General features: G+C 57.7%; 53 protein-coding genes and 2 tRNA genes (2 of these 55 running past the window's edge). 42 read left to right on the plus strand and 13 right to left on the minus strand.

From position 1 onward, the window contains the following. Positions 1–961, minus strand: the 5' portion of a protein-coding gene (locus tag M7Q83_RS01285) for a M20 family metallopeptidase (RefSeq protein ID WP_298334553.1). 206 nt of this gene lie to the left of the window's left edge; 961 of the gene's 1,167 nt are visible here — the first part of the coding sequence; the start codon lies at positions 959–961; the stop codon falls past the left edge of the window. A 28-nt stretch (positions 962–989) separates the two neighbouring features. After that, complete coding sequence (locus tag M7Q83_RS01290; protein WP_298334555.1) at positions 990–2,759, minus strand: biotin carboxylase N-terminal domain-containing protein; 1,770 nt, start codon at positions 2,757–2,759, stop codon at positions 990–992. Positions 2,760–2,868: 109 nt separating this feature from the next. Here M7Q83_RS01290 and M7Q83_RS01295 point away from each other — a divergent pair, with 109 nt between their 5' ends. The 9 genes from M7Q83_RS01295 (at position 2,869) to M7Q83_RS01335 (ending at position 11,950) form a co-directional block, all read left to right on the plus strand. Continuing rightward, positions 2,869–3,636 carry a biotin--[acetyl-CoA-carboxylase] ligase gene (locus M7Q83_RS01295; protein ID WP_298334557.1) on the plus strand — a complete coding sequence of 256 codons (768 nt, stop codon included), beginning with the start codon at positions 2,869–2,871 and terminating at the stop codon, positions 3,634–3,636. 336 nt (positions 3,637–3,972) lie between these two features. Next, positions 3,973–5,112, plus strand: coding sequence for an acyl-CoA dehydrogenase family protein (locus tag M7Q83_RS01300; RefSeq protein WP_298334558.1), 1,140 nt, complete (start codon positions 3,973–3,975; stop codon positions 5,110–5,112). An 8-nt stretch (positions 5,113–5,120) separates the two neighbouring features. After that, positions 5,121–6,188 carry a glucose-1-phosphate thymidylyltransferase gene (locus tag M7Q83_RS01305; RefSeq protein ID WP_298334560.1) on the plus strand — a complete coding sequence of 356 codons (1,068 nt, stop codon included), beginning with the start codon at positions 5,121–5,123 and terminating at the stop codon, positions 6,186–6,188. 41 nt (positions 6,189–6,229) lie between these two features. Then, a complete protein-coding gene (rfbB, locus tag M7Q83_RS01310) occupies positions 6,230–7,243 on the plus strand; it encodes a dTDP-glucose 4,6-dehydratase (RefSeq protein WP_298334562.1) in 1,014 nt (337 codons plus the stop codon). After that, positions 7,240–8,106, plus strand: coding sequence for a dTDP-4-dehydrorhamnose reductase (rfbD, locus tag M7Q83_RS01315; RefSeq protein WP_298334564.1), 867 nt, complete (start codon positions 7,240–7,242; stop codon positions 8,104–8,106). The genes rfbB and rfbD overlap by 4 nt, the downstream gene beginning before the upstream one ends. Next, on the plus strand, positions 8,103–8,954 hold the full coding sequence (locus tag M7Q83_RS01320; RefSeq protein WP_298334566.1) for a glycosyltransferase family 2 protein: 852 nt from the start codon (positions 8,103–8,105) through the stop codon (positions 8,952–8,954). The genes rfbD and M7Q83_RS01320 overlap by 4 nt, the downstream gene beginning before the upstream one ends. A gap of 168 nt (positions 8,955–9,122) precedes the next feature. After that, entirely contained in the window at positions 9,123–9,911 is a 789-nt protein-coding gene (locus tag M7Q83_RS01325; protein ID WP_298334568.1) for a hypothetical protein, read from the plus strand. A gap of 11 nt (positions 9,912–9,922) precedes the next feature. Next, a complete protein-coding gene (locus M7Q83_RS01330) occupies positions 9,923–10,975 on the plus strand; it encodes an NDP-sugar synthase (RefSeq protein ID WP_298334569.1) in 1,053 nt (350 codons plus the stop codon). Next, the gene (locus M7Q83_RS01335; RefSeq protein WP_298334571.1) at positions 10,976–11,950 is read left to right on the plus strand and encodes an NAD-dependent epimerase/dehydratase family protein; all 975 of its coding nucleotides are present in this window, start codon (positions 10,976–10,978) and stop codon (positions 11,948–11,950) included. It begins immediately after the preceding gene. Here M7Q83_RS01335 and cofE read toward each other — a convergent pair. Together cofE and cofD are read right to left on the minus strand one after the other, a co-directional pair. Further along, positions 11,947–12,651: a coenzyme F420-0:L-glutamate ligase gene (cofE, locus tag M7Q83_RS01340; protein ID WP_298334573.1), complete on the minus strand. Its 705-nt coding sequence runs from the start codon at positions 12,649–12,651 to the stop codon at positions 11,947–11,949. The genes M7Q83_RS01335 and cofE overlap by 4 nt on opposite strands. After that, entirely contained in the window at positions 12,648–13,604 is a 957-nt protein-coding gene (gene cofD / locus M7Q83_RS01345) for a 2-phospho-L-lactate transferase (RefSeq protein WP_298334575.1), read from the minus strand. Before cofD ends, cofE begins: the two co-directional genes overlap by 4 nt. Before the next feature lie 310 nt (positions 13,605–13,914). On the opposite strand from cofD, the gene M7Q83_RS01350 reads away from it, so the two are divergent. The 6 genes from M7Q83_RS01350 to M7Q83_RS01375 are packed head-to-tail and all read left to right on the plus strand — an operon-like array spanning position 13,915 to position 22,289. Beyond that, a complete protein-coding gene (locus M7Q83_RS01350; RefSeq protein ID WP_298334577.1) occupies positions 13,915–14,934 on the plus strand; it encodes a glycosyltransferase family 1 protein in 1,020 nt (339 codons plus the stop codon). Further along, positions 14,931–16,010: a glycosyltransferase gene (locus M7Q83_RS01355; RefSeq protein WP_298334579.1), complete on the plus strand. Its 1,080-nt coding sequence runs from the start codon at positions 14,931–14,933 to the stop codon at positions 16,008–16,010. Before M7Q83_RS01350 ends, M7Q83_RS01355 begins: the two co-directional genes overlap by 4 nt. After that, positions 16,007–17,104, plus strand: coding sequence for a glycosyltransferase family 1 protein (locus M7Q83_RS01360; RefSeq protein ID WP_298334581.1), 1,098 nt, complete (start codon positions 16,007–16,009; stop codon positions 17,102–17,104). Before M7Q83_RS01355 ends, M7Q83_RS01360 begins: the two co-directional genes overlap by 4 nt. A 7-nt stretch (positions 17,105–17,111) precedes the next feature. Then, positions 17,112–18,023, plus strand: a complete 912-nt coding sequence (locus tag M7Q83_RS01365) for a GDP-mannose 4,6-dehydratase (RefSeq protein WP_298334584.1) — start codon at positions 17,112–17,114, stop codon at positions 18,021–18,023. 13 nt (positions 18,024–18,036) lie between these two features. Next, positions 18,037–20,916: a glycosyltransferase family 2 protein gene (locus M7Q83_RS01370; protein WP_298334586.1), complete on the plus strand. Its 2,880-nt coding sequence runs from the start codon at positions 18,037–18,039 to the stop codon at positions 20,914–20,916. Positions 20,917–20,921: 5 nt separating this feature from the next. Next, complete coding sequence (locus M7Q83_RS01375) at positions 20,922–22,289, plus strand: DUF5719 family protein (RefSeq protein WP_298334588.1); 1,368 nt, start codon at positions 20,922–20,924, stop codon at positions 22,287–22,289. Between the two features lie 69 nt (positions 22,290–22,358). Here M7Q83_RS01375 and M7Q83_RS01380 read toward each other — a convergent pair whose 3' ends face one another. Continuing rightward, the gene (locus tag M7Q83_RS01380; protein ID WP_298334590.1) at positions 22,359–22,874 is read right to left on the minus strand and encodes a hypothetical protein; all 516 of its coding nucleotides are present in this window, start codon (positions 22,872–22,874) and stop codon (positions 22,359–22,361) included. A gap of 10 nt (positions 22,875–22,884) precedes the next feature. Further along, positions 22,885–23,550 carry a dihydrofolate reductase family protein gene (locus tag M7Q83_RS01385; protein ID WP_298334593.1) on the minus strand — a complete coding sequence of 222 codons (666 nt, stop codon included), beginning with the start codon at positions 23,548–23,550 and terminating at the stop codon, positions 22,885–22,887. Between the two features lie 553 nt (positions 23,551–24,103). Here M7Q83_RS01385 and M7Q83_RS01390 point away from each other — a divergent pair. From M7Q83_RS01390 to zapE, 4 genes are all read left to right on the plus strand, one after another. After that, entirely contained in the window at positions 24,104–24,565 is a 462-nt protein-coding gene (locus tag M7Q83_RS01390; RefSeq protein ID WP_298334595.1) for a GNAT family N-acetyltransferase, read from the plus strand. 791 nt (positions 24,566–25,356) lie between these two features. Beyond that, positions 25,357–26,838 carry an ATP-binding protein gene (locus M7Q83_RS01395; RefSeq protein ID WP_298334597.1) on the plus strand — a complete coding sequence of 494 codons (1,482 nt, stop codon included), beginning with the start codon at positions 25,357–25,359 and terminating at the stop codon, positions 26,836–26,838. A gap of 166 nt (positions 26,839–27,004) precedes the next feature. Continuing rightward, a complete protein-coding gene (locus M7Q83_RS14140; protein ID WP_366526350.1) occupies positions 27,005–27,589 on the plus strand; it encodes an NUDIX domain-containing protein in 585 nt (194 codons plus the stop codon). Between the two features lie 529 nt (positions 27,590–28,118). Continuing rightward, the gene (zapE, locus tag M7Q83_RS01400) at positions 28,119–29,144 is read left to right on the plus strand and encodes a cell division protein ZapE (RefSeq protein ID WP_298334599.1); all 1,026 of its coding nucleotides are present in this window, start codon (positions 28,119–28,121) and stop codon (positions 29,142–29,144) included. On the opposite strand, the gene M7Q83_RS01405 is transcribed toward zapE, so the two are convergent. Beyond that, entirely contained in the window at positions 29,103–30,242 is a 1,140-nt protein-coding gene (locus tag M7Q83_RS01405) for a GAF domain-containing protein (protein ID WP_298334601.1), read from the minus strand. The genes zapE and M7Q83_RS01405 overlap by 42 nt on opposite strands. Before the next feature lie 30 nt (positions 30,243–30,272). Here M7Q83_RS01405 and M7Q83_RS01410 point away from each other — a divergent pair, with 30 nt between their 5' ends. Further along, a complete protein-coding gene (locus M7Q83_RS01410) occupies positions 30,273–31,310 on the plus strand; it encodes a hypothetical protein (protein WP_298334603.1) in 1,038 nt (345 codons plus the stop codon). A gap of 529 nt (positions 31,311–31,839) precedes the next feature. On the opposite strand, the gene M7Q83_RS01415 is transcribed toward M7Q83_RS01410, so the two are convergent. The 3 genes from M7Q83_RS01415 to M7Q83_RS01425 form a co-directional block, all read right to left on the minus strand. Continuing rightward, complete coding sequence (locus M7Q83_RS01415; protein ID WP_298334605.1) at positions 31,840–32,436, minus strand: DsbA family protein; 597 nt, start codon at positions 32,434–32,436, stop codon at positions 31,840–31,842. 99 nt (positions 32,437–32,535) lie between these two features. Beyond that, positions 32,536–33,069, minus strand: a complete 534-nt coding sequence (locus tag M7Q83_RS01420; protein ID WP_298334607.1) for a phosphatase PAP2 family protein — start codon at positions 33,067–33,069, stop codon at positions 32,536–32,538. Then, positions 33,066–33,887, minus strand: coding sequence for a PD-(D/E)XK nuclease family protein (locus tag M7Q83_RS01425; RefSeq protein WP_298334610.1), 822 nt, complete (start codon positions 33,885–33,887; stop codon positions 33,066–33,068). The genes M7Q83_RS01420 and M7Q83_RS01425 overlap by 4 nt, the downstream gene beginning before the upstream one ends. 168 nt (positions 33,888–34,055) lie before the next feature. On the opposite strand from M7Q83_RS01425, the gene M7Q83_RS01430 reads away from it, so the two are divergent. The 3 genes from M7Q83_RS01430 to M7Q83_RS01440 all read left to right on the plus strand — a co-directional run bounded on the left by M7Q83_RS01430 (position 34,056) and on the right by M7Q83_RS01440 (position 34,857). After that, positions 34,056–34,667, plus strand: a complete 612-nt coding sequence (locus M7Q83_RS01430) for a DedA family protein (protein WP_298334612.1) — start codon at positions 34,056–34,058, stop codon at positions 34,665–34,667. Between the two features lie 20 nt (positions 34,668–34,687). After that, a tRNA-Pro gene (locus M7Q83_RS01435) sits at positions 34,688–34,761 on the plus strand. 22 nt (positions 34,762–34,783) lie between these two features. Next, a tRNA-Gly gene (locus tag M7Q83_RS01440) sits at positions 34,784–34,857 on the plus strand. Here M7Q83_RS01440 and M7Q83_RS01445 read toward each other — a convergent pair. Continuing rightward, positions 34,846–35,037, minus strand: a complete 192-nt coding sequence (locus M7Q83_RS01445; protein ID WP_298334614.1) for a hypothetical protein — start codon at positions 35,035–35,037, stop codon at positions 34,846–34,848. The two genes, M7Q83_RS01440 and M7Q83_RS01445, sit on opposite strands and share 12 nt — an antisense overlap. A 200-nt stretch (positions 35,038–35,237) precedes the next feature. On the opposite strand from M7Q83_RS01445, the gene M7Q83_RS01450 reads away from it, so the two are divergent. The 18 genes from M7Q83_RS01450 to M7Q83_RS01535 all read left to right on the plus strand — a co-directional run bounded on the left by M7Q83_RS01450 (position 35,238) and on the right by M7Q83_RS01535 (position 54,049). After that, a complete protein-coding gene (locus M7Q83_RS01450; protein WP_298334616.1) occupies positions 35,238–35,525 on the plus strand; it encodes a metal-sensitive transcriptional regulator in 288 nt (95 codons plus the stop codon). 44 nt (positions 35,526–35,569) lie between these two features. Then, the gene (tig, locus tag M7Q83_RS01455; protein ID WP_298334618.1) at positions 35,570–36,952 is read left to right on the plus strand and encodes a trigger factor; all 1,383 of its coding nucleotides are present in this window, start codon (positions 35,570–35,572) and stop codon (positions 36,950–36,952) included. Between the two features lie 80 nt (positions 36,953–37,032). Continuing rightward, entirely contained in the window at positions 37,033–37,641 is a 609-nt protein-coding gene (locus tag M7Q83_RS01460) for an ATP-dependent Clp protease proteolytic subunit (protein ID WP_298212253.1), read from the plus strand. A gap of 75 nt (positions 37,642–37,716) precedes the next feature. Next, positions 37,717–38,979, plus strand: coding sequence for an ATP-dependent Clp protease ATP-binding subunit ClpX (gene clpX / locus M7Q83_RS01465; protein WP_298334620.1), 1,263 nt, complete (start codon positions 37,717–37,719; stop codon positions 38,977–38,979). Then, positions 38,980–40,263, plus strand: coding sequence for a Mur ligase family protein (locus tag M7Q83_RS01470; RefSeq protein ID WP_298334622.1), 1,284 nt, complete (start codon positions 38,980–38,982; stop codon positions 40,261–40,263). Between the two features lie 22 nt (positions 40,264–40,285). Further along, the gene (gene ndk / locus M7Q83_RS01475) at positions 40,286–40,702 is read left to right on the plus strand and encodes a nucleoside-diphosphate kinase (protein WP_298334624.1); all 417 of its coding nucleotides are present in this window, start codon (positions 40,286–40,288) and stop codon (positions 40,700–40,702) included. Positions 40,703–40,728: 26 nt separating this feature from the next. After that, positions 40,729–41,760, plus strand: a complete 1,032-nt coding sequence (locus M7Q83_RS01480; protein WP_298334626.1) for a rod shape-determining protein — start codon at positions 40,729–40,731, stop codon at positions 41,758–41,760. Positions 41,761–41,866: 106 nt separating this feature from the next. Beyond that, positions 41,867–42,607 carry a rod shape-determining protein MreC gene (gene mreC, locus M7Q83_RS01485; protein WP_298334628.1) on the plus strand — a complete coding sequence of 247 codons (741 nt, stop codon included), beginning with the start codon at positions 41,867–41,869 and terminating at the stop codon, positions 42,605–42,607. Then, entirely contained in the window at positions 42,604–43,119 is a 516-nt protein-coding gene (gene mreD, locus M7Q83_RS01490; RefSeq protein WP_298334630.1) for a rod shape-determining protein MreD, read from the plus strand. The genes mreC and mreD overlap by 4 nt, the downstream gene beginning before the upstream one ends. A gap of 29 nt (positions 43,120–43,148) precedes the next feature. Further along, a complete protein-coding gene (gene mrdA, locus M7Q83_RS01495) occupies positions 43,149–45,191 on the plus strand; it encodes a penicillin-binding protein 2 (RefSeq protein WP_298334632.1) in 2,043 nt (680 codons plus the stop codon). A 269-nt stretch (positions 45,192–45,460) separates the two neighbouring features. Then, entirely contained in the window at positions 45,461–47,020 is a 1,560-nt protein-coding gene (locus M7Q83_RS01500; protein WP_298334635.1) for an Rne/Rng family ribonuclease, read from the plus strand. A 19-nt stretch (positions 47,021–47,039) separates the two neighbouring features. Beyond that, positions 47,040–47,351: a 50S ribosomal protein L21 gene (rplU, locus tag M7Q83_RS01505; protein WP_298334637.1), complete on the plus strand. Its 312-nt coding sequence runs from the start codon at positions 47,040–47,042 to the stop codon at positions 47,349–47,351. Between the two features lie 140 nt (positions 47,352–47,491). Next, on the plus strand, positions 47,492–47,758 hold the full coding sequence (gene rpmA / locus M7Q83_RS01510) for a 50S ribosomal protein L27 (RefSeq protein ID WP_298334639.1): 267 nt from the start codon (positions 47,492–47,494) through the stop codon (positions 47,756–47,758). Between the two features lie 316 nt (positions 47,759–48,074). Further along, complete coding sequence (obgE, locus tag M7Q83_RS01515; protein ID WP_298334641.1) at positions 48,075–49,391, plus strand: GTPase ObgE; 1,317 nt, start codon at positions 48,075–48,077, stop codon at positions 49,389–49,391. Next, positions 49,391–50,446, plus strand: a complete 1,056-nt coding sequence (gene proB, locus M7Q83_RS01520; RefSeq protein ID WP_298334643.1) for a glutamate 5-kinase — start codon at positions 49,391–49,393, stop codon at positions 50,444–50,446. The genes obgE and proB overlap by 1 nt, the downstream gene beginning before the upstream one ends. A 68-nt stretch (positions 50,447–50,514) precedes the next feature. Beyond that, positions 50,515–51,846, plus strand: coding sequence for a glutamate-5-semialdehyde dehydrogenase (locus M7Q83_RS01525; RefSeq protein ID WP_298334644.1), 1,332 nt, complete (start codon positions 50,515–50,517; stop codon positions 51,844–51,846). 9 nt (positions 51,847–51,855) lie between these two features. Continuing rightward, on the plus strand, positions 51,856–52,707 hold the full coding sequence (locus M7Q83_RS01530; protein WP_298334646.1) for a MoxR family ATPase: 852 nt from the start codon (positions 51,856–51,858) through the stop codon (positions 52,705–52,707). Between the two features lies 1 nt (position 52,708). Beyond that, positions 52,709–54,049, plus strand: a complete 1,341-nt coding sequence (locus M7Q83_RS01535) for a VWA domain-containing protein (protein ID WP_298334648.1) — start codon at positions 52,709–52,711, stop codon at positions 54,047–54,049. Here M7Q83_RS01535 and M7Q83_RS01540 read toward each other — a convergent pair. Both M7Q83_RS01540 and M7Q83_RS01545 read right to left on the minus strand, forming a co-directional pair. Next, positions 54,046–55,968, minus strand: a complete 1,923-nt coding sequence (locus M7Q83_RS01540; RefSeq protein ID WP_298334650.1) for a hypothetical protein — start codon at positions 55,966–55,968, stop codon at positions 54,046–54,048. The genes M7Q83_RS01535 and M7Q83_RS01540 overlap by 4 nt on opposite strands. Positions 55,969–56,330: 362 nt before the next feature. Next, the gene (locus M7Q83_RS01545; RefSeq protein ID WP_298334651.1) at positions 56,331–57,176 is read right to left on the minus strand and encodes a fumarylacetoacetate hydrolase family protein; all 846 of its coding nucleotides are present in this window, start codon (positions 57,174–57,176) and stop codon (positions 56,331–56,333) included. Positions 57,177–57,349: 173 nt separating this feature from the next. Here M7Q83_RS01545 and M7Q83_RS01550 point away from each other — a divergent pair, with 173 nt between their 5' ends. Beyond that, positions 57,350–57,671 carry the 5' portion of a YecA family protein gene (locus M7Q83_RS01550; protein WP_298334652.1) on the plus strand. The gene runs 293 nt beyond the window's last position, so the window shows 322 of its 615 coding nt (coding positions 1–322); the start codon lies at positions 57,350–57,352; the stop codon falls past the right edge of the window.

The following is a 57,671-nucleotide window of genomic DNA, read 5'->3' on the forward strand; positions in this document are numbered from 1 at the left end:
AGATGTTACCCATATCGGTGGAGGCCGATAGTGGTTGTTGGTCGGTCTGAAAGGTACGGCCAACTTGGGTGGCTTCCTCCACATAGATCGTGGCTAACTCCTCATCGGTTACCAGATGCGAGTAGGTGGGTCCGCGGTCGGTGATGGTGCAGGTGGCACCAGTGGCCAAGGCTCCAGCCTCAAAGCAGCGGTCGACACGAGGGGCGAGATGTGCAAGCTCCTCAAGCGTTGCAGAGCGGGTCAGAAATTCCCCCTCAACGAGAGACGGAATGATGTTTGGTGCATCTCCCCCCTTTGTGATGATACCGTGGATGCGGTCATCGGCCAGGATGTGTTGACGGAGAAGCCCGATGGAGGTCTGGGCGATCGTCATCGCGTCGAGTGCGTTAATACCAAGCTGAGGTGCGGCCGCAGCGTGGGAGTCTCGCCCCTGGTAGGTGACGAGGAAGTGACGCGCTGCTTGTACATGCATTCGGTCAGCCTCCATTGGCGCCGGATGCAGCATCATGGCTAGGTGCGTACCGGTGAAGATCCCCTGTTCGAGGAGGATGATCTTGCCACCACCGCCCTCCTCGGCAGGAGTTCCAATGACGCGCAGCGTGATTCCGAGATCATCGACGAGGTCCACGAGTGAGGTGGCAGCGAGGAAGGCACTGGCTGCGATGATATTGTGACCACAGGCGTGTCCGATCTGGGGAAGTGCATCGTATTCGGCGCAGATAGTTACGATAAGGTCACCACTGCCGGCCTCAGCGATGACGGCGGTGTCGAGACCACCGACACCTTTCGTGGCTGTGAACCCAGATGTGCTGAGCTCATTGGTGAGCCAGGTGGCGGCCTTCTCTTCGTGAAATGCCAATTCAGGGTTTGCGTGAATACGATGTGAGAGGTCGTAAGCTCGACCATAGTTGCGTTCCGCTGCCGATCGAATTGCCTTGCGTTCGTTGTCTCCGTGTGACATAGTGTTCCTTCCGCAACTGGAGTGGTGATTAGGCGATGGTGGCGACCACGTCGCCAGTACCTACGGTGTCGCCAGGCTTCACTCTGATCTCGCTGACGGTTCCTGCGCGCTCAGCGAGGATTGAGTTCTCCATCTTCATCGCCTCGAGCACGATTACTGTGTCCCCAACATTGACCTCTTGGCCTACTTGCACCGCTATCTTCACGACGGTGCCTTGCATGGGCACAGTGACGGCTCCAGATCCACCTCCTACCTTCGACGCAGCTCCCTGTGTGCGGGCTGCTCGTGGGGAAGGGGTGTCACGGCGCGGAGATGGCGTGTTCGTTGGGACCGGTGCGACCAGTTCGGACAGGAAGAGCTTGACTGCAACCCGTTTGCCATTGACCTCGGCTACGACCTCGGTCGGCGTGGTGGTCTCCTCGGTGGCGGTGGTACTGGGTGGAGCTGTCAGCCCACTTAAGTCCAACCGATCCTCAACCCACTTGGTGGAATGTTGCGCCGCGTGGAAGTCTGGGTGCTCGAGAATGGCCAGATCAGCAGGGATGGTAGTCGTGACTCCCTCTAGCTTGGTCTCACGGAGGGCGCGGATGGCCTTAGCGATCGCCCGTTCACGATCAGGTGCCCAGACCACCAATTTCGCGATGAGATTGTCGTAGTATTGGCTCACTGCGTCTCCCGCTTCATAGCCGGCGTCGGTGCGAACGCCAGGGCCGTCGGCGCGCTCGAAGCGCGTGATGGGGCCCGGAGAGGGGACGAAACGACCCCCCGCCGGGTCTTCAGCGTTCAAACGGATCTCGATGGCATGGCCGTTATGGCTGATCTGGTCTTGGGAGAGCGGGAGACGCTCTCCTGCAGCGATACGAAGCTGGAGCTCCACTAGGTCGAGACCGGTTACCGCTTCGGTGATGGGGTGCTCAACCTGGAGACGAGTATTCATCTCGAGAAAGTAAAATGCGCCATCTTGGTAAAGAAACTCGACCGTTCCGGCGTTGCGGTAGCCGCATGCGCGAGCGACCTTGACGGCAGCCTCGCCCATCTTGGATCGAATGTCATCAGGAAAATCTGGAGCAGGCGACTCCTCGATCAGCTTCTGATGCCGCCGTTGGCACGAACAATCGCGCTCGCCGAGCCACAGGATCGTATCATGGGCATCCCCAATGATCTGCATCTCCACATGGCGGGGCCAAGTGAGGTACCGTTCGACGTAACACTCGTCACGCCCAAAAGCACCAAGTGCTTCTCGTTGAGCCGAGGCTAAAGCCTCGGCCGCCTCGGCGGCAGAGTGAACGACTCGCATGCCTCGACCACCTCCGCCATAGGCTGCCTTGATCGCTAAGGGCCAACCGTGGTTCTCGCCAAAGGCGACGATCTCATCGGCGCTTGTGAGGACCTCCGTGGTGCCAGGTACACCGGCGACGCCGGCTGCTGTCGCGGCAATACGAGAAGAGATCTTGTCTCCCATGATCTCGATGGCCTCTGGCGGTGGACCAACGAACACAACACCGGTGCTTTCGATGGCCCTAGCGAAGTCGGTGTTTTCACTGAAGAAGCCATAGCCAGGATGCACGGCTTGGGCGCCTGAACGTTGAATAATCTCCAAGATGCGTTCGGTGTTTAGGTAGCTATCTCGAACGGTCGTGCCGGGCAGATTGTAGGCTTCGTCGGCGTAACGGACGTGCATGGCGTCGCGATCGGCATCGGAATAGACAGCGATCGTCTTGATGCCCATCTCCTTGGCTGTCCGGATTACGCGAACCGCGATCTCTCCTCGGTTCGCTATTAGTAACCGCTCAAACACCTGCGTCACCTTTCTTGCTTGCTTCGATGTCGCCGTCACCGGCGCCGCTCTCCGAGGCTATGCCCGTCGAGGAAGCTTGGCTCGACCCTGTCCTCTAAGGTGCTGAGTCATGATCAGCACTGCCCCATGGCGCATAATCCTACTTGATGAGACCGACTCTACGAATCGCACCCTTTCAAACCTCTTTGCACGGGTCAGTACCCAGCGTCTGGTCGTCGTGGCAGATCATCAACGGGCCGGCCGCGGCAGACGAGGTCGTGCTTTTCATGATCTTCCGAGAAGTGCCCTTGCCTGCTCGGTATTGATAGAGTTGCCTCGGCGTGCTGAGGTCAATCTCCTTCCGATGGCCGTCGGTAATGCGATCGTCTTTGCGATTCGGGGCCTCGGGGTCGTGGGGGTGACCTTGAAGTGGCCCAATGATCTGATGGTAGGGGAAGCCAAGCTCGGAGGGATGTTGATCGATGGCATCTTCGATGGCTCGTCCCATCAGGTGGTCATTGGTCTTGGCGTGAACCTCACGGCCACCCCAACGCTAGAGGATGCTCGCAACCTTTGCTGTCTCAACGAGCTGATTGAAGGCACACCGGCGAAGGATTTCTTCTCGCTGCGCGATTCCCTCCTCATGCGGTTCCTGGAGGAACTCGATGACCAACTGTCACAGCTCCTTCATGGCCACACCGAGCTCCTTCTCCAAACCTACCGGTGCTGCTTGTCAACGCTGGGCCGTCAGGTACAAATTCAGTACCCAGACGAGATGGTGGTAGGATTAGCCGAAGATGTCGATCAGGAGGGTTGTTTGCTTGTCAGAACTGCGACCGGTCGGGTTGCTGTTCATGTTGGTGATATCGAACATCTTGGAGTGGTGAATGATCGATAGCGTCTCGTCGGGGTTGTGCTCGCGTAGTAGATCCACATCTAAGTTGGCATGGCTTGATGTATGGGGGACCGTGGCATTGGGTCATTTGGGTACCAGAACGCATCGGGATAGCCCTAGCAGTGGCTGTGGATGCAGCAATGATGGCAGATAGCGCGTGTTTGGAGGGGGCCCCCACGGCACCCCGGTCGAGGTGGTCACGATGATCGACCTGGACGGAGGAGTTGTCGCTTGGCGTAGTGTCTTGGCGAGGGACGCGAGAGCGCTCTTGTGCGTTGGCACGGTTACCTGGTAGAAATGTGGCGTTGAGATTGGTGAGGATTGGACGAGGAGGTCGATATGTCAGTCGAGTTCGGTGAGGAACACGAAGCACTTCGTAAGGTGGTAGCTGATTTTGTGGATGCTGAGGTGCTGCCAAATGCTCTCGGCTGGGACGAACGTAGTGAGTTCCCTCTTGCACAGGTGCTCCAGCTTGGGGAGCTTGGACTGTTCGGGATGATCTTTCCCGAGAGCTACGGAGGGGGAGGAGGCGACTTCACCTCACTATGCATCGCGGTCGAAGAGCTCGCCAAAGGCGACTCCTCCCTGGCTATCACCCTCTCTGCTGGTGTTGGACTCGGTGCGAATCCGATCTACGAGTTTGGCAATGAGGAACAAAAGCAGCGATGGTTGCCCGATCTTTGCGCTGGGAAAACGCTCGGTGGTTTTGGCCTGACAGAGCCCGACGGGGGATCCGATGCGGGAGCCACCCGCACAAGGGTCGAGCGCCAGGGCGAGCGATTCCTACTCAATGGGGCCAAAGCCTATATCACCAACTCAGGGACCCCGATCACGTCATTGGTGACCGTGACAGCCCGAGGAGAGGACGGGGTCTCGGCGTTCATCATTCCTACAGGGACACCGGGCTTTACGGTTGAACCTGCCTACAGGAAGCTCGGTTGGCACGCATCAGATACGCATCCGTTGAGTTTGGTCGATGTGGAGGTTGGTCCCGAGTCCTTACTCGGTGAGGTAGGTCGTGGGTTTGCGCAGTTTCTTGCCATTCTCGATGATGGGCGGATCTCCATCGCGGCACTCGCACTGGGACTAGCTGAGGCCTGTCTTCGAGAGTCGCTTGCCTATGCAGCGAATCGCAACGCTTTTGGAGGGCCAATCTCGCGGTATCAGGCGATCTCCTTTAAGTGCGCCGACATGGAGGTCGCTGTCGAAGCCTCGAGGCTGTTGGTCTACCGCGCGGCGTGGCTCAAGGATCACGGGCGGCCCTTCAAGAGAGAGGCGGCGATTGCGAAGCTCTATGCTACCGAGGCTGCGGTGTCGGTGGCCAGAGAGGCGACCCAAATCTTTGGAGGGGCAGGGTTCATCGAGGAGTCTCCTGTGGCACGCTACTATCGTGACGCCAAGATACTCGAGATTGGCGAAGGAACATCTGAGGTGCAGCGTCTTGTGATCGCCCGTTCGCTCGGTCTACCAACCTCTTAGGGGACCAGATGAAGGCGCTCATCCTTGCCGGAGGATCCGGGACTCGACTCCGCCCGCTGACACATACCGCCTCCAAGCAGCTGGTACCGATCGCGAACAAACCCATCCTCTTCTACGGCCTCGAAGCGATCGCTGCGTGCGGCATTACCGATGTAGGGATTGTCGTGGGACACACGGCCAGCGAGGTCAAGGCCGCCGTTGGAGACGGCTCGGCTTTTGGTTTGAAGGCGACCTATCTTCCACAGGATGCGCCGCGCGGGCTTGCTCACGCTGTTCTCATAGCCAAGGATTTCCTCGGCGATGAGGATTTTGTCATGTACCTTGGCGACAATTTTCTTGTCGGTGGCATCACCGACATTGTGCACGGGTTCACCATTCGAGACGCCGCAACAGCGGCGAGGATCTTGCTGGCGCGCGTTCCAGATCCTCGAAAGTTTGGCGTAGCCGAGGTCGCCAAGGACGGTTCGGTGCTGCGTCTCGTGGAGAAACCTGATCATCCCCCCTCCGATCTTGCCCTGGTTGGGGTCTACCTCTTCGATGCTCGTATTCATGAGGCAGTTGCTCAGATCGCGCCCTCCGCGAGGGGGGAACTTGAGATCACTGACGCCATCAGCTGGCTGATCGATCATGATCTCGGGGTGAACTCATCGATGGTGGAGGGGTACTGGAAGGACTTGGGGGATCCTGAGGCGCTGCTCGACGGCAACAGGATTGCGCTGATGGCGATTCGACCGTCAATCGCGGGTGAGGTGATCGACTCTAAGATCGAGGGCCCGGTGGTCGTCGAGGCAGGAGCGAAGGTCGTCGACTCGATCGTTCGTGGCCCCGCCATCATTGGGCGCGATGTTGTTCTGCAGTCCAGTTACGTTGGTCCCTTCTCGTCCATTGGGGATCGATGTGCGATACTCTCATCCGAAGTGATGAACTCCATTATTCTCAGCGACTCTACGGTTGACACTGTCGGCGCAATCGAAGGTTCGGTGATCGGGAAGTTTGCCAAGATTTGTCACCGCAGTGAACGGCCCAGCGCTACCAAGCTCATCGTAGGCGATCACGCTCGGGTGGAGTTGCTATAGTCTGTGCTCGCAACGTTTCCCTACCATGAAAGGCGAGGGCAGTGAAACTACTGGTCACCGGAGGCGCAGGATTTATCGGCTCGAATTTCACGCGGTACTGGTCAACGGCCTATCCAGACGATGATATTGTCGTACTCGATGCGCTCACCTATGCGGGCTGTCGCGAGTCACTAACAGATCTGGGCGATCGCATCAGCTTTGTTCATGGCGATATCGGTAACACCGACCACGTGGTGGAGGTGCTTGATCGCTACACCGTCGATGTGGTGGTGAACTTTGCCGCCGAATCTCATAACTCGCTGGCCATCATCGATCCCGAGCGCTTCTTTCGCACGAATGTCACCGGGACGGTTGGTCTCCTTGAGGCTGCTCGGGCCTACGGGGGGCTGACACGGTTTCATCATGTTTCGACCTGCGAGGTGTATGGGGATCTTGATCTTGATGCCCAGGATGCATTTACGGAGGAGTCGCCCTATCGTCCGCGCACCCCGTATAACGCATCCAAGGCCGCGGCAGATCACGCGGTTCGGGCCTATGCGCTGACGTATGGCTTGCCGATCAGCATCACCAACTGCGCCAATAACTATGGACCCTACCAATTCCCGGAAAAATTGATCCCCCTCTTTACTGCGCTAGCCTTGCAGGATCAACCACTGCCCCTCTATGCTTCGAAGGATAACCGACGAGAGTGGATCCACGTGCTCGATCACGCGAGAGCCATCGATTTGGTGATTCACACGGGGCAACCAGGGGAGACCTATCATGTTGGTACAGGTGACGAATATTCGATCGAGGAGATCGCTGATCGGATTCTTGTTGAACTAGGCAAACCCGATACACTCAAGACGACGGTTCCTGATCGCCCCTCGCATGACCGCCGTTATCTGTTAGACTCCTCCAAGATTCGCAATGAGCTTGGTTTCACACCGTCCATCCGCTTCGACCAAGGGATCAGCGAAACGATCCAATGGTACCGTGGCAATGAGGCCTGGTGGCGTCCATTGATGGGTCGTGCCCCGGTCCAGGAGTCGGCAGCCTGGCAGTCTCGATCGTGAGTCAGCTGCGCTTTGTGGTTTTCGGAAGTAATGGACAACTGGGTCAGCGACTCGCGAGAAGGCTTCGCGAACTCGATCTCCCCGTTGAGGTCTTCGCCTTTACCTCTGCTGACATCGATGTACGTCAGCGCGCTACCGTTAATGAGGTCATCCGGTCACTTCGACCTGATTGGGTGGTGAATGCTGCCGCTTTCACTGCCGTCGATCGATGTGAACGAGAGCCCGAGCTCGCGTTTGGTGTCAACGCGCTGGCGCTTCGCTGGCAGGTAGAGGCTGCCGACGCCGTGGGTGCTCGGGTTTGTAACTTCTCAACCGATTATGTCTTCAATGGCCAGTCGGTTGAACCCTACCGCGAATGGGATCGTGTCGACCCCCTTGGTGTCTATGGCCGTAGCAAGCTCGGAGGTGAGTGCGAGCTGCGTGTTGGGACTGATCTCAATATTCGAACCGCCTGGCTGATGAGCGCATCGGCCGGCAATATTGCATCTACCGTTGTCCGACTTGCCAAGGAGGGCTCAGTCCTCCGATTTGTCGGTGATCAAGTCGGTTCCCCGACTGTCGCAGACGATTTAAGCGAGGCAAGCATTCAATTGATGCTGAGTGCGTGCACCGGCAACTTTCATGTCGTCAATGGCGGTACCGCATCGTGGTATGAAGTGGTGCGCTGGATCCTCACCTCGCTCGGACGGGATCTTGACCAGGTGGTGGAGATCACCGCTGCCTCTGTTGCTGACCGATATCCAGCCCCCCGTCCTGCTTACTCAGTGCTTGCAACGGCAACCTACAGTGCTGCGCTTGGGCGTGCAACCGATGATTGGCATGATGCGATAGAACGAGTCGTTCGAGAGCTTGATCTTCAGTGAAGACCACCGTTGCCGCCATCATCGTTCTCTATCGTTCAGGCTCGACTGATCGCCTTGTCGAGGAGCTTGCAGCCCAAGGTGTTGGCACCATTGTCCTGATCGATAACGGCGCAACGGAACCTGGTGAATGGACATTCACCTTTGCTAGCTGTGTTGTTCGTAGGGTCGCATTTGGTCAGAACCTTGGTTATGGATTGGCTGTTAATCGAGGTCTCGCGATGATCGAGGAATCGATGGTGTTGGTTATGAATCCAGATGTGACCGTACACGCCGGAGCGGTCGATGCGCTTGTCGCCACTGCGGCATCGAGTGCCGCTGTGGGCGCTGTAGGGCCGAAGGTTCTGGATCGTGATGGTGGCCGTTATCCTTCATTTCGACGCTTTCCATCACTCTGGCAATCGATCCGCCATGGTGCGATTGGCTGGCTCGTCCCAGAGAGTGCTGCTACACGCTCGTATCGTATGAGCGATCTCGATCCAAGTACGGCCGTGACCGTGCCCTGGATCTCAGGAGCTTGCCTGTTATGTCCCACTGACGTGGTCCGCGGGATTGGTGGCTTCGATCCGAAATACCATCTGTACTTGGAAGATGTCGACCTCTGTCGCCGAATGGCACTCGCTGGCTACCAGATTGTCTACGAACCTCTCGCAGTGGTGACCCACGTGGGCGGTGCATCGAGTAGTCAGCGGCGGTTAGGAGCTGTCGTTGAGCATCATCGGTCAATGGCGACGTATGCCTCTTTGGAGCAGCGCTCAACCCTGGCATTGTTCGCGGTGGAGATGGGGATTGGACTACGTTGCGTTCTGAGCGTGATGCGGACGATCATCACGGGTACGGTGCGCAACTGAGGGATGCAAACGGGTTAGCCATGCGTCGTGCAACCCGTGCAGCGCCATGTTTGACTTTGGCCTAGCGTTTGCGATGAACTCGAGCTGTGGGTGGTTCACGGGTTTCTCGGGCAAGTCTCGCCATCTTCGGTCCTGGACGGGCCACAAAGACGGTAGCCTTAACCTGTTATGGCAAGCAAAGAGAGCGCTCGAAGAGTTGCAAGAGCACAAGCTTCAGGCCGTGGAGCAAAAGTTCGACGGCAGATTCCAGTGGGGTTCTATTCCGCGCTGACAGTTATTGTGGTCGCTGGTGTCGCAGTGGTCGGCTATTCAAAGTACGAGATCGATCACCCGACGTCAGCGACAACCGCGGCCGATCAGCCGGTGATTGGGACGACATGGCACACGGCTATCGGATTTGATGCCTGCGGCAAGTATTTGCCGGTACTGGCTAAGACGACTGATGTGAAAAGTGGCATCACGTCACTAGGAGATGGTGTCCTGACGGTTGCACCAAAGTCGAAGTCCGAAGAGGGGGCCAATGCCACGTTGGCGTTACTTCCCAAGGCGATTCGTGGGTTGAGTGTAGCAAAGGATGGATTCACGCTACCCGGAGGCAAATCGGTGAGCGCCACCGCGGGTTGCAGTGGCAAGTCTGCTACTTTTGGTATTTACGTCTGGTCTTCGCTCCTGGCCACGAAGCCCGTGGTTTATCGAAGTCTTGCGCAGGTGCGTCTCGCAAACGATGAAGTGATCACTCTTGGCGTGCTACCCAAGGGCACGACTCCTCCTCAACCTCCGACAGCAGCGAATCTTGCATCGGTTGGGTCGAGTACGACCACATCGAATTCCACGACCACATCGAAGTCCACGAGCACGTCGAAGTCCACGAGCACGTCGAAGTCCACGACCACATCGAAGTCCACGAGCACGTCGAAGTCCAAGACCACATCGAAGTCCACGAGCAGTACTAAGTAGCAGGAGGGGAGATGCGAGCAGTCGTTCTCGTCGGTGGGGAGGGCACTCGCCTTCGACCACTGACGTTTCATACTCCTAAGCAGATGCTTCGAGTGATTGGTTTCCCGATGTTGGAGCGGGTCCTGCATCGCCTTCGAGGTTTCGGTGTCGACGAGGTGGTGTTGTCGCTTGGATATCAACCAGACGCCTTCCGCTTGGCCTATCCGACTGGGGAAGCGGCAGGGGTCCGCTTAACCTATGCCATCGAAGAGGAGCCACTTGATACGGCAGGGGCGATCCGGTTTGCTGCAGAGAGTGCTGGCATTGATGAAACATTTCTGGTGGTCAACGGCGATATCTTGACCGACTTGGACGTAAAAGATTTGATAGATTTCCATCTCGATCGGCGAAGCCGTGCGACAATTGGACTGGTGCGAGTGGACAACCCTAGCCAGTTTGGCGTGGTGGTGAAGGATGAGCATGGGCGCGCCCTTCGTTTTGTGGAGAAGCCCTCGATCGAATCCGCTCCCTCGCATGATATCAATGCGGGGATCTACATTTTGGAGCCGAGTGCCCTTGAGCTTATCCCTCAAGGTGGCAAGATGTCGATCGAGAGAGAGTTATTCCCGCAACTGGTAGAACAGGGCAGCCTCTTTGCCCGCGCGTATGAGTGTTACTGGCTTGATGCGGGTACGCCAAAAAACTATTATCGGGCGATTCGAGATATTCTCTTTGGTGCTCGGATGGGTGAGCTTGTTCCCCCGCGAGCCTGGTATCCCGCTCCGAATCAACCGGAAGACGCTATCGGGCATTGCTACTTTGGTTCGTCGGTCCAACTGAGTTCGGTTTCACGAGTCGTTGGATCGGTGATTGAGGACGGGGTCGAGATTGCCGATGGGGCCACGATTGTCGACTCAGTTGTCCTTGAGGGCGCCCGCGTGGGTCCGGGTTCAGTCATCCGGGGATCGATTGTCGGTGCGCACACGGTGGTTCCTGAGGATGTCCACCTCGATGAACTAGCTATTGTCGCTGAGAGTACGGATCTCCATCCAGGCGACAGCTTGGTAGGCGTGGGACAATCGTAGATGACGTCGTCTCCTGTCTTGGTCACCGGCGGAGCCGGTTTTATCGGTTCTCATCTAGTGGAGCGGCTGATCGATGCTGGCTACGCAGTCGATGTGGTCGATAATCTTTCGACGGGCTCCCTCGCCAATCTTCGCACGGCGCGAGGTAAGGGTGATCGTGGCTTACATTTTCATAAGCTAGATATCGTCGATGGTGATCTTGAGTCGCTGATGATGCGGCGCCAACCTGGGGCGGTGATCCATCTTGCTGCGCAGGTCAACGTGCGTGAATCCATGTTGGACCCTGTCGGGGATTTGACGACTAACGTTGTCGGTTCTCTTCGTGTCCTCGAAGCTGCACGACATGCCGGCGTCGCAAAGGTGATCTTTGCCACGAGTGCCGGTATCTATGGTGCGATAGCACCAAAAGATCTGCCCGTGCGCGAGGATATGCCTCATAATCCGGACTCCTTCTATGGTCTGTCCAAGGATGCGGTTCTCGCCTATCTGCGGCTCTTTCGGGCGAGCTTCGACCTCGAATACACCGCTCTCGTGTTGGCGAACGTCTATGGGCCAAGACAAGGCATGTTGGCTGAGGGAGGGGTGGTGGCGAAGTTCGCTCAGGCCATCATCGCAGGCGAGCAGGCCAGTATCCTTGGAGATGGAAGCCAGACTCGTGATTTCGTCTACGTTGAGGATGTCGTCGATGCGTTTTATCGATCCCTCGAGCAGGGGGGTGGTCTTACGCTCAATATCGCCACAGGAATCGAAACCTCGATCAACACGCTCCATAAGGAGATGTATCGGATCGCGGGGGGTGAGTACCGGCAGCCGATCTATAGCCAGGCCATTCCCGGTGAGATTTTGCGCTCAAGTCTTGATGCCAGGCGTGCTGGCTGGTATTTGAGATGGCACGCGAGCACAACGCTCGAACGAGGTCTTGAACGGGTACTCGAGTGGTATGAGGCCACTGCGACTCAGACCAGCTTTGCCTAACGGAAGAGATCGAACGCGTACCCGCGGACAACGTCGGCACCGATGCTCCCATGCCCCAGGTGGCTACGGTCAACTCCTCTAACAAGGACAAATGGGGTACGACCGTCCTTGCGCTTAATGAGGTCAGCCGCTCCGGCAATCTCGTCGGCGATGCAGATCTCCGTTGCTTGCAGGGTCATGCCGTTGTGGTCCCGGGTCCCGCGTAGGTCGGCGATAGGTTGGAGGCCTGCGACACCGATAGCGATGTCGGTTACTCCTGATCGCCATGTACGGCCGAAGGTATCGGTGATGACCACTCCAAGCTGAAGTCCTGTCCGGTATTGCAACTGATGCAACAGGCGGAGTGCGCTTCGATCAGGATCCACTGGCAAGAGCGTGACGGTACCAGGGTCGGTATTTGATCGATCGATACCCGCATTAGCGCAGACGAATCCGTGGTGAGTCTCGGTGATCGCGAGTGTCCCTCGACGACGAAGGATGCGACGGGATTCGGAGCGCACGAGCGCGTCGAAGCTCTCCTGGTCGTCGTCATCTACGCTGACGACGCGTCCTTCGGCCTTTGAAATCACCTTTTGGGTGACCACCATGATATCGCCATCGGCGAGTTCAAAGTCTCGGACGATGAGAGCTGCGAGGTCAGCTCCCTGCACGATCTCCTCGTCGAGCGGATTGGTAAAGAGCTGGAGTCCGAGCTGATTCATCGTGCCCTAACCGCGAATTGGGCTAGGTTGACGGTAGCGTCAAGATCGGTCATAAGCGTTTGGGTGCTCAGGCAGGCCAGACCGGTGGCACGGATCGATTCGACGAGGTGTGCATCGGCCGTGTCGACGATGAAGACACTTGCGACCTCCTGGTAGAGCTGTGCAACGGTCCGTGCATCGTGCTGGGTCATGAGCGAGTCGAGTATTTCTGCAAGTGGTCCCTTGACCGCTTCGCCGGCAATAATTGGGGAGATCGCGACAACAGCTCCCTCGCTTGCCCGCCGCTGCAGCTGTTCACTGATGCCCCTCAATGCGAGGATTGGCCCGATAGAGAGTATGGGATTCGAGGGGGCAATGATGATCCGGCGTGCCGTGTCAAGAGCGTGGGTGACGTCCGAACTCGGTTGTGCAGTGTTGATGTGGTCGTATCGCACCCGCAACACCCGCGGCTGGTGATGGTAGCGGACAAAATACTCTTGGAAATCGAGTTCGACAATCTGGTCGCCTCGATTCTCTTTCGATGGGAGCTGAACGAGGACCTTAGTGGCGACCTCGTCGTTGGTCATGGGCAAAACGGTGAGGTCGACGTTCAACTGCTCGACGATCTCCGCGGTGACTTGCGTGAGACTGACACCCTCCGCGAGTCGCTGTGTTCGAAACATGTGGAGACCAATGTCGCGGTCTCCAAGGGTAAACCACGGGTCATCTCCGAGGCGTTGCAGCGAGGCTCTTGCGTGAAAGCTCTCATCTCGGAGGCCCCAACCGGTCTCCGGATTCACCAGATTAGCCAATGTGTAGACGATGGTGTCGAGGTCCGGGGAGATGTGAAGACCATAGTGAACCCAGTCGTCACCAGTGTTGACGATCGCGACAATCTCCTCTTGGAGCCCGGCATTGGTGAGGCCTCGTAAAAACTTGGCAGCTCCAACCCCGCCGGCGAGTACCGCAATCAAAACTCTCGATCTCCTTAACGCTCTGCCCAAGCCTCAACCTGCATTACTTGGTCACTCGATGCCTATTCTATCGATCGACCAAGGGATACCTGAGCACCTCGCTTCGCGCTCGACGATGGAGGCAACCGGCTGAGGCAATCGCTACTAGCGTTGTTGTTCGTTAGGGATGGGTTTGTGGCAGCGCTCCGCTTTGTTCGGGAGCCGGTCCGTGGAGACGTGGAGGTAGGTCGTCCGAGTAGCAATTGAGCTCACAGCGATCGTAGGGCAGCGTAGTGGTATCGGAGAGTTCGCTTATCACATGGCGGGGTCGGTGGCGCCCCACGTTGACGCAGCAGGTTTTATGGTCTCGCTCCGTCGCCACGGCCAACTTCGACAGGCCCTGCCGATCGGAGTTGCCTACTTGAACCTTGCGCTCCCCGCACGACCACTGCTCGCTTCGTGGCAGCGGTGGTATCGGCCAGACCTTCGGGGTCTCTTTCGTGGGTTTGATGTCATCCATGGAACCAACTTTGTGGTTCCTCCCGTGCGGGGCAAGGCAACGATCGTGACTGTCCATGATTTAGCTCCACTTCTCTATCCACATCTGTGTCGTCCAGAGGTGCTCGTGTTCCCGACGTTGGTCCGCCACGCCGTTGAGGCAGGATCGTTTGTGCATACGCCCTCCGAGTTCGTGCGTGGCCAGGTACTGGATTACTTCGGTATTGCGCCAGATCGCGTTGTCGCCATCGGGCATGGCGTGACACCACTTTGCGCACAACCATCGATTCCACCCATCGCCACGGAGTTGGCGGGGCACCCGTACATCCTCGCTTTGTCGACGCTTGAGCCGCGAAAAGGCCTGAGGTATCTCGTTCAGGCCTTCGCCGAGCTCGCTCCGCGCTACCCGGATCTTCGCCTCGTGCTGACAGGGCAGTCTGGCTGGGGATTGGATGAGTTGCTCGCCAGCTTGGGGGCGTCAGTTTTGGCCGGACGGATCTTGTTGCCGGGTTATGTTGCGGAGGATGCACGTTCATGGTTGCTCCGCAATGCGCACGTCTTTGCCTACCCAAGCCTGTACGAGGGTTTTGGGTTGCCACCATTGGAGGCGATGAGTGTGGGCACTCCTGTCGTCACAACGACTGCTGGTGCGATCATGGAGGTCGTTGGGGATGCGGCGATCACGGTGGCGCCGGGCTCCGCCGATGAACTGGCATCGGCGCTTACCAGGGTGATCGAGGACGACGAGCTTCGTGAATCGTTGATTGAACAAGGATACAGCCGAGCAGCACGCTTTTCTTGGGATCGAAGTGGGGAACAGATGGCAGCATTGTACGCAAGGGTCCTACGATGACGAGGTCAGGATTGCTACTGGTGGATCAACTTGTCAGACCGGTTTCAGGCGGTATTGGGGTCTATATTACGGGGGTACTCCAGGGCTTAGACCAACTCGGAATGGATCGGAACCTTGCGCTCCTTACCTCGCGTACCTCTGCCCACATAGGTCCATCCTCGTGGCTTGGTACCCATGTACAGACGCCCCTTGATTATCGCCTCCAACAGCGTCTCTGGGACTTTGGTTGGGGTGTCCCACGGGGCAACTGGTCCTTCTATCACGCGTTTTCACTTGGTGGACCCTTGCTGAGGATGGACATGCCCCAGGCGGTGGCGGTCTATGATCTGCTGTTTCGATCAGAGCAGGAGACTTTTCCTCCGCGAGCAAGGGCCTGGCATGAACGGCGCTTTGCTCAGGTGGTTGCGAGCAACGCACGGGTGGTGACGTTAGCTACAGAGACAGGCAAGCTGCTCGTGGAGGCTGGTGTCGCGGCAGAGCGTATCGCGATCATACCTCCCGGGGTTGATCATGTTCCGCCTGCTGACACCGTGGCGACAGCAAAATTGTTGGACGATCTTGGCATTGCGGGACGTTACCTGATGGTGCTCGGCACGGTCGAGCCACGGAAGAATTTGCCGCGTATCCTCAAGGCGTATCAACACTATCGGGCAACGGCATTCGATCCGGTTCCGCTGGTCATCGTCGGCCCGAAGGGTTGGGGTCCAGAGATCGTGCCGCCTCGAGGAGCGTTTATCGTTGGTAGCGTCTCAAGTGGAGTCGTTGCGGGGCTGCTTGCTCGCGCCCTCGCCTTGGTGTACGTTCCGTTGCAGGAGGGTTTTGGTCTCCCCGTGATCGAGGCGCTAGCCGCGGCGGTTCCAGTCGTCACTGCAGCGAATATTCCCGCTGCCCGATTTGGAGGCCTTGGTGTCGAGCCCAAGGATGTCGATGCCATCGCACAGGCCATGGAGCAGATCACCAGCGATGATCCATTGCGTTCCCAACTTGTTACGCAAGGGCTGCTCGCGGTTGAGGGGCTATCCTGGGTGGTGGCCGCCCAGCAACATCTTCGATTATGGGAGGAGCTAACGGCGTGAACCCAGTGGCTATCGATGCGACGTCTATCCCTAATGACCCCACGGGAGTGGGACGTTATGCGAAGGAACTCGTCGCTGCTCTTTATCAACTTGAGGATCGTCCTCCCATCTCGCTCTTGACGACTCGTGCGTCGCTGCGTCTCTTTGCGCTCCCTCCAAGGGGAAACTACGAAAACCTCATTGCTGCTCCCAATAGTCGGCCTCTTCGATTGCTCTACCAGGAGCGGAGTCTCGGTTCTATCGCGATCAAAGGTGGTGCCCGTGTCTTTCATGGCCTGCACTACCAAGTTCCAGCCGCCCGTCACAAGTTGCGAGTGATCTCAACGATTCATGATCTCACCTTCTTTGACAACCCTGAGTGGCACGAGCCGGCAAAAGTGCGTTACTTCCAGCGAGCCATCCGGCTAGCGGTGAAGCGCTCTGATGCGTTGATCGTTCCCTCGCAAGCGACTGCTGATCGTCTACGTAATCATTTCCCAACAACCCCTCCTATCCACGTGATCTATCACGGGGTTGATCCGCTGCTCGTGCCAGAGCACGGTGGTGATGAGGATGACGCAGTAGAGCTCTGCTCACTTGGGACCATTGAACCACGGAAAAATCTTGCTCGCGTGCTCCAGGCCTTTGACAAGGTTTCCGATCAATACCCAAATTGGCGGCTCCGCATCATTGGGAAGCGAGGTTGGAAGACCAGCGATTTCGATGCGGCCCTCGACGCGATGCGGAATCGGTCGTGCGTGAGCATCGAGGGCTACCTTGAGGAAAAAGACCTGCGGCGAGCACTGCGGCGAGCACGGGCGATGATCTATGTCTCCAATGCTGAAGGTTTTGGGCTCCCAGTTTTAGAGGCGTTGGCCTCCGGGCTCAATGTTGTTACCAGTAACAAGTCGGCGATGGCCGAGGTGGCGGGAGAGTATGCGTGGCTGGCTGACCCTGACGACGTCGATGCGATTGCGCACGGTATTGAAATGGCGGCGCTGACTTCGCGTACACCAGATGAGATAGAACGGCAGGTGAATTGGGCACGAAGCTTTACATGGGAGCGCGCTGCGCGGGAGACAACCTCGCTCTATTGCCGCCTGCTCGAGGCTTGAAAGCACAATGCGAGCACTCGTCACTGGTAGTCATGGCTTTGTAGGGGGGTGGCTATGTCAGCACCTTGCCGATGAAGGAGATGAGGTGATCGAGCTTGGTGAGGGCTTGAACCTGTGTGACAGAGAAGCGCTCCAGACGGCGCTCACTGGTGTGCAGGTCGATGTCTGTTACCATTTGGCTGCACTCTCGCACGTGGGAGCATCGTGGTCAGACCCTCAGCTGTATTTCTACAACAATGTCGTGGGAACAGCAAATCTGGTAGCCGTGCTCGCTCAGCTCCCACACCTACCGCGCCTCCTGCACATCTCTTCTTCAGAGGTGTACGGAAGGGTTGCGCACGATGATCTCCCCATCAAGGAAGCTCAGTCGCTCCACCCCGTCTCCCCGTATGCAGCATCGAAGGCGGCGGCTGAATTTGCGACCTTGCAGGGCTGGTACGGTCGCGGTCTGCCAGCGGTGGTGGCTCGTCCCTTCAACCATACCGGTCCAGGGCAGTTGCCTGACTATCTCGTCCCAGCGCTTGCAATTCGCATGATAGAGGCAAAGGAGAAAGGGAAGACGAGCTTGCGCGTAGGCAACGGTGATGCCTGTCGCGACTTCATGGATGTCCGAGATGTGGTGCGAGCCTATCGCCTCCTTGCTGTCCACGGCGTGCCGGGTCAGGCTTACAACGTCTGCTCGGGCGAGTCGGTGAGTGTTCGTACGATCGTCGGCGAACTCGCTGCCGTCCTTGATTACCAGGTCGATCTAGAGGTTGATCCCTCACTCTTGCGACCCAATGATGTCGAAGTTGTCGTGGGAGATCCGCGACGAATGATGGAGGTGACCGGCTTCTCCCGCAAGTTTTCCCTTACCCAGACGGTCGCAGGGGTGGTTGAGGACGTCGGCGGTGGTCGCTACCCTAGACCTGGCGACTAGCGTGTAGCTTCTGATGCAGGCACCCCCTAAAGTGGCAGTGATCGTCGTCGCTCACGATCCAGGTGATTACTTCGAAGAATGCCTGGCGAGTATCTCCTCGCTGAGTTACCCCGACCTCGATGTCGTTGTGGCCAACGTCGATGAATCGAGCCGAGTTGATGAGTTGACTCATCGCTTGTTACCGATGGCACGCCTATGCGAAGTGTCCGGCAACCCGGGCTTTGCTGCGGCGGCGAACGCGAGTGTCGAGTTGGCACCAGAGGCACAGTTCCTACTCCTGTGTCACGACGATGTTGCATTAGCACCAAATTCGCTCGCTGCGATGATGGAGGTTGCGTACGCCACGAACTCTGGCTTAGTCACCCCCAAAATTGTCGCTTATGATTCGCCCCGCCAGATTCTTGAACTCGGTAGTGATCTCGATTTTCTGATGGGGACCGCACCCCGGGTTGAGGTCGGAGACCTCGATCAGGGTCAGTATGACGAGATCAATGAGGTCGCAGTTGCCGCCGGATGCGCCATGCTCATCCGTGCTGATCTTTTCATGGCGATTGAGGGATTTGACGAAAATTTTGGGAGTGTCTATCAGGAAGTAGACCTCTCCTGTCGCGTGCGCATGGCAGGAGCACGAATATCGACAGCCCCACATGCTCGGGTGCGCCATCGATCAGTCTCCACTGCAGGACGCCGATCGCCGCGCCTACGGGCCGTTCAGCGTGGGGTCGTGCTCGAGGAACGGGTGGCATTGCCGCATGCTGAGCGCATCGAACTCAAGCGGCGCCACCAAGCTCGCTGTATCGCCAAGCTAGAACAGGGACGGACACGTGCGTTCGCGCTTGTGGTGTTCTATCTGGAACGACTCCTGGAAGCTTTTTTTCTCACACTCACCGCTCGCCCGCGAGTAGCTTGGGGTTGTCTTCGGTCCTTTGGTGTTCTCCGCGAACGGGAGGGACTGCGTCATCAGCGTGAACGCATGGCGGCGGACGGTCTTGATGTGCGATTATTGAAGTTTTCGGGATCATGGTTGACGTTAAGAAGCTTCTTCTCGCAGGCGAGGACCAACTCGACTGCGGAGTCGTTGCCGGAGTCGAGTACTCCAAGTGTGGAGACACCAAGCGAGGGGCATAGCGCACTAGGTAGATGGGCGCTGTGGATAGCGATCGTCCTAAGTCTTGTCTTGGCACGCGCTACCCTTTTTGCACCGACACCATTAGTGGGTTCTTTCACGCTCTATTCTTCTCCGCTCCAGCTTCTTGGGGCGTACTTCTCTGGCCATGGAGCGAGCCACCTGCTCGGAGTGGCTGTGTTGCCCGCCTCGGACCTGCTGATCGGTCTGCTGGGCCTCGTGTTGATCGGGCATACGGCGCTCGGTGTTTGGTTGCTTGTGGTCGCATCTCTGATCGTGGGACCCATCGGGGCGTATCGGGTGGCCAGACGACGCCTTCCCGATGGATTTGCTCGAGCCTCGGGTGTCCTTTATTCTCTGTCGCCTATTGTGGCGATCGCTTTGGTTCGTGGTTCGATCTACATCATCTTTGCATATGCTCTTGCACCGCTGTTGTTGGGGGCCACCATCGACGCTATTGCTGCTCAGCGTAGGTCCCGCAGGGTGATGCGCAGGTCGAATTTGCGGGTGGCAGCACTCTTTGCCCTCGCCCTCGCTCTTTGTCCGCAACTCGCCTTTGTCTGGCTTCTAGCCGCTCTCGTGCAGCTTGTGGCCTATGTGGCGACCGCTGGCGTCGAGAGGGCACGGAGGTTGGCGGTCGTTGTTGCCTACGCTGTTGCCTTTGGCGTCCTGGCGAATCTTCCCTGGATTGGGGCCCTTATCGCGGTTCACCCAGGGGCTGACTATGTGTTCACCGGTTTTGTCAACCCCGCAAGCTCGATGATCAGCGCCCTTTTTGGTGCATCTGTTGTGCAAGGTCTCTCCACCTGGTTGCTTGGCGCTATGGTCCTCACCCTTGTGGTGACTGTGGTTGGGTTTAGCGAAGGACAAGGTGGGGCACTCATGGTGGCAACCATTGGTGCCGTTGGCTATCTTGTTTTTTCCGTTTTGGCCGGACGGGGCATACTCGGTGGTTCACCTATTGCCCCGGTCTACCCGACGATTTTGGCGACACTGATCGTCTCGGTTGCGGTGCCGGGAGCCGTACGTCTCATGCTTCAAAGGCTTCGCTCCTTCGGCCTTGGACTACATCATGTGGTGGCTGGAGTCGTTGCCGTGGTGCTACTGGTGACCGTGTTAGGTTCAAGCCTCGGCGCACTCGCGGGTCAGCCAGGTCCGGCTAGCAACGCGCGTGACACGCTCCCTCTGGTGGAGGGTTTAGTCCGTGATCCGGGTTCCGTACTCTGGGTTGAGCTAGGTACAGGTCCGCGCATCGTGACGGGGGAAAAGTTGACCAACGGTGTCTACGTAGGCCTGACCGAAGGTGTGGCTCCGACGGTATTGACCGCTGGGGCTCCCGCAATAACCCATGGGCAAGCCACTCTTGATCATCTCGTAAGCCTGGCCCTCGCCGGGCAAACGGTGCGTCTTGGTGATGATCTCGCTGCTGACGGGGTTGGAGAGGTGGTTGTCGTTGGCGCACCGCGGACCTTAGCAGCTGATGCCTTCACAACTGCCTTTGGTCGGCAACTCGATATGGTCCAGCTCTTTTCTCAGGGCGGGATCTCTGTCTATCGCTTGACGGCGCGGTTGGTGTCTCCGTTGCGCCCTGCATCTTCGACGAATCCTTGGCTGATCGTTGGCATTTCCATCCAGCTCTTGACGATACTGAGTTTGTTGCTTGGTCTCTTTGGTCGACGCTCATGGCTGCGGAGCAGGTCCTTTGGCGCTGCAAGAAGGACTGCATCACGGCTCGCTCAAGAGCCAACGGAGCCAGTCAGGGTATGATGGCGATGCAGCGGAAGAAAGCGATATTGCTTGCGCTCGTGGTGGTACTCATTGGCGTGGTGCTCTTAACCAATGCGTATTCGGCGCAACGGGCTCGGTTTGCGGTGGCGAATGTACCTTTTGGTATCGGTAGTTTGGCGATCCCGACTGCAGTACCAGATGCGACATCGGTGAGCTGGTACTGTGTGGTCCCCGCGGCGCTTGGTGCGATTCGTTCTGATGGGATCATCTTGGAGAATCCAACTCGATTTGATCGACGGCTGCTCATCAGCTCAGAAGTGGGTAAACACCTCAATCACGGTCTTCTCTTGGCACACTCGTCACTTCGATTGCTGGTACCTCCTGGTCACGGACGAGTCATCGTCTCTTCTGGTGGAGTAGTGGCCTTCATGGAGACGCAGACGACCCCAACTGCGACTCCACAGCTCTCCCCGTGCAGCTCATCTCCGAGCAGCAGCTGGACCGTTGCGGGTCTCTCGACGACTACGGGTAGCCACTCGACGATCTCTGTGTACAACCCATTCAAAGTGCAAGCAGTGATCGATTTGAACTACTACTCCGCCCAGGGTGAAGTTTCCGTTCCCTCTGTCGAGGGCCTTATCGTCCGTCCCGGTGCAGTTCTGGCGATTAACGCGGAGCGCTTTGCGCCGAATACCTCTACTATCGCTGCGGGGATCTCAGCTCGGTCGGGAAGCGTCGTTGTTGCCTCGAGCATCGCGCTCCCGAATACCCAGGAGTCGCTCGGTGATGCTGCTCCCTCGGCACGACTGTACCTCCCGTACGTTCCCTTGGTTGGGACCAAGACGCTGTCGCTCGACCTCGTGAACACCTCGGCAACGGCGGATCCCGTGACGATCTCGATGGCCGGCTTCGATGGAACCGCGCAGGTAGCGGATATGGGTCAAATGCGTACCGTGGAGCGGGTCACGGTTCCCGCTGACGCTCCGTTGGTCGTCGACCTCACCTCGGTGGCAAGTACTATCGGGACCCGGGCGGTCGCCATCAAAGTGACCGGTCGTACTGCGCTCTATGGGCTCGGCGCGGTTCAGACCACGAGTCCAATCTCTTCCTTTTACGAGTTAGCACCGACATTCTTTCACTCCTCGCGGTGGTGGGTCAGTTGCGCCGCAAATCCCAGCACCCACGTTCCCGAGGTGGTCTTTAGTCGGGCGAGTCTGGCCTCGATCATCGGTGGAAGCCTTGCAGGGGGAGTTGCCCAGGGTTCGACAGCAACGAATATTTTGCGCCCATCGCTTGAGCCCATCGGTCTGACTGCGACGACCCCATCACTCTATGAAGTACGCCTATCCCAGCCGATGACGGTCGCACCGTTGCCAGCAGTGGAGGGTTGCGCCGCACTTCCTGCGACCTGAGACGGCACTTCCATCCCTGTGCCCGGCGTTGGTCGATCCGATCAGGGTGCGTGTTTCCATGACATCAGGTTACTGGAGTTGAGAAAAGCCGATGGCCCATAGGCGTTCGTAGCCCGATTCGGCTATCGCAGCGATGATGGGACTAGGATCAGCACGCAACTGGGGGTTCGCGGATATCAATGCGGTGGCCATGGCGCTCGGTATCGGGTAGGTCCCCCCCTGTTCTGCCACGCTGATCAGTCGTTCCGGCGTGTTCGGTGACTCCGTGGAGATCGGGCCGGTTGCACCCCAGCAGCGCAAGATAGTTTCACAAAGCGCGTGTAGTGACAGCCTCCTGGCCACCTGGAGCGTTGCACTTCGGCGATTCGGGTTCAGTACGTAGGGAGCGCCGAGGTAGTCAAGTTGTTCGATGGTGACCAGTCCCAGAACCTCGGACAGGTGGGTGGAAAGTTCCATGAGGGTTGGCCCATCGATCCATGCGAGTACCTGTTGGTTGGTCTGAACTTCGTCGGCATGCTCCTCCAGGAAGGCGAGCGCCTCATCGTAGGCGCGCTGATAATCTCGCACAATGCGACCGAGCTGCATGCTTTGTATTCTAGTCCAGAAGACTAAGTCGTAGAAAGGTGGCCTGTTGAGTGGTGATGCTGGCCGCCAAGTCAAAGTCGGAGGGTGTCGGCAGCTGCGTGGGGACGAGCTGAGGAGAGAGTTCTCCGACGAGCAGATGCCGTATTGTCACGCAGAGTTGATCGACCAGACCTTGAGCGAGGAGACTACCGAGCAGTGTCGGACCTCCTTCACAGAGTATGCCGCCTGGTTGATTCTCGTCGATTTGAAGGATCCGTCCTAGTTCGACCCGGTTGAGTTGTTCAGGTAGGCGGCGGTGAAAGATAGCTAAGGAGTTGCCGTCACTGGTAGCAGTGATCGCTGCTGGTGGCTGATGTCTGGTGGCAACGATGATGCGTAGGGGCTGACGCAACCCTGCTTGTTGGCGCACCTGAGCTAATTCAGGCGTGAGTGTCGGTGGTTGGTAGTTCTCTGTTTGTGCAGTGCCTGATCCCACCAAGATGACCTGCGCCGTTGCACGCAGCAGATGGAAAATCTTGCGATCGAGACTGGTAGAGAGGCCCTTTGACCGACCATCAATAGCAATCTTTCCATCGAGCGAGGTTACCATATTCGCACGAAGGACCGTTGCCTCAGTTACTGGATACAGCGTCAGAAGTTGCTCATAACTGAGCGTCTCTGTCTCGGAGAGATACATAGCAGGACTCCTCATTCCTTGAGCAATTGATAGTAGTTGTGCTGGAGCTAGTTCGGAGGGGAGATGATGACTCCGCTCATCACGATGTACGGTAGTGCAGAGTCCTTCGCCTTCACCTTGGCGTCCATGAGATCAAGGGTGATAGCGAACTCGTTTGTGACCGTGATTCGGGATCGGTTGGGGATGAGTCGTCTATTATCTTTAACGGTGGTCCCATTGATAGGGTTCTGGGGGGTTCCCGCTGTTGGCGTTCACGCCAGGGTCTAAATCGTCGATGAGCCCAAGCCTGCGTGTATCTCCTCCTTAAGGGTCCAGTGTTGCTTGAGTAGCTGAGTCTAGCGGTGGAAGTTATTGACCGCAAGAGGATACCCCTACGTAAGCCAACTACTTGCGTTCGTGTGTGTTGTTGATGAAGGCTGGCGGTGTGGCATGTGGCGGAGGGACAACAGTGCCGACATGGGTATTGGTGCGTTGTGGGGGCATGCATGGGTCGGGTGCATAGCCCGCGCCAGAGCGTTGCTCGAGCCCCGCTCGAGCAACGCTCAGTGTCCGTATGGTCTCGCTGATTGCGAAAGCACCATCCATCTCGCGCAGCTCGGATGGACTTCGGATTTTAAGCGGGGAGCGGGCGGAGCGAGAGCTGAGAGAGGCCATAGAAGGTGATGCCGACGAGGTCGCGCCGCTGCATGTCGCCACATGGAGAGCTGCTTACCGGGGTTTGATGCCCGACAGTGTCCTTGATGGACTTGACGTGAACGAACGGGCGAAGCGCTACACATTTGGCTCGCGTTTAAGTCACGGCCCGGCAACGTTGCTCGTAGTGGACGATGGACGCATCTCGGGGTTTGTCACCTTCGGACCCGATCGCGAAGACATCTCGACGGGAGAAATCTATGCCATCTATGTGCATCCTGACCACTGGCGTCGTGGAGCGGGCAGGGCCTTGATGGGTGGCGTGTCAATCCCTCTGGCAAAAGGGTTACAAAGTGGTACAGCTGTGGGTGTTGGTGGGTAACGTCCGGGCAGAGACCTCCTATCTCTCCCAGGGGTGGACCGCCAATGGAGTGGGGCGTCAGGTTGAACCGCGGCCGACCTGGGGCCCAGCGGAAGGTGTGTCCATTCAAGAGGTACAGTATGTGAGGTCGCTGGCCCACTAGACAGTCATGGATCTGGTTTTGTGCGACACAGGGCTCCTCGTGCTCGAGCCACGGATGCCGGATGGTCCAAGCATCATCTCAGCTGACCGTGAGAAAGGCACACCACCGCCCTAGCGAGGATGACGACGCTGCCGGTAAGCGACGTTCCCTGCGACATCGGATCGAGAGTAAGAGGACGATCGGAGCGCCTTCCTCGGTTGAGTGCGCTCAGAATCTTTGCGGCTGTGGCGGTTGTTCTCTTCAAGGTGGGATGCTACTTGACTAGCGTCCGCGTGTTGCGCAAGGCCGGGGTCTACGGTTACGGGAGCGCTTGGTATAGTGGGACCGCGCTGTGGCAGCTTTCCCGCCCTACGTCGAGTACCAAGAGAAAACCATCAGAAAAATCCCTTTGCTGGGGCAGAGCCGCTTTCCTGAACGCGCAAGATCCGAGACCGTATGAGGTGGTGTTGCGATGTTGCTCCTCTCGGGAGGCAGGCGACGACACCTCGCGGTCGCCCGATCAGGGGAGAAATCCGATAGGGTGAGAAGGCTCGGCGCTCACAGAGGGTTCGAGCATAGCGAAGACGATACTATCAGATGGCCAAGAGCGTCCCCTGCGTTCGGGGTAGTTGCTAGCCATCCGTGGTGTACCGAGAGGGAGGGTCGTGAGATGGGTGACGAGAGTCACGCGAGCGAGGTGGTCGGGCGCGAATTTGCCGCAGAGTTCCGGTCGTTTATGCGGTGGGTTCAGAACGACACACAGGTTGAGCGCAACGAGGTCGCGAGCCTTGTCGCTGAGTTTCTGGGAGCAACACGAGCCCGCGAGTCGGTTGTCACCAGGGAGTGGTCGTCGTTTGAGCATGTCAACTTGCAGACGGCCTTAAACGTGTGGATGGCCGAGGAGGGGAGGAACGTTGTGGTCCATGGGGTCGCGCTACCACCCCACTTCGGCGGTGTGACGCTGCAACAACTTGCCTCAGGTGGGGCGCTGCCGCCCATTCAACTGTGCGCCCCGCCCTTGGTCGACCTTCCAAACGGACCCGGCTCGACTCTCGCGTGTCTGCAACTCGCCCTGCTACTCGTGAGCGATCCGGCTGGCCCCTACGTGCTACTGGTCTCGGCGCCGCGCGAACACGAACGCGGCCTTCGTATTGAAGTTCTTGGGCTGCCAGTGTCGGCTGCCCAAGCGGTGGTCGCCGAGATAGATGGGCTACGGGGTGCGCTGAACGTCTACCGCAGCCAGCTGCTCGAGGTAGTGGCATTCCCGCACGGCGGTTTTGAACTGCGGTTCATGAGCGTTGCGCCTATCGAGCGCGACGGTGTCGTACTTCCCGACCAAGTGCTGGGTCGTATCGAGCGCCATGCTTTCGGGGTTGCGGAGCATCGCGACGCCCTGCTCGCATCGGGTCAGCACCTTAAGAGAGGTCTGTTGCTCTATGGACCGCCGGGAACCGGCAAGACACACACCATGCGGTATCTGGTCGCTCACATGCCACAGTACACGCGGCTTGTGCTCACTGGCCGCTCTTTGCATGCGGTTGGTTCGGTTACCGCGATGGCACGCGATCTTGCCCCAGCGGTCATCGTTCTCGAAGATGTCGACTTGGTCGCAGAGGATCGCTCGTTTGGCAATGGGTCAAGCCCGGTACTGTTTGATCTGCTTGACGCCATGGACGGCGCCGCTGCTGATGCCGACTTGCTCTTCGTGTTGACTACCAACCGAGCTGACCTGCTCGAGCCTGCACTAGCTGCACGGCCGGGACGCGTCGATGTTGCCGTCGAAGTTCCCTTGCCCGACGCCGCTGCCCGACGCAGACTGTTCGAGTTCTACGCCCGTGGTGTCTCGTTGCAGCTCAACGATGAGGAACTGGGCGTCGTCGTTGACCGCACAGATGGCGTGACGGCATCTTTCCTCAAGGAGTTGCTCCGTCGCTCAGTACTCGAGTCCTTGGGCGAACAGGCGCCTCTCGTAACCGCGGCGCACGTCTCCCGAGCTCTTGATGACCTGCTTGACAGCGGACAAGCGGTGACTCGGACACTGCTCGGAGTGGGCGTCGATCCTTCCACGAGCCCATCCGGTTCCCTCGGTCCAGTGCCGCCGAGCGGCAGAATGAGGGTGGGCCGGAGGACGGCCTATCCCCCTCGCTCATAAGGTTCTGATGCGACAAGGGGGCTCGAGCTTAGTTGGTGAGTGTTTTTTCGGTGCTGGCGAGGGCCCTAGTGCACATTCCTTAAATTGACGGTGCCGAACGGCTTCTGTCGCTCCACTGGCGGGATCCGATTAACAACAGAATGTTCTGGGCGCCGTCCGGTGGGGGATTAAAGAGGGTGAGTCGGAGATGGACGCGGCACGGCGAGAGCGGCGGGAAGAGACCGGTCTGCCCACGGTTAGCGTTGCCGGGCAAGTTGCAAGAGTGCGGGGTAACAGTGCGTGGAAGGCGACTCGACTGGTGGGAGTTGCGCCGTTCTTCCTGGCTCGCGTGGGAGATGCTCGCGTTCGACCGACTTGCCTGACCGACGACGAACGGGCGACTCTTCTTGGTTGCCAGTGGTGGAGCGTTGAGGAATTGCGTGAGGCAGCTGGACCTCGAGAGCCCGAAGAACTCGGAGACTTGCTCGCAGCACACGTTGGTAGAGCTTGGTCCCCTCTGCTGGGGCAAGGCGGTAACGCGGTGATGCCAGACCCAAGAACTCGGCGGGGATCAGGGAGCCCAAGGGCAAGCAACGAAGACAGCTCGATCGGATCGTCGTGCCAGCTGTTGTTCGCAACTGGCATGCGCTCGCGCATGACCGCACCCCGTTGGCGCACGCCTATGGGCAACCGCAACTTGCGCCAGCTCCCACCTAGGTTCAATCGTGACGATAAGGACCGGTCTACGGTGCGGGAGATGGAGGAGATGTGAAGGCGGTGTGGATGGGTCTGCCTAGGAAGCATGCTGTCGTCGATGTGTCGTTCTCTTCTTGCCCACTTCGCCGCTACGGAGTTGTGCGGAGCCACACTGGCTCCTCATGAGCGCCCTGCTCTCACATGGTAGCGGGGCTATATTGGTCGATTGTTTCCAGGGGCCAGTGGTTCTCCTGGGTGGGCTTGCGGTTGCAGACAGACTAACCGATCCCGGAAATGGGGGTGAGGTCACCCTGGCGCCAGGTGGAGTTCGTTTGTCGCACGACACCTATCGTCCTGGGTTTTGATTCCATCGCCGAAGCGTGTGCAGAGAGAAACCCAACACCAGTACCGACTTGTTGATCATCCGACGGCTACCCATCTCGTATCGATTTGGCCACCGTGGGACCCTCGAGTTGCTGCGCCATCGGCCCCTTTCTGTCGGGCCCTTCTGTTGGGATTGTGATCGGTAGCGTCTCGGGCGACACTCGGGACGGAATATACCTCGACAGAGGTCAAGGAGGCCGCTCGCCTCTAACGTGGTAGCGATGGAGATGTTGCTTGGCTACCCGGCCCTCGCCCCGAGTCAGGAAGAGTTAATCGCTGCCATGGTTCCTCCTCGCGGGTTCACAGATGCGACTTTTGATTCCTACCACCCAGACCTCCGGTTTCCTTCGCAGCAGCGAGCCAAGGAAGTGCTCCACGCGTTTACGGTCGAGCGTGCGGCGCAGGCCCACAGTCATCGATTGTGGCGACGATCGACGGTGTATCAGCCGGTGGGTTGGTATCTGGATGGCGGGTTTGGAGTGGGCAAGACTCACCTGTTGGCTGCAACGTTTCATGCCTGGTCGGGGTCGAAGTTTTATACCTCCTTCTCCGGGCTGACGAGTCTTGTTGGAGCGCTTTCTTTCGCTGGTGCGCTTCAACTCCTTCGAGGGACGAGCCTGCTGGCGATCGATGAGTTTGAGCTTGACGATCCGGGGGACACGGTCCTCATCAGCAGACTCGCTGACGAGCTACGTATGACCGGCACCAACCTCGTGGTGACATCGAACACCTTGCCCGACCGACTCGGAGAGGGGCGTTTCGGTGCGGATGACTTTCTGCGTGAGATACAGGGGCTGGCGGAAGCGTTCAAGGTGCTTTCGATTGAGGGCGGGGATTTCCGACGGCGGGGCTTTGCGCTCGATCGCGAGATGAGTGGGGTTGGATCGTTGCCGGAGAGTACGGTGCACATCGGGCTAAGCGAACTGCTGGACCAGCTCCGCCGAGTTCATCCGATTCGTTATCGTGGAGTCGTACAGAAGCTTGATGCGGTTGAGATACACGATGTCGTTCCCATTGCGCTCCAAAGCGATGCGTTGCACTTTTGTAGCCTTGTTGACGTTCTCTATGATCAAGGGGTCGCTGTGCGATTGCGAGGGGGTGCTGTTCGAGATCTGTTCCCGGCGAGTTTCTTGGCCGGGGGGTTCAGACAGAAGTACGGCCGCTGCCTCTCACGCCTCTATGAGCTCGGGAGTATCGAACCTTTGTCAATGCAAAGGGATCGTGAAGGTGGCTCGCGATCCGCCTAGGGGGCTGGCCTCAATTGCGAAGGTCCCACCTCTGGCTGTTGCCTTGGCTTCGAGGTTTGCGATGCCATGGCCGAGGCGAGGATGGTTGCCAATACCCACGCCGTCATCGATGACGACGATGCTGAGCATTGCAGCGACTTCAATTTCAATGCGGAGTTCATGAGCATGAGCGTGTTTGATGGCGTTGGTGATGAGTTCTCGCAGGACCGTGAGGAGAAGGGTCTGTTTGGTGTTTGTGAGAACGGTATCGATTGGGCCGGTAAAAACGACGTGGTACTTCAGATCAGCAATGGTGCAGAGCCGCGAGACAAGGTCGAGTACTTCTGAACGCGATGACCCCTCCTGCGCTGGTTCGAGTTGAAAGATTGTCGTTCGGATTTCGCCGATTGCGGTATCGAGATCGTCGATCGCTTGGCGGACGAAAAGGAAGCCATCAGTCCCCTGCAGCGAGGGCAATGCGGCCTGCAGCTGGAGGCCCACTGCGAAGAGGCGTTGGACGATGTCATCGTGGAGGTCTCGGGCAATGCGTGCCCGGTCGTCCTCGATTTGCGCGAGAGCGAGCGCCTGTCGCAACAGTAGGTTGCCGATTACTGCGGCCGCACCGGTGGCGAGAGTCTCAAGGATGGCGAGATCGATCTGATCGAACGGTTCATTGTCGAGGCGGTCGGTTACGTAGATGTTGCCAAAGACTTTCTCACCAGTGATAATCGGAACGCCTAGGAAGTGTTGCATGAACGGGTGGTTTGGGGGGAAACCAGCGGCTCGTGGATCCTTTGCGATGGAGTCAGAGATGACGGGAGCGTGAGAGTCGATAACCGCGCCGAGAAGTCCGCCACCGGAAGGGAGATCGCCGATGTGCTTTCGCTCCTCGGAGCTGATGCCCGATGTGACAAAGTCAAGTAGCTGGTCCGGTTGCCCTGGATCAACTACGCCGATTGCTGCATATCGCGCACGGGTAAGCGTACGAGCGTGTTCGGCGAGGAGCGCCAATGTCTCATCCATGTCGAGCTTGCTTACGACGTCGACTAACGCGGCAAAGATGTCTTTCAAACGCGGTTCGTCTACCAGTCGGTCCACCTCGACTAGGTTAGTCCTCATACATGGGTTCTGGTTCGAGGAGAGCGATCGATGATTTTGTTCCAAGAGCGTGAGCTCCAAGCTGAGGTGCCAGACTTCGAGCACGGTGGTTTTAGAACAGCGAAGCTCATCCATCGGGTGGACCCGCTCTTCGGTCATGGCGCTCGCCTGATCGAGGGTGCAAAGTTGACTCCTGGACCCGTGGAACTCGGTTCCGCTGTCGAACGAGACGGCTTCTGTCCATTTTGTGCAGATACCATTGGCGACGCAACTGCGCCCTTCCCCGAGGAGATTGCAAGAAATGGCCGAATTATCGTTGGGAACGCCTGGGTGGTTCCCAATGTGATCGCCTACTCCTCCGTGTCGGCAGTCGGTGTTTACGATGTAAGCCGTCACTTCCTCCCACTGACGGCCATGACCCGCGAGGTTGTCTACGATGTGCTCTTGGCGATCGAACAACATGCCAAAGCAGTGCGATCTCAACGTCCGGAGTTGATTTATTCCTCAGTCAATGCGAACTATCTGCCGCCTTCGGGAAGTTCGCTCATCCATCCACATATCCAATCCTCGCATGATTCTGTCCCGCTTGGTGCACAGTCACGGTTGTTGTTGGCATCAAAGGAGCATTTTGATACCTATGGTCAGCCCTATTTTGAAGAACTCATCGCACTCGAGGATGCACAGAGTCAGCGCATGGTGGCACATATGGACCCATTTGTCTGGCTGGTTCCCTTCGCGCCCTCCGGGTTCTACGAGGTTTGGGCGCTGGCCCCGGGGCTCGGTGATCTCGTTGATCTAAGCGATCCAGATGTCTATCAATTGGCATCGGGTCTCGCACTTGTACTCGCGACTTACGAGGAAATAGGCATTCAGTCCTTCAATTTCTCTCTCATCGGCGCCACCCCTGATAGTGGGGAGTTTGGTGCGAGTTTATTATTTCGTATCGTCGCACGAGCACCAATGGAGCCGTACTATCGGAGTGATGTCACCTATTTCGAACGTCTTTGCCTTGAGACAATGATTGACTATTCGCCTGAGGAGTGGGCACAGACGCTTCGAAGCAACTTCGGTACGACCATCACTGGTTGAACAGCTTATGGACAGTGTCGGTTGAGCTTGCTCGGTGACAGCTGATCGGTGCATGCGTCAAGGAAAGTTTCTCTGTGAAAAAAGGGCACGATCGGTTGACGCCCTGAGTCTGTGGCAGGTGGTTAACACGTCGATCAGTGCATCTTGTAAGTGGCGGGCGTTAGGCTCACCGTACCTGGCAGATTGTGCCCCTGGCCCACGTGTTATGGCTAGCTGTGACGAAACGAGGATTGCTGCGCTGGTCGATTTGCCTTGATGGCGATCTCCCAGGGTCCGCGCACGAGGAGGGCGATGGCCGGCAACACGCAGGTGCTTGCCAGGCGCAGACCACTGCAGCGTCGATGCCGACGCGAGAGGCCTTCGATACCCGTGCAGAGGTAAACATTCCGATAGGCCAAGCCAGGATCATATCGATTGACAGCGCAAGGCAGCTTTGGCCTCCGACCATAGGAACCTCTGCACATAGGAACCTCCGCACTGTGCATTTCCACCAGTCACCGCTTGGTTGTGGCCCTGTAGGACGGAGCTCTTAGCGTGGAATTGAAGTGTACTTGAACTCGTTGAACTCGGGGTAGTTCGTCATGGTGTCGAGGACACGGTCGATAGTCGCGCGAGCTACCTTTGCGTCACCATTTGGTCGATGCATAACCCGTACGAACGCAGCCTGGCCGCTGACGATGAACGTGGGTACCCCAAAGACGTGGTGTTCTTCAACCGAGGCAAGATGTTGGCGTCTGAAGTCCTCGAGGATGTGCTCTGATTCAATGAGCTTTGCCACCTCTTCGGGCGCCACCTCATGACTCTCGAGAATCGATGCAAGTGCTGACCAATCACTGAGGTCGAGAGCACGGTCGTGGCGGGCGGCAAAGAGGGCAAGGTGGACGCCGGGGAAGTTTTCTGGGAAGTAACGTTGCACGGTCATACCAGTCATCACTGCGAGGAGCTCGTTGTAACGATCGGGGTCTGACCAAACGTCTGGCTCTCCATCTTCGATATGCACCTGACTGAGGGAGAACGGCACGAAGTCTACTTGGTAGTCCGCACCATCTTGCATCGCGGTAATGAGGTGTTCATGCATGTTACGTGCGAACGGGCACCGGTAGTCCCAGTTGATGGCGAAGTGCATCAGTTACATCTCCTTTGTGGTTGCTTTTACAACCAGTCTACCGGGTCGTAGAACGATAGCTCAAAAACACCCAAGTTCTGCGAACGAGCTGCGGGTGTATTACTCCCTCGCCTGGTGTGGGAACGGCACAACAACTTTGACTACCTGCGCGTAGACAAGACCGATCAAGGCGCCGCCGACGACGTCGGAAGCATGATGGATGCGCACGTGAATGCGTGAGAGCGCGATCAACGTAGCTAGTGGGAAAAGGATCCAGCGGCCCAACCGATGGTTTGGGAGTAAGGAAGCCGCGGCAAAGGCCGCAGTTGCGTGACCACTTGGGAAGCTTGACGTTAGCGGATATCGGAGATGGTGGGGGTGTTCGTAGGTGTTGTCGATCGGACGTTCCCGGGAGAAAAAAGACTTGACGATCACGTTGATCAACAGCGACTCTACACCCAATGCTGCCCCAGCACGCAGAGCCCTCCCGCGTCTTCGTGGAGAGATGGCAAGGAATGCCGCGAAAAGTTCCCATAGTAGCGAGTGGTCGGCGAGTGCTGAAAGTGTATAGAAGAGGCGGTCCAGGTGTTTCTGCCCCCGTAACGGTTGGAAGAGGCGATCAGCAGCGGCATCAAAGCGATCCAGCTGTTTCAAACCTTTGGCACCCTTGGATCAGTTGGCTGTCGTTGTACATTGGGTGCGGTAAAGGAAGGGCACTGACATTGGTAGGCGCAAAAATGGCAAAGCCTCGATGGTCGTGGGCGGAAGTTCCCGGTCTCGCAGGCCATGCGAACCGCTGACCAGATCGCGGCCGTCTTGCCCTCGACGGCATGAAGCCGGTGAGGTGACGCCTCAGCCTCGATGACCATGCGATCTCGAAGATACATCAGCTTGACGCTCTTTGGCCTTACTCCAAGGACCCGTTCAACGAGAAGCGCATAGAACAGAACGCCAGCGAGCTTATCCTGCTCGTGCGTGTGCGAGGGTGGGCGACCGGTCTTGTAATCGACGACAATGAGGTCTCCGTTGGCGTCACGGTCGAGACGATCGATCACGCCGCGAGCGAGGACATCACCAAGCGATGATTCGAACATGATCTCGGTACCGAGAACGTTGGTAGTGGTGGGATCCTCAAGCGTGAAGATGTTGAGGACCAGTTGTTCCACCTCTTGGCCGAGGCGGACTTGTGCCGCTTCGGGGAGCTCTTCTAGGAAGGTTGCGGAGTACCCGGTCTTGCGGCTACTGGCCAGCTCGTCCTGCACGATCGCGCGTGCCTGTAGTGGGGTGCGCTCGGTAGCTGGTAGCGAGAAGTAGAAGCGTTCGAGTGCCCGGTGAGCGAGGACGCCTTTGACGGTCCAAATAGAGAGCGGTTGGGGTATCTTATCGATGATAGAGAGCCGAAAAGCATAGGCGCAATCCTTGAAGGCAGTGACCTTGGTAGGCGTCAACGAGCAAGGTAGTGGTAGCCCCATGGGTCCAGGCTACCAGCATCGAAGATCCGTCGGCCGATCCTCTGTCATCATCCGAGAGGTTAGGTGCCTCGTGCGGCAGCTGCATTGGGCTGGGAGCCTGCTTGGAGTCGTGGTAAGAATTCCTGGAGATTGTGATATGCCCCGTCGCACGTAGGTAACATTGGGACGATGAACTCCTTTATTGACACGTACGTAGTGACGTATGGATTGCTCGCTATCTTGGTGTTGATGACCTTGGAGTCAGCGCTGATCCCCGTCCCCTCGGAACTGGTTATGACGCTCGCTGGCGTACTGGCCGCCTCCGGCAAACTGAGTCTCATCGGCGCGATCTTGGTAGGAATCCTGGGTAACCTCATCGGCAGTGTCATTCTTTGGGCAATCGGCCGGACGGGTGGAAGATCGCTAGTCGAACGCTTTGGACGTTTCATCTTTGTCAAGCCGCGGGACCTCGATAGAGCGGAGCGGTGGTTTCAGCGTCACGGTGAGGCGGCGGTGATCATCTCCCGGTTGTTGCCGGTGGTTCGGTCGGTCATTAGTCTTCCAGCCGGTGTTGCAGAGATGCCAGTAAGCAAGTTTTCGCTCTATACGTTGATCGGGAGTATCCCCTTCGTGGCGTTATTGACGCTGGCGGGGTATTGGCTGGGTGCGAACTACACGGTGTTGGTCAAGGTGATCCAGGACTTGGGCTACGTGCTCGGTGCGTTGCTAGTGGTACTGGTCGTGGGTTTTGTCTGGTTCCGTTATCGACGACGCGCGAATTTAGAGGCACTGGGAGAATAATCAGCTAAACTCTGCCCTTGCGGGAAGTGGCGCAGCTTGGTAGCGCACCTGCTTTGGGAGCAGGGGGCCGCGGGTTCAAATCCCGCCTTCCCGACGGCGCATTGTCGTGTTCCAACGCGGGTGTAGCTCAATGGTAGAGCTCCAGCCTTCCAAGCTGGCCATGCGGGTTCGATTCCCGTCACCCGCTCCACTTCTCGTCGATGGTACTGCCATGAAGACCCGTCGCCCAAGCGGTCATTGAGTCGGGCCTGATCGATGGTGGGGTGGTCGTGGACGGCGCCCGACTCGTTGCGACAGTCTTGCCCATGAGTGATGTTGGCTCCTTTGCGTAGGCGATCGCTCCTTGGGTGCGAGCGTTGTGGGTCACCATTGGCTACCCGCAAAGGTTGTGGTAGCCTGGCCTATCGATAACCCCCTATGGTATTGTTGTTAACCGACGCTACACTTGATAACCAGGGAGTTGTCGCAAGCTGTGTCGCGTGGTAAGAGCCGATTGGTTTGTCCTGACGGCTTCTATGAGGAGAAGGTGAGTTCGATGGTCGAGGCACATCAGAGAGGTCTGGGCGAACCATGACCCCCGAGCAAGGTCAAACCGATCTACACCAGGAGGAGGCGGATCTCGATCGCCGACTCTCGAGGATCGAGGGACAGGTGCGAGGGATTCGTCGCATGGTTGCCGAGGGGCGTGATTGCAAGGAGCTCTCAATGCAGTTTGCTGCGGTGGCTAAGGCACTGGATCGGGCTGCTATCAACTACTTGACGGCACACCTCGTGTACTGCATCGAGAATCCAGAATTGGCGATGGAAGAGGGTACTTCGCTTGAGGAACTTCGTCGCTTGTTGGGGCGACTTCGTTAGGATCTTCATGACCTCGCGCGTAGACCTTGTATGCTTTGGTTGCTATGCGCTCATCTGCTGAACTTCATCAAGAGTCCAATTCTGCTGTTGTGACGATCGAACTCCGCGACGAGGAGTTACGACCGTACCTTGATCAGGCGGTGCGAAAACTTCGCTCCCAGGTCAGGATCCCTGGCTTTAGGAAGGGTCACGTTCCTGCTTCGGTGCTCGTGGCACGACTGGGTCAAGAGGCCGTTCGCCGCGAAGCGGTCGAGGATGCGGTACAGGAGAGCTACGAGGAGGTCATTGTTGACAATGGTCTCGACGTTATCGAGTCGCCCAGCCTCCGAATCGTCGATGGGGCCCAAGAGGGCGATGTGAAGGTGGAGCTTGACGTCGCGCTACGACCGGTGGTGCGCGTAGAGGGTATCGGCTCAATCGAGATCGAGCTGCCGCGGGTCGAGCTGACTGAGGCCGACGTCGATGCGGTCATCGACAGCATTCGCGAGCAGATGGCCACCCTCCAAGAGGTGGATCGTCCAGTGGCAGAAGGCGACCAAGTGACCTTCAATGTGATTACCGTTGAGGGTGACACCGAGGATGTGGTGACACCGTACCTCACTGCTCGTCTCGGAAAGGGCGAGGTTGCTCCTGAGTTTGAGGCAGCGCTCCTCGGTGCCAGTGTTGGCGATAAGGTAGCGGTTCCAGCGCCGGTCGATGGCGATACCGATAACGAAGCCCAGACACAGAAGACGATCCTTGAGGTGCTCGCTATTCGCGAGCTGGTACTACCTGATCTCGACGCTGATTTTGTTGCCCAGGTTTCGGAGTTCACCACGGTTGATGAGCTGCGCGAGGATGTGCGCACGAGTATGGCGTCGCGGCGTATCGCAGAGGCTCGTTCGCTCTTCGAGCAACAGCTCTATCAGAAGGTGCTCGAGTTGACCGAGCCTAAGACCATTCCAGAGGTGCTCCTCAACTCTGCCTACCAGCAGGAGTTGCATGAGTTTGGGCATGCCCTCGACGGCTCTGGGATCTCCTTGCGACGTTACCTAGAGATGAGCCAACAGGACGAAAACGCCCTAGCTGGACAACTCAGTTCGAAGGCTGCCCAATCAGTTCTTTGGGACCTCGCGTTGAGGGCGATAGCCGTCGATGAGGCGGTCAGCGTCGATACCCAAGAGTTGGAGGAGGAGATCGAGAAACTCAATACCTCGGGAGCACTGGAGCCTCGGCGTGGTGGCATCTCTCCGCTGCAGGAGTTTCAGGTCCGTACGTCGCTTATCAAACAGAAGGCTTACCGGCGACTGGCCAATATCGTGAGCATCAAGGACAGCGATGGCAACCCGGTGACATTGTCCCAGCTTGGGTTGGATCAGCTCCTTGAGGCGGGAAATGACGCTGGGGCAGAGGAGCTCGCTGAACCTGTTGGCTCTTCAGAGGAATAAACACCACGGCACCATTAGAATGGAAGAACTGCTCCTCGTGGTGCGAACCAAAGGGCAGTTAATGGAGATCGAGAGGTTGCATGCAAGCGTATAACTATTTGGTTCCTACCGTGATTGAGACATCTTCAAGGGGTGAGCGAGCCTACGATCTTTACTCCCGACTCCTTCGGGAGCGGATTATCGTCTTGGGGACACCGATTGACGATGCTGTTGCCAACCTGGTCTGCTCGCAGTTGCTGTACCTCGAGTATGAAGATCCTGACCGAGATATCAACCTGTACATCAACTCCCCGGGTGGAGAAATTACCGGCTTGTTTGCGATCTACGATACGATGCGCTATATTCGTCCAGACGTGTCCACTCTCTGCTTTGGTCAGGCTGCGTCAGCGGCTGCGGTGGTCCTTTCTGCAGGCGCGAAAGGCAAGCGCTATGCACTTCCGCATGCTCGGATCCTCCTGCATCAACCCTACGGCGGTGTTGGTGGCCAGGCAACCGACATTGAGCTTCAGGCCAAAGAGATTCTGCGGATGCGTGATTTGCTGAACCAGATGCTTTCGGATTCCACTGGTCAAACAGTTGAGAAGATTGCCCATGATACCGATAGAGATTTTATTCTCGAAGCGGAGCAGGCACTGGAGTATGGGGTCATCGATGAGGTGTTCTCCTCACGAGATTCTATTGGGAAATAGGAAGTCTTACCCAAACACGGCGATCGTTGCGGCGATTGCGATATGGTTAGGTAAGGACTAAGGAGAGGGTTGGCCATGGCGAAGATTGGTGAAGGCCAAGAGATGGTGAAGTGCAGTTTCTGCGGAATGTCGCAGAAACAGGTACGGAAGCTGATAGCAGGGCCAGGCGTTTACATCTGTGACAAGTGCATCGAGCTGTGCAACGACATCATCTCTGAGGAATTGGGCGCCAAACCGGAGCCCCAAGGTGATGACAAACTTCCTAAGCCCAAGGAGATCATGGAGTTCCTCAATGGCTATGTGATCGGCCAGGAGGGCGCGAAGAAGATTCTTTCGGTGGCGGTCTACAACCACTACAAGCGCATTCGTAGCGGCATCAAAGATGACGTGGAACTCGCTAAATCCAACGTGCTGTTGCTCGGTCCAACTGGCTGTGGCAAGACCCTGCTTGCGCAGACACTCGCTCGAATGCTGAACGTGCCCTTCGCCATCGCTGATGCTACCGCACTGACCGAAGCAGGCTATGTCGGCGAGGATGTGGAGAACATTCTCCTCAAACTCATCCAAGCTGCAGATTTTGATGTGAAGCGTGCGGAGATGGGGATCATCTACATCGATGAGATTGACAAGATAGCGCGCAAGAGTGAGAACCCATCGATCACTCGTGATGTCTCCGGAGAAGGAGTTCAACAGGCCCTTTTGAAGATACTTGAGGGTACCGTTGCCTCCGTGCCTCCCCAGGGTGGCAGGAAACATCCACATCAAGAGTTCATTCAGATCGACACCACCAATGTACTTTTCATCTGTGGTGGTGCCTTCGTTGGTCTTGAAGAGATCGTGGCAAGTCGCCTTGGGCGACGTGGCATCGGCTTCTCTGGAACCATGACCCACGCCAAGAGGGAGATTGAGGTCCTCGGTGAAGTGCAGCCTGAGGATCTGTTGAAGTTCGGCCTGCTTCCGGAGTTCATTGGACGGCTGCCCATCATCGGTACTATCGATAACCTCGACCGACCGGCACTGATTGAGATTCTTACTGAACCCAAGAACGCGCTGGTCAAACAGTACAAGAAGGTGCTTGAACTCGACGGGGTTGAGTTAGAGATCACCGATGGTGCTCTGGACGCCATCGCAGATCAGGCGATGTTGCGAGGGACCGGGGCCCGTGGCCTCAAAGCTATTCTCGAGGAGGTCCTGCTCGACGTGATGTACGAGGTGCCATCGCGCGATGATGTCACCAAATGCGTAGTCGATGAACAGGTGGTGCTTGAGCACGTTGCACCAACGCTCATTCCGGCCGCGCCTGATCAGAATGGGTCATCAACCAGGCAAGCCTCCTAGTTGCGGGGTATCGAATGGTTGGAGAGTCTCCCGAACTTTGAGGCCGATCGTTCGGTGACGGTGTCACCGCTCGATCGTGTTCGGGCGGCGGCATCGGTGCTGGGAGGCATCAGTTCCGGCCTCAGGTTTATCCATGTCGCTGGTACCAACGGTAAAGGTAGCGTCGCTGCAGCAGGGGCGGTGCTGTTGGGGGATATGGGATTTCGCGTGGGACTTTTTCGTTCCCCACATCTTTGTCGTCTCGAAGAGCGAGTGATGGTTGATGCCGTTCCAGTGGAGAGTGAGCGCCTTGAACAGGAGTTGAGCCAGTTGGCGGCGATGACCGAACAACAGTTGGTGCCCCCCTTGACGCACTTTGAAGCACTCTTTGTTGCGGCACTTTCGGTGTTTTCACTCGAAGGTTGTGAGATCGCAGTGATCGAGACGGGACTTGGTGGCCGTGACGACGCAACCAATATTATCGATGCCGAGGTAGCGGTCATCACCTCGATTGGACACGATCATCTAGCGGAGCTCGGTCCGACACTTGGTGACGTGCTCGAACACAAGCTGGGGATAGTCCACGACGGGGCGACGGTATGCCTGGGGCCGCTCGACGACGAGTTGCGAGCCTTGGCCATGGATCGACTCTCTCTGAACCCTACAATCTGGATGGATGAGCTCGAGGTCGAACGCTTTCCTGGGGTGGGTGGGCAGGAGCTTCTTGAGCACTCACCATTAGGAGACCGATCCTTTTTTGTTCCACTCTTTGGCGAGGCCGCTTCCTGGAATGTCATGCTAGCCGTTCATGCCGTTGAGGCGCTTCTTGGTCGCCGTCTTACTAGTGAGCGGATCGAGAGCGGTCTCGCTCGTCTACACCTACCGGGGTGTTTTGAGGTCCTGCGTGGTGATCCGATTGTCGTGGTAGACACTGCGCATAACCGTGAGGCGGCTGCGGTCCTCGGGACGACGTTACTTGAGGCTTTTGGCCGAGAGCATCCCATTGGGATTGTCTTTGGCATGAGCCATGGGCGGGATCCGTATGAGTTCTTGACGGCGTTGGCGCTTCCAGGTGTCGTTGCTCTTGGCTTACTCGATTGCGGGGTTGCGCCTACCATCTTGCGTGCCGCCGCCGAGAAGGTGTATCCGGATGCGCGCATTCTCGATTGGTCCGCTGAACTCCGGTCGGTGGGAGCATTGCTCAGTTCACTCGAGGTCGGATTGGTGCTGATCACCGGTTCGCACTGTGCCTGTGGTACCGTTTTGTGTAAAGATGTTCCCAAGCTGCTGCGTGATGAGTCGTGAGCCGGTAGCCTGTACCATTCGTATGGCTACTACCCTTATCATCCTAAAACCAGACGCTGTTGAGCGCGGATTGATCGGTGAGATCGTCGGTCGGTTTGAGCGCCGTGGGCTGCGCTTTCTCGCTCTTGAACTGCGACAATTGGCAAATTCACTGGTCGCCCAACACTATGCCGAGCACAGCGAGAAGCCGTTTTATCAGGATCTCATCGCTTTCCTCACGAGAGGACCAGTTGTCGTAGGCATCGTTGAAGGCCCCCCGCAAGTTGTGGAGATGGTGAGAACGATGATGGGAGCGACGAACTCGGCTCAGGCAGCGCCGGGCACAATCCGTGGTGATCTTGCTATGCTCATGGATGAGAACTTGATCCACGGTTCGGACTCACCCGCGGCAGCAGAACGCGAAATCAGTTTATTTTTCCCAGAGTTTCGCCTCACGTAGGCGAGACGCCATCTTTAGGAGGTCAAATGGCAAAGAGTAGCAGCGGTCTTTTCGGTAGAGACATCGCCGTCGATCTCGGTACCGCCAACACGTTGGTGTACGTACGCGGTAAGGGTATCGTACTTAACGAGCCATCGGTGGTTGCCATCAACGTGAGGGATGGTCGCCCACTAGCGGTTGGTGCTGAGGCCAAGCGGATGATTGGACGCACCCCATCGAATATCCAGGCGATTCGGCCACTCAAGGATGGCGTGATCGCTGACTTTGAGATCTGCGAGAAGATGCTTCGCTACTTCATCCACAAGGTCAACCAGTCGAAGATGGGTAAGCCGCGTATGGTCATCTGCGTTCCGAGCGGCATCACTGGTGTCGAGCGTCGCGCGGTCCAAGAGGCCGCTGAGTACGCGGGGGCAAGAAAACCTGCCTACATCATCGAGGAGCCGATGGCCGCGGCGATTGGGGCTGGGTTGCCCGTGCATGAGCCGGCTGGCAATATGGTTGTCGATATCGGCGGTGGTACCACTGAGGTCGCTGTGATCTCGCTCGGCGGGATTGTTACCTCCCGCTCTATCCGCGTCGGTGGCGATGAGATGGATGAGGCGATTATCGCCTACATCAAGAAGCAGTACTCGGTCGCGCTTGGTGAGCGGACCTCTGAATCGATCAAGATGACACTTGCTTCGGCCTACCCACTTGAGGAGGAGTTGCGCGCTGAAATCAAGGGTCGTGATCTGGTGACGGGCTTGCCAAAGACGATCTCGGTAACGACTGAGGAGATCCGCGCAGCTATCTCTGAGCCGATCAACGCGATCGTCGATGCCGTTAAGGTCACACTCGACAATACGCCGCCTGAATTGGCCGCTGATATCATGGACCAGGGCATTGTGCTGACCGGTGGTGGCGCGTTATTGGCTGGACTCGATCGACGACTCCACGAGGAGACGGGTATGCCCATCGTTGTGGCAAAGAATCCACTCCAGTGCGTTGCTCTTGGATCGGGCCAGTGCCTGGAGGAGTTTGAGGCGCTCAAACAGGTCTTGATTACCTCGTCACGTTAGGTCTCCCAACGACTTGTCACGATTACTTGAGCGACCTAGGGCAACACTTGCTGTTCTGATTCTGCTATCGGTCTCGCTCATCACGATCAACTTTAACGCTTCCCGTATGCATTTTGGATCACTCAAGGTTGTGGTCGCTGATGTGGTGAACCCGACGAAGTCGGCCATCGACACAGTCTTTCGGCCGCTCGCGAACGCCTACCACGGAATAGCGAACTACCCTTCGGACCAGCGTGAGATCGCCCAACTCAAGTCAAAGCTTGGGGCGATAGAGCGCTCGCATTTTGAGGATCTTGGAGCGTTGCACGCGTTGACGCAGTTGAGTCGGGTGACCAGATTGCCGTTTGCTACGACCCTTGCCTCCATTCCCGCGGAGGTCATCCAGATGACCCCTAGTAACTTGCAGCTCACCTTTGTGATTGACCGTGGTAGCGCGAACGGCGTCGTGGTAGGCAATCCAGTGGTGGGCGGTGCTGGATTGGCAGGACGGGTGGTGCAGACGACGCCTTCGACTGCGACGGTGTTGATGGTCACGGACCCAACTTCAACGGTAGGCGTTCGGATCCCCAAGTCGGGCCAGGTGGGTGCCGCGGTTGGTCAAGGTACTGGAGAGTCGTTGACGATCAACTTGGTGGTGCCTGGTACCCATATCCGGCGTGGTGCGGTGTTGGTAACCTCTGGCCTGCAGGGCGAGTTGTTCCCACCCGGGATCCCAGCGGTTCGCGTCACCCAGGTTTCGAATCCCTCGGGTGACCTCCAAGAAAGTATCCGCGCGGTTCCTTTGGTGGACTATGCCGCTCTTCAGTATGTTGCGGTGTTGAAGTGGACCCCGGGAGTTGGCTCGTGAGGTGGGTACGGGCGCTTGGGTTGCCGCTGTTGATCTTCACGGCGGTGGTCATACAGCGTTCAGGGGCGGGTGGCCTCACCATTTTAGGGGTACACCCGGATTTTGTGATGCTCATGGTTGCAGCCGTGGGGGTGTACCGGGGCAGAGAGATCGGAGCACTGACCGGATTCTTCGCTGGACTGTTGGTCGACTCCTTCCTCACCACTCCATTTGGTATCTCAGCGTTGGTGCTTTGTGTGGTGGGGTATCTTGCTGGTGAGATCGAACGGCTGGATTCCGGAAGTCCTCTTGCTCTCAAAATTCTCATAGTTGGGGCTACTAGCGTCGTTGGCGAGGGGTTGAGTTCCCTAGTCCTCTACCTGCTTGGCCTAGGCAATCCGTTGCGGGCGAGAACACTCGACGAGTTGATCATCGTGGGCGGAATCAATCTTGTTCTCGCAGTTGTGGCGCTTGGTCTTTGCCGGTTGGTCTTTGGAGCGCAGGAACGGACCCCGATGCTCGAACGGAGGTAGTCGTGCCCCAAGGATCAAAGAAAGTCTCGTTGAGTTTCCGAGCTCGTCTGCTCGGGCTGACTGGATTGGCGCTCCTTGGCGGTCTTGTCGCTCGTCTCTATGCACTGCAGGTGCTTGAGGCACCCTCATTTCAGCAGGCGGCCGCCCAGAACTCGACTCGGACCGTAGCGGTTCCAGCGCCTCGCGGCCTGATTCTTTCACGTGAACAGAATGTGTTGGCGGGCAATCGCGTGGTTGATGTCCTCGGGTTGTCGCAGTATGAAGCATCGCTGCACCCAAAGGTGGAGGGTAGGGTGGCGAAGTTGCTGGGGATCCCTGTTACCCAAGTCGCCGCTGACTTGCGTAATTCGCAGTACTCGACCTATGTACCGACGCCGATTGGGTCAAATATTTCCCAGGCTACCGCACTCTATGTAGCCGAGCACAGCAGCGAGTTTCCGGGGGTGACCACCAACTTCGAGACCCAGCGCACCTACCCCTATGGGTCTACAGCTGCGCATGTGCTTGGCTATGTGGGATCGATCAGCCCCCAACAGTTGGCAAAGCTCGCATCGAAGGGGTATGCACCTGGTGACCAGATCGGGCTCTCCGGCGTCGAGGAGAGTTATCAGAAGTACCTGCATGGTACCCCGGGCCAGGAGAAACTCATCGTCAACTCCTATGGCCAGGAGGTAGGGGTTGCGTCACGAACTCGTGCGAAGCCGGGTGGAGATCTTCAGTTGACCATCTCCCTCCCATTGCAGCAGTATGTCGATAAGCTTTTAGCGCAGCGGGTCAATCAACTCCAGGGGAGCTACAACAGTTATTTTGGTCGCTACTCCAACGATGTTACCGGTGCCGCGGTGGTGGAGAATGTGAACGATGGATCGGTGCTCGCGATGGCCTCGTATCCGACCTATCAGCCGAGCCAGTGGGTTGGTGGGATCTCCTATGCCAACTATGCCAAGCTCACAGCACCGAGTTCACGTGACCCGTTATTGAATCGGGCGATCTCGGGTGTCTACACCCCGGGTTCAACCTTCAAGCTGGCGACCTCCTCGGCTGCGCTCCAAGATGGTTTGTTGACACCTACCACCATTATCGATGATACGGGTCATTTTGTGATACCGAACTGTACGGGCTCGTTCTGTAGTCTGCACAACTCGGGCGGTGAAACCCTCGGCCCGATCGATATCAGCACGGCGATCAGTGCCTCCGATGACGTGTTCTTCTATACACTGGGTTATCGTTTCTATACCGAACAGTCCAAGTTCGGCGCCACGCCTATCCAAAACATGGCCGCCAAATACGGCTGGGGATCGCCAACGGGCATTGCGTTGCCGGGTGAGGCGGCTGGAATGGTCGATTCTCCGGCCCTTCGGAAGAAGTTGCACCGACTCTACCCTCAGGCGTATCCCTACGATACTTGGTATGTGGCTGATCAACTTGAGATGTCCTTTGGCCAAGGTTTGACGGAGATCACCCCTTTACAGATGGCTAACGCGTATGCCACTTTTGCCAATGGTGGGACCCGGTATGTGCCGAGGATCGCTGAAGGCATCGTCAACGGAAACGGCAACCTCGTCAAGCGATTCGCTCCCAAGGTGGCGGCACACGTTCCTTTGAGCCCGTCGGTCCGTGCGGCCATTCTTGCTGGTTTCGAGGGAGTTATCTCCAACCCGTTAGGAACGGCTCATGGCATCTTCCTGGGCTGGCCAGAGAGTAGCTACACCTTAGCTGGCAAGACCGGCACCGCCTCGGTCCATGGAGAGGTTCCCAACGCCTGGTTTGTTGCCTTTGGTCCCGAACCGAACCCCAAATACGTGGTTGTCGTCGTGATCAAGGAGGGCGGCTTCGGCGACACGGGCTCTGCGCCGGTCGTCCGTCAGATCTTTCAGTACTTGAAGGATCATCCGGTTGCAGCTCCGACCTATGGCCTCAAGCACCTCGCCGCTGGCTCTACGGTTGCATTGAATGCACCCGTGCATCACCAGACAACAACGGCCAAATCGACGAGCAGTTCCAAGGCAGGAACGACTGGCACGGGTACCTCCGGCACGGTGACGACGCCACCCAAGAAGAAGAACGGATAGCCGCCTTCGATTGGGGTGTCGGCTTTCGATCGACGCCTCTGAGTGGGCTACTACACTAGCGAGTGAGATGTTGCAGTACGTGCCCACTGAGTTGATTGTCACAGACCGACTATCGCTCCTCGACGGAGTTAGATGCCGCCGGGATAGGGGCACTGCTCATTCTGCTTTAAATCATGCGTGCGTTACCGTGCGGCGTTGTTACTCCCGGCATCGTCCAACGTTTGATGGGTGCCGCAGTGCTCGCATGAGTAATTTTGAAAGGTTTTTGAATGGAAGAAACGAACCCGGTAGGGTCCGGTACCGATGGAGTGGCGAGCGAGAGTAAGCCAGCTCAGAGCCAACGTTCGACAGGTCGGCGCGCAAGTTCGCGAACTCGTCAGCCAGGGGATGCGACGGCGACCAACCCTCCGCGTCGAACCCAGTCGAGGCGGCGTCCCACGAAGGCTCAAGCGCCAGTCGAGATGGAGATCCAAGGTCAAGTAGCGGAGACAATTGACGCAGGAGCGAAGATCAAACGCCGGTTTGCTCAGCGGGCACCACGCGAGCGACATGGACGTCCGGTCGGCCGGTATCAGATGGTGGTTCATGTCGCTGGAGATGTTACCCAGGTAGCTATCCTCGAGGGTCGAACCCTTATTCAACATTTTGTGTCTCGGGCCTCTGACTCGCAGTCCAATATCAGTGGGAATATCTATCTTGGGCGAGTGGCGAACGTGCTTCCTGGCATGGAGGCTGCCTTTGTTGACATTGGTACCAATAAGAATGCGGTCCTCTATCGTGGTGACGTTCGTTATGATCGCGAAGATCTCGAATCATTCGATCGCAACGTCCGGATCGAGCAACTGCTGCGACCAAAGCAGGTGGTGATCTGTCAGGTCGTTAAGAATCCGATCGCTCAGAAAGGCGCGCGCCTGACCCAGGAGGTCTCGTTACCTGGACGGTTCGCCGTCCTGTTGCCAGGCGGCGGGAGTTTTGGGATCTCTAAACGGCTGCCTGATGATGAGCGTCGTCGTCTCCGTCGGATTCTCGATGATGTTGCTCCTGAGGGTTTTGGAGTCATCCTGCGCACGGCTGCTGAGGGATCCACGAAGGAAGAGCTCAAGCGCGATGTCGATAGTTTGATGGAGTCGTGGAGGAAGATCGAGGAGATGACCAAATCGGCACATGCTCCCGCTCTTCTCTACCGTGAACCACCTTCGGCAGTACGGGTGATCCGAGAGGAGTTCAACCGGGAGTTCCGTGGGGTCACTATCGATGACCTTGCCCTCTACCAGGAGATCGCTGGATATGTCGCAGCGATTTCTCCAGAGTTGGCTGATCGGGTTGAGTACTTTGACTCTGCCACGGAGAAGTTGGCGATTTTTGATCAATTTCATGTTCGGGAGCAGTTGCAGAAGGTTCTTGAACACAAGGTCTGGCTCCCCTCTGGTGGGTCGATTGTGATCGACCGAACGGAGGCGTTGACGGTTATCGACGTGAATACCTCTCGCAACGTTGGTACCGTTTCGCTCGAGGAGACGATCCATAAGAACAACCTGGAAGCAGTGGAGGAGATTGCGCGTCAGCTGAGGCTTCGCGATATCGGTGGTATCATCGTCATCGACTTCGTTGATATGATCGAGGCCCAGAATCGAGAGGATGTCATGCGCGCTTTTCGTGCCGCACTTACCCGCGATAAGACCAAGACCCATGTGTATGAGATGTCGCAGTTGGGCCTGGTGCAGATGACTCGGCACCGCATCGCTGAAGGACTTGTTGAGGCGCTCTCGGAAGTCTGCCCCAGTTGTGGCGGAAGTGGCTACGTCATCGACCCGATGATCACCCAGTAGGACGTATACTAGTAGCGATATGTATGCAGTTGTTGATGTAGGCTCAAAGCAAGCCAAGGTTTTTGAGGGTCGGACGGTTCTCGTGGAGCGTCTTGACGTCCCCGCCGGAGATGAAGTCTCGCTGCGCCCAGTACTGTTCGTCGACGATGAGCGAGTGCTCGCTCGTGCCGATGAACTTGCCGGTGTATCGGTAGTCGGCGAGGTAGTCGAGGAGGTAAAGGGGACCAAGGTCATTGGTTTCCGTTACAAGTCCAAGGCGAACGAGCGTAAGCACTTTGGTCACCGCCAGAAGTACACTCGAGTGCGGATTACCTCGATCGTCGCCGAGTAGCTCTCGCGGCTCGGTTGAGCGACTGCAGAGGAGTAATTGCTCTGAGGTGCTGTCGTGGCTCCGAAGTATGTCCAGTCGCCACTCTGCACAGGTTCTGAGGTGAGCGACAAAGGCGTGAGTACAAAAAGAATGAGGAGATAATGTCAAAGACTAAGGGTGGTGGTTCCACTAAGAACGGCCGTGACTCTAATGCCCAACGATTAGGGATCAAGGTCTACGGTGGTCAAACGGTGCAGGCAGGATCGATTCTTGTTCGCCAACGTGGTACGAAGTTTTACCCAGGTGACCATGTAGGGCGTGGTAGCGATGATACCCTGTTTGCCAAGGAGTTTGGTCAAGTGGTGTATGGGCAGCATCGGGGTCGTAAGGTCGTCTCAGTGGTGCCGATCGAGGATCCCCTCAACTAGCCGTTTTATGACCACGTCCTCGGCGGGCCGGATAGTTTCGAGTACGCAGTGTTTGTCGCGACTAAGAGCCCTGGGACATTAGGGGCGATGGCTCCAGCGCAACAGCGATGTGGCCAAGATAGACGCAGGCAAGCCGGGCTTGATGGAGTCGCTGGTGATAGATTCCCTACTGATGGAGTCACTGGTGTCGAACCCAAGACGAAGACGGACAAATGTTTATTGGGTCTGGGATGCCGGTAGGGCAGCTCTTTTGGGTGAGCGCGAGCGGCACTGTTTGGGCCAACGATGGTGTGAGTGAATTCTAGAAGGCGGGGTCATGGACCCCGCCTTCATTGGTGTAAGCGAGGTGAGGATGGCGGAGTTCGTAGATGCTGCGCAGGTCCATGTCAAGGGGGGTAACGGAGGAGCTGGGGCTGTCTCATTCCGACGCGAGGCGCACGTGGATCGTGGCGGACCTGATGGTGGGGATGGTGGTAAGGGTGGCGATGTGATCCTGAAGGTCGACCCTCAGCTCGCGTCGTTAATTGTCTTTCGTGACCAGCCTTTCCGTCGCGCGGGCGATGGCGCTCACGGCCAAGGGAAAAAGATGCATGGTGCTGGTGGTCGTGATCAGGTGGTTGGGGTACCTCTCGGCACCGTAGTACGTGACTTCGATGGTACGCTCGTCGCCGACCTTGCTGAGACTGGGGCAGCATTTGTCATTGCCCGTGGTGGTCGAGGGGGTGCTGGTAATGCTCGATTCCTCTCCAACCGTCGGCGGGCTCCTGGCTTTGCTGAGCAGGGTGAGGTGGGTGAGGAGTTCTGGTTTAATCTCGAGCTCAAACTCAAAGCCGATGTCTGTTTGATTGGGGAGCCAAATGTGGGAAAGTCTTCGCTGATTGCCAACATTTCCCGTGCGCGTCCCAAGATTGCCGACTATGCCTTCACCACGCTCATCCCTAACCTCGGCGTCGTACGTCCCGCTGACGCAACAGAGTATATCGTTGCTGACATCCCAGGGTTGATCGAGGGTGCGAGCGAGGGTCGCGGATTGGGGCATGCCTTTTTGCGGCATGTGGAACGGGCGGTGGCGCTGGCTCTTGTCGTCCCAGCCGATCTGGATGAGCGTGCGATGGAGGAGTGCGTTGCGCAATTGCTGCATGAACTTACCAATTATCTCGAATCCCTCGGTGACCGGCCTCGCGTGCTTGTTGGAACGCGACTCGATCTTGTCGATGATGAGGAGGAGGCACAACGACGGATGAGCCGTGTTGCTGAACAATTTTCTATGCCATTGGTCGGGGTTGTCTCCAATGTGGACCGACGTGGCATGGCGAGTGTGATCTATGGATTTGCCAAGGTGGTGGCCGATTCGAAGGCTGGCGGACCGGCGACGGTGGAGAGGATGGTCTATCGGCCCCGGCCGAACTTCGAGGTACGGGTGACGCGTACGGGAGATGCGGCCTTCATGGTGGACGGTAGGGATGCGCTCCATGCAGTTGGTCTGAGTGATCTCGGGCAGGCCGATGCACTTGCGATCGTTCATACGCGCTTGGAACGCATGGGAGTGTTTCGCATGTTGCGACGGTTGGGCTGCCGTGAAGGCGACCTTGTGAAGATAGGGAGTTTCGAGTTCACCTTCGAGGAGGACTGATGGGCATCGCTCGTCTGGTTGTGAAGGTCGGGACGACCTCTTTGACCTCGGATACAGGCGAGTTCCGCACCGAGGTTGCCGCCGGGTTAGTGCAGGGTATCGACGAGGTTCGTCGGAGCGGTGTCGAGGTCGTGCTGGTAGTCTCGGGTGCGATTGCACTCGGTGTACGGCGTCTGGGCATCGCTCGGCCATCGGAGGCGGCTGTCTTGCAGGCGATCAGTGCCGTCGGCCAAGTGGAGCTGCTCGCACAACTGGCGCAACGCTTTCGAGCTTACGGGATGGAGATCGGCCAGATGTTGCTGGCTCCGCAGGATTTTGGTGATCGCCGTCAGTATCTGCACGCGCGAGCCACCCTAGAGGAGTTGCTGCGGATGCGTGTCGTGCCGGTGATCAACGAAAATGATGCCGTTGCGAATGAGGAGATCCGCTTTGGTGACAATGACCGGCTGGCAGCCCTGGTCTCTCACCTTGTCCATGCTGATCTGTTACTCCTGCTGACGGATCTGCCAGGCGTCTATGACGCCGATCCTCGGCGAGTGAGTGGGGCACGCCTGATTGAACGTCTCGAGCTTGATGCCTTCGATACTGTGCACGCGCAGGGTTCGATCTCAGGGCGAGGAAGCGGTGGGATGTCGTCGAAGTTAGCTGCCGCCAATATCGCGGCTCGATCTGGCGTGGACTGTTTGATCGCGTCGGCGCAGACGGAAGGGGTCATCGTCGCCGCAGTACAGGCGCGTCCCGCTCCATCGACCTTGATCCCCTCCCTTGGAGTACGTGAGCCTGCTCGACGCCTCTGGATCGCGTACGCGACCGACCCAGAGGGTTCACTGGTTGTCGATGAGGGAGCGAGAGCGGCGCTCTGTTCGAGCTCAGCCTCGTTGTTGGCTGTGGGGATCCGCCAGGTGCACGGTCGCTTCATGGCGGGGGCAACGGTTGAGATCGAGACCGCAGCGGGTGGAGTGTTCGCTCGAGGAATTACGCGTTTAGATGCCTCCGCTATTGTGGGCACTCGTGGGGTCGTGGTCCATCGAGATGATCTTGCCATTCTTGTCTAAAATTGTGATGCTGACGGTGTACGCTGGGGGGAATTGAAGGCCATTCTTCTCCCACAATATGAGGTGCCATGAGACACGATGCCGTAACCCAAGACAAGCCCACACAGGACAAGCCCACACAAGATAACCCCGTCAGCGAGGCAAATCACGAAGCCGTAACGGATCCTGATGGGCTCACGAGGATGGCCGAAGAGGCGAGGGTAGCCCAGCGTATTTTGGCCACGAGTTCGGGAGCGGTGCGGGTTCAGTTGCTAGAGGCTATCGCAGAGGTGCTCGAGGCTGATCGTGCGAAGATCCTCACGGCGAATCGTCTCGATCTTGATGGTGCTCGAAACCTTACCACCGCCCAACGTGATCGCCTTACCCTCGACGAGTCCCGTGTCGGAGCGATGGTTGACTCCGTTCGGGCGATTAGCCGCCAACGCGACGTAGTGGGGGAGGTAGTTGAGGGTTGGGTGCTGGCCAATGGGCTCAGGGTGCGTAGGATCCGGGTGCCTCTTGGGGTCGTGGGGGTGATCTACGAGAACCGCCCCAATGTGACCTCCGATGCGAGCGCGCTGGCACTGTATGCGGGGAACGCAATTCTGTTGCGTGGCTCGTCGCAGGCTCGACACTCCAATCAAGCCATCGTTGCTGCAATAAGGCAAGCATTAGCCGAGATCGGTTTACCGGTACAGCTGGTGGGGTTGGCAGCCGAGACAAGTCGTGAAGGCGCCGTTGCTTTTATGCGACTCGGCACGGCGATGGATGTGCTCATCCCACGAGGTGGTCCAGAGCTGATCGCTACCGTACGAGCTCAGGCTACAGTGCCTACCATCATCGATGGCGATGGCAATTGCCATGTCTACGTGGACGAGGGTGCCGATCTCGCGATGGCGGTCACCATCATCGAGAACGCCAAGATGCAGCGCCCCGGTGTTTGCAACGCGATGGAGACGCTCCTGATCCATGCCAGCGTGGCCGAGTCATTGCTCGGTCGGCTGGACACGGCTCTGGCGCCGGTGGAGTTACGTGGTGATGCGCGTACCCTCCAGGCGTGTCGCCGTGCGGTAGCCGCAACCGAGGATGACTACGCTCGCGAGTTCTTGGATCTGATCTTGGCGGTGCGTGTGGTCGATAGCCTTGATGAGGCCATTGACCACATCCGCAAGTACAGTTCAGGTCATTCAGAGGCGATTATCACGTCCAACCTGGCCCATGCGCAACGGTTTGAGCGCGAGGTCGATGCCGCCAGCGTCTTGGTCAATGCCTCAACGCGGTTTGTTGACGGGGGTCAACTCGGCATGGGGGCCGAGATTGGCATCAGCACGCAGAAGCTTCACGCACGCGGTCCGATGGGCATCACGCAGCTGACGACGACAAAGATCGTCATAGAAGGAGAGGGTCAGATTCGTCACTAGCCTGGAGGGGTGTTGTACCTTCAGAGTCAAAAGGAGGTCTCGGACGCACTCGCTCAGGTGGGTTACCTGCCGAGTACCGAGATCGCCACCACCGTCTTTCTGGCGACTAAATTAGCCAAGCCTATATTGGTTGAAGGCCCGGCAGGCACTGGCAAAACTGAACTCGCCAAGGCACTGTCACGGGCGTTTTCGTTGGAGCTGATTCGCCTGCAGTGTTACGAGGGGCTCGACGAATCTCGAGCACTCTATGAATGGGACTATCGCAAGCAGTTGCTCGCGCTCCAGGCAAGAGCTGACCAAGAGGTGCAGTCGATCTTCTCACAGGAGTTCCTGTTGGAGCGGCCTCTGTTGGCCGCACTGCGGGGCGAGACGGAGAAGATTCTGCTGATCGACGAGGTGGATCGGCTCGAAGTCGAGACAGAGGCCTTGCTGCTTGAGGTCCTCGCGGAGTTTCAGGTGACCGTGCCGGAGCTTGGCACGGTGGTCGCCACGTCAAAGCCGATCGTTGTCTTGACCTCCAACGGCATGCGAGAGCTCTCCGAGGCACTCAAGCGGCGGGCGCTCTATCTCTATCTCGATTATCCAAGCCAAGCCCGGGAGCTCGATATCGTACGTACCGCGATACCAGAGATCGAGGAGGAGCTAGCGGAGCGTCTGGTGGCCATCGTGGCCCGTCTCAGGTCGTTGGACCTCAAGAAGAGCCCGTCGATCGCCGAGACGCTCGATTGGGGCCGATCCTTGATGGCGCTCTCGGTGGATGCTCTCAATGATGATGTCCTGACCACCACGCTCCCCATTCTGTTGAAGAATCGTGCCGATATCGAGCGGGCGCTCAAGGAACTGTCGCCACGGGCCTCCTGACGTGCTACTCGACACTCTTCTTGCGTTTGTTGGGGCCCTTCGTGCGGCAGGGGTGAGTCTAGGGCCATCGTCGGTGGTCGACGCGGCGGCTGCTTTGGTCACCGTTGACCTGCTCGACAGAGAGGTACTCCGCGCGGCGTTAGCTGCCACGCTCATCAAGGATCAATCCTCTTTGGTTATCTTTCACCGCCTTTTCGACGTCTTCTTCTCCGCTGGCTCCCGCGTTGGGGCCGATGGAGAGGATGAAGAGGAGCTGATCGACGCTATTCGCGATGCCTTGTTGGCCCAAGACTATGAACGGCTCGGCGAGCTAGTCGGTCGAGCAGTGGAGCGTTTCGCCGGGGTTTCTCCGGATCGTCCGGTCTCGGGTGTCTACTATGCCTATCGAACTGCAAGGGGTCTTGATATTGACCGACTCCGCTTTGAACTTTTGGCGGGGCTTGCCACCCAACAACAGGGCGATGCGGCATCGGTCTTTGATGACTCCGATTTTGAGGTCGCACAGCGACTCAAGGCGTTGACGTCTGCCATCGATCGCGAGGTATTGGCGCGTGTGGTTGAGGCACGCGGTGCCTCTGAGGTGGCGCGCACGCTTGGCCTTCATCTGCCCGAGGATGTGGAGATTATGCATGCTTCACGGGAGGAGCTTCGAGAGCTCCGACGCATCGTCACCCCGCTGGCTGTCAAACTGACCGCCAAACTTGAGCGGCGACATCGAGCCCACAACACTGGTCGACTGGACTTCCGAGCGACGATCCGGCGGTCACTGTCGACCGGTGGTGTCCCACTCGATCCAGTGACCCGTGACGATCGTCCGATGCGCCCAGAGGTAGTCCTGCTCGCTGATGTCTCTGGCTCGGTCGCCTCCTTTGCACGCTTCACGATGCAACTGCTGTTCGCACTCTCGCATGAGCTGCGGCGTCTGCGCAGTTTTGCCTTCATCGACGAGGTGGATGAGGTCACGGAACTCCTTGGGGGCGGCCGCGATATTGAAGTAGCGCTTCGTAGCGTTGCCCAGTCGGCCAAGGTCGTTGGCTTAGTTGGACACTCAGACTACGGGGCAACGTTTCGACATTTTGATGAACGCTACCATACGGCTATCTCGCCTTCGACGACCCTGATCATCTGTGGCGATGCGCGCTCAAACTATCACGATCCGGAGGAGCTCCATTTCCGGTCCTTTGCCGAACGGGCAAAAGCAACCTACTGGTTGAATCCCGAGCCAAAAGGTTACTGGAACACGGGTGACTCGACCGTGGCGAGCTACTCCTCCTGGTGTAGCGCTGTGGTTGAGTGCCGGACGCTGCGCCAGTTAGAGCACTTCGTCGAGCAGATCCTTTAGCAGCTGGCGTCCTCGTCGATGGCGCCGCCAAACTGGCTCGTGGTGCCGTACTGGACGTAGCGAATGACGCCACCTCCGAAGGCGGACCAACTCGATCCAGCCGCTCCTTGACAGACGGATGCTGGGGTGGCTCCGGGATCAGGAACCCAGAGCGAGGTGCCCGAGGGAAGCATGCCGCCGTCGGTGATCTGTGACCACTGGTAGTTTGTGGAGTAGACGCCCACATTGGCTGCGCCGAGAGACTCGAGCGCTGCGATGGCGCCGAGGATCGCATCGTAGTTGCCTCGAGGGTTGCTGGTCCAGCTTCCTGAAGTTTCCGTATCAAGCCACCAGGTGTTGTGGACGATGTTGGGAAGGCCAGCGGCGTTTGCATTGACCGTAGCAGTGTCGTAGCCAAAGATCGCTTGCTGCCAGCCGAAGTTAAAGTTAGGACCCGGTGTGTCACAGGAGTGGCCAGCGGCTACGTAGAGTTGGCAGCCCGACGTCGTCACCGGTGCAGTGGCAAAGTCCCCGCTCGCATTCGGTTCATCGTATTGGCAAGTACTGGTATTCCAACCTGGAAGCGTGGTGCCAGTGGCAGTGAGGCCGACGTCGTCGGGGGTGCTGGCACACCCACTGGGGACGAGATTGGTGACCGCAGGGTTCGTGTTGCTCGCATTTGGGTTGTCACCGAGAAAGAGGAAAGGTTGGGTGGCATTGCCTGCGATCTCTAACGCAGCCATCAGACCTTGGGAGATTCCGTTGCTTGCGGTGCCACAGCCGACACCGTTCGGTGGTGTATAGTCGAAACTGAAAGGATAACCATTGGTTTCTACGAACATGAGCCCTTGCGGCGAGTTTGGAAGATCTTGACAGTTGTAGTTGGATACATCGTAGCCATGCTCCTCGGGAACCATGACCATGGCAACAATCGGAGCTGGTATCTGTTGGCTACCAAGTGAGTTTAAGAACGGGGCAGAGCCAAAGTTAAAGACCCCGCCATCAGCGGCGACGAGCCAGTACCCGCCGCCTCCAGGGGCGACGGTCATGCCCACAATTGGTTTATTCAACGGGTGGGCGCCACCAAGGCCCGTGATCCCATCGGAGTAGGTCGATCCATAGAAGCCAGCATCGCCGAAGTCAAAGACCCCGCCATCGGCTGCCACCATCCAGTAGCCCCCACCATTTGGTGTCGCGGCCATGCCGACGATGGGGGCGTTCAACGGGTGGGCGCCACCAAGGCCCGTGATCCCATAGGTATAGGTCGATCCATAGAAGCCAGCATCGCCGAAGTCAAAGACCCCGCCGTCGGCGGCGATTAGCCAGTAGCCGCCTCCGTTCGGTGTGGGGACAATGCCGACGATGGGGGCGTTCAGCGGATGGGCGCCACCGAGACCGGTGATCCCGTAGGTATAGGTCGACCCGTAGAAGTGTGCATTGCCGAAGTCAAAGACCCCGCCATCGGCGGCCACCAGCCAGTAACCCCCGCCATTTGGTGTCGCGGCCATACCGACGATGGGGGCGTTCAGCGGATGGGCGCCACCGAGACCGGTGATCCCGTAGGTATAGGTCGACCCATAGTTCGCTGCATCTCCAAAGTTAAAAACCCCGCCATCTTTGCCAACCATCCAGTAACCCCCGCCATTTGGTGTCGCGGCCATACCGACGATCGGTGCGGCGAGTGGGTGGGCGCCACCGAGACCAGTGAGTCCGTCGGTGTAGGTTGATCCGTAGGTCTGCGCACCAAAGCCATAGACCGAACCATCAGCCCCGGCGAGTAGGTACCCAGCGCTAGCGGTAGTCGCGCTCGTGAGGTGTGAGGCCGGGAGTGGAGTGGTCGATGTCGCCGCCGGCTTTGCTGGGACGGCGAGTACGGCGAGGACGAGCGTAAGGCTGATAGCCAACGAACGCAGAATCGCACCACGGCTGTGTCTGAACATGATACCCCCAGGCAACGGTGAATCGACGGTAGTTATGTTACCCTCTATCGTCAGACGGTGTCCAACTATTGAGAGAATACATCCAACAAATGTTCAATAAAAAAAGTCATAAACATGAGGTTGTACTCAAGAGCGGGGCCGAACTGCCGAGAGACCAGCAGGGAGGTGGTTATGGAACCGTTGCAGCCACAGAGTGTGCGTCGTTTTCTGGATCGACGCATGGAGGTACATATGGTAGGAGAGCAACAGCTTATGGGACGACTGCTGAGTGTCTCAGGAGGTCTTCACCCGACGATGTGGTTGACCGAGGTCGATGGCGAGGAGACCGATGTCGTTCTTGGACTCGATCGCATTGTCGACTGTCAGCTCGTCGAGGAGTCAGGGGCGACGATCCGGTTCGCAAGCACACCGATGCCTTCGATGGTCGACTCCATCGTCTCTCCTGGTTCGAGAAAACGCTGAGGGTTGCGTCCGGCACCCACACCTGATGGCGTGCCCATGCTCACGAGGTCACCTGGCTCAAGGGTAAGGATTTGCGAGAGGTAGGCGATTGTCTCGGCTACCCCAAAGATCATCTGCGAACTCCGACCATTTTGCATCACCTCACCGTCCACCGTCAGTGTCATCGCGAGGTCGCTCGCATCATCGACTTCGTCACGGGTCACCAACCAGGGTCCGACTGGGGTGGTGCGTTCGAAGATTTTCCCCTGTAGGAACTGGCTGGTTCGATTTTGAAAGTCACGGAAGGAGACGTCATTGACGACGGTGTACCCAGCGACGTGGTCGAGGGCTCGTTCCTGGGTGACAAAGCGTGCCGGCTTGCCGATCACCACCCCGACCTCGACTTCCCAGTCCATTGCATCAGAGATCACTGGCTTCACGATTGGAGCATAGGGGTCAGTCAGCGTTAGCGGGTATTTGGCAAAAAGTGTTGGAAACGCTGGGCGATCATGGAGCATCTCGGCAACATGATCTGTAAAGTTCAGACCGAGGCAAATAATCTTGTTCGGGGTCATCACCGTTGCCCGAATGACAGCCTCTGCGACGTCGACGGCTTCGAACTCGGTCACATCGGCCAATGCGCTGATATCACCATCAAAGGCCCGTAGGGCCGCAGCAAGGTCACCAAACGGAGTCACGCGGTAGTGGCTTCCAAAGTCGATAGCCGCTCGAGGCTGGCCCTGAAATTCGATCGTTGCAAAGCGCATGGAAACTCCCTTGAATGAAAGGCGACCGCGGTCGCGAGACCTTGGCGTCAGTCTATCGGTCGAACCCGTGTGGTGACAATGGAATTTCGGTGAGCCTAGCCCGGTGGCCAGTGTCAATAGGTCGACTAGCGTGATAGCGGATTGCATGATCGAGCGGATGACGGGAGCAGCCGATGACTGACCAATTGAGCGAAGAGGAGCTAGATGCTCTGGCTGAGTTTCTCGATGATCCGGAGGCGCCACCCGAGCGCTTGACATTGACTGCCTTTGACGGCTTTGTCGCTGGTTTGGCCGTGGCTCCAGTCGGTGTTGAGCAGGATGAGTGGGTCGAGTTGGCCCTCGGCGTCGTACGCGAAGGTGAGGAGATCGATCCCACCGTGATCGCTTTCATGGCGCGTCATGCCCAGGTCGTGCGCGAGGTGATTCGTACGCGCCCGGAAGAGTTTCTTCCCATCTTCGATTCTATCGTGGAGGTAGACGGGGATGAGGAGCTTG

Origin of the sequence: Ferrimicrobium sp., from assembly GCF_027364955.1 — a bacterium.
GTDB lineage: Bacteria > Actinomycetota > Acidimicrobiia > Acidimicrobiales > Acidimicrobiaceae > Ferrimicrobium.

Coding starts and splice junctions, on each gene's coding strand:
- M7Q83_RS01295 (WP_298334557.1), top strand. CDS start 2,869: ATGATCAGCACTGCCCCATGGCGCATAATCCTACTTGATGAGACCGAC.
- M7Q83_RS01300 (WP_298334558.1), top strand. CDS start 3,973: ATGTCAGTCGAGTTCGGTGAGGAACACGAAGCACTTCGTAAGGTGGTA.
- M7Q83_RS01305 (WP_298334560.1), top strand. CDS start 5,121: ATGAAGGCGCTCATCCTTGCCGGAGGATCCGGGACTCGACTCCGCCCG.
- M7Q83_RS01325 (WP_298334568.1), top strand. CDS start 9,123: ATGGCAAGCAAAGAGAGCGCTCGAAGAGTTGCAAGAGCACAAGCTTCA.
- M7Q83_RS01330 (WP_298334569.1), top strand. CDS start 9,923: ATGCGAGCAGTCGTTCTCGTCGGTGGGGAGGGCACTCGCCTTCGACCA.
- M7Q83_RS01335 (WP_298334571.1), top strand. CDS start 10,976: ATGACGTCGTCTCCTGTCTTGGTCACCGGCGGAGCCGGTTTTATCGGT.
- cofE (WP_298334573.1), bottom strand. CDS start 12,651: ATGAATCAGCTCGGACTCCAGCTCTTTACCAATCCGCTCGACGAGGAG.
- M7Q83_RS01355 (WP_298334579.1), top strand. CDS start 14,931: ATGACGAGGTCAGGATTGCTACTGGTGGATCAACTTGTCAGACCGGTT.
- M7Q83_RS01365 (WP_298334584.1), top strand. CDS start 17,112: ATGCGAGCACTCGTCACTGGTAGTCATGGCTTTGTAGGGGGGTGGCTA.
- M7Q83_RS01370 (WP_298334586.1), top strand. CDS start 18,037: ATGCAGGCACCCCCTAAAGTGGCAGTGATCGTCGTCGCTCACGATCCA.
- M7Q83_RS01375 (WP_298334588.1), top strand. CDS start 20,922: ATGCAGCGGAAGAAAGCGATATTGCTTGCGCTCGTGGTGGTACTCATT.
- M7Q83_RS01380 (WP_298334590.1), bottom strand. CDS start 22,874: ATGCAGCTCGGTCGCATTGTGCGAGATTATCAGCGCGCCTACGATGAG.
- M7Q83_RS01385 (WP_298334593.1), bottom strand. CDS start 23,550: ATGTATCTCTCCGAGACAGAGACGCTCAGTTATGAGCAACTTCTGACG.
- M7Q83_RS01390 (WP_298334595.1), top strand. CDS start 24,104: ATGGTCTCGCTGATTGCGAAAGCACCATCCATCTCGCGCAGCTCGGAT.
- M7Q83_RS01395 (WP_298334597.1), top strand. CDS start 25,357: ATGGGTGACGAGAGTCACGCGAGCGAGGTGGTCGGGCGCGAATTTGCC.
- zapE (WP_298334599.1), top strand. CDS start 28,119: ATGGAGATGTTGCTTGGCTACCCGGCCCTCGCCCCGAGTCAGGAAGAG.
- M7Q83_RS01405 (WP_298334601.1), bottom strand. CDS start 30,242: ATGAGGACTAACCTAGTCGAGGTGGACCGACTGGTAGACGAACCGCGT.
- M7Q83_RS01410 (WP_298334603.1), top strand. CDS start 30,273: ATGATTTTGTTCCAAGAGCGTGAGCTCCAAGCTGAGGTGCCAGACTTC.
- M7Q83_RS01415 (WP_298334605.1), bottom strand. CDS start 32,436: ATGCACTTCGCCATCAACTGGGACTACCGGTGCCCGTTCGCACGTAAC.
- M7Q83_RS01425 (WP_298334610.1), bottom strand. CDS start 33,887: ATGGGGCTACCACTACCTTGCTCGTTGACGCCTACCAAGGTCACTGCC.
- M7Q83_RS01430 (WP_298334612.1), top strand. CDS start 34,056: ATGAACTCCTTTATTGACACGTACGTAGTGACGTATGGATTGCTCGCT.
- M7Q83_RS01445 (WP_298334614.1), bottom strand. CDS start 35,037: ATGGTGACCCACAACGCTCGCACCCAAGGAGCGATCGCCTACGCAAAG.
- M7Q83_RS01450 (WP_298334616.1), top strand. CDS start 35,238: ATGACCCCCGAGCAAGGTCAAACCGATCTACACCAGGAGGAGGCGGAT.
- tig (WP_298334618.1), top strand. CDS start 35,570: ATGCGCTCATCTGCTGAACTTCATCAAGAGTCCAATTCTGCTGTTGTG.
- M7Q83_RS01460 (WP_298212253.1), top strand. CDS start 37,033: ATGCAAGCGTATAACTATTTGGTTCCTACCGTGATTGAGACATCTTCA.
- clpX (WP_298334620.1), top strand. CDS start 37,717: ATGGCGAAGATTGGTGAAGGCCAAGAGATGGTGAAGTGCAGTTTCTGC.
- ndk (WP_298334624.1), top strand. CDS start 40,286: ATGGCTACTACCCTTATCATCCTAAAACCAGACGCTGTTGAGCGCGGA.
- M7Q83_RS01480 (WP_298334626.1), top strand. CDS start 40,729: ATGGCAAAGAGTAGCAGCGGTCTTTTCGGTAGAGACATCGCCGTCGAT.
- mreC (WP_298334628.1), top strand. CDS start 41,867: ATGCATTTTGGATCACTCAAGGTTGTGGTCGCTGATGTGGTGAACCCG.
- M7Q83_RS01500 (WP_298334635.1), top strand. CDS start 45,461: ATGGAAGAAACGAACCCGGTAGGGTCCGGTACCGATGGAGTGGCGAGC.
- rplU (WP_298334637.1), top strand. CDS start 47,040: ATGTATGCAGTTGTTGATGTAGGCTCAAAGCAAGCCAAGGTTTTTGAG.
- rpmA (WP_298334639.1), top strand. CDS start 47,492: ATGTCAAAGACTAAGGGTGGTGGTTCCACTAAGAACGGCCGTGACTCT.
- obgE (WP_298334641.1), top strand. CDS start 48,075: ATGGACCCCGCCTTCATTGGTGTAAGCGAGGTGAGGATGGCGGAGTTC.
- proB (WP_298334643.1), top strand. CDS start 49,391: ATGGGCATCGCTCGTCTGGTTGTGAAGGTCGGGACGACCTCTTTGACC.
- M7Q83_RS01525 (WP_298334644.1), top strand. CDS start 50,515: ATGAGACACGATGCCGTAACCCAAGACAAGCCCACACAGGACAAGCCC.
- M7Q83_RS01540 (WP_298334650.1), bottom strand. CDS start 55,968: ATGTTCAGACACAGCCGTGGTGCGATTCTGCGTTCGTTGGCTATCAGC.
- M7Q83_RS01545 (WP_298334651.1), bottom strand. CDS start 57,176: ATGCGCTTTGCAACGATCGAATTTCAGGGCCAGCCTCGAGCGGCTATC.